Origin of the sequence: Aeromonas jandaei (assembly GCF_037890695.1) — a bacterium.
GTDB lineage: Bacteria > Pseudomonadota > Gammaproteobacteria > Enterobacterales > Aeromonadaceae > Aeromonas > Aeromonas jandaei.
Genome location: NZ_CP149571.1, coordinates 1,142,501 through 1,187,500, shown reverse-complemented (window position 1 = coordinate 1,187,500; position 45,000 = coordinate 1,142,501). Strand labels below are relative to the sequence as shown.

Genomic DNA, 45,000 nt, shown 5'->3' with positions numbered 1-45,000 from the left:
GCTCTGCAGAGAGCTTGCCCCACAGCGCCTGATGCAGACGCAGGGTGATGTCGGCATCTTCCGCCGCGTAAGGAGCCGCCTGCTCCAGTTCAATCTGGTTGAAGGTGAGCTGCTTGACCCCCTTGCCGGCGATCTCTTCGAACGAGATGGTCTCGGCGTTCAGATACCTGCGAGCCAGTGAATCCATGTCGTGACGGCTGGCAGTGGAGTTGAGCACATAGGACTCGAGCATGGTGTCGTAGGCGATACCCTGCAGCTCGATGCCGTGATTGAGCAGCACGTTGCGGTCGTACTTGAGGTTCTGCCCCACCTTGAGGCGGGTCGGATCTTCCAGCAGCGGCTTGAGCTTGCCGAGTACCACGGCCTCGGTCAGCTGCACCGGCGCCCCCAGATAGTCGTGGTCGAAGGGGACGTAGGCCGCCTTGCCCGGCTCGATGGCAAAGGAGACGCCAACGACCCGCGCTTCCATATAGTCGAGACTGGTGGTCTCGGTGTCGAAGGCAAACAGCGGCGCCGCCTGCAGACGGGCCAGCCAGTCGTCGAATTCGGCCTCGTCCAGAATGCAGCGATAGTCGGTCTCGATGGCGGCTACCGGGGCGGCACCCTCATCATCACCTTCGGCTTCGCTCTCATCAGCGCCTCCGGATTCCAGCTCTTTGATCAGGTTGCGCAGCTCGTACTCGCGATAGACCGCCAGCAGAGCCTCCTTGTCGATGGGGCCGAGCTGCAGCTCTTCCAGACTCTGCTCCAGCGCCACGTCGGTCTTGATGGTGGCCAGCACATAGGAGAGGCGCACCTGCTCTTCCTGCTCGCGGAACTTGTCGGCGAACGCCTTGGAGCCACGGAAACCGAGCGCAGCCACCTTGTCGAGGTTGGCGGCGATCTCGTCGATACTGCCGATCCCCTGCAGCAAGGCCAGTGCGGTCTTCTCGCCAACGCCGGTCATGCCGGGGATGTTGTCCACCTTGTCCCCCATCAGGGCCAGATAGTCGATGATGAGCTCTGGGGGTACGCCGAACTTCTCGATCACCCCTTCTCGATCGGTCTTCACGTCCTTCATGGTGTCGATCAGAGTGACATGGTCGGAGACCAGCTGCGCCATGTCCTTGTCGCCGGTGCTGATCAGCACCGGCAGCTGCTTCTCGGTCGCCTGACGGGCCAGAGTGCCGATCACATCGTCCGCTTCTACCCCTTCCACCATCAGGAAGGGGAAACCCATCGCCTTGATCATCTGGTGGATGGGGGCAACCTGGCTGCGCAGATCATCCGGCATGCTGGCCCGGTTGGCCTTGTATTCGGGATAGATGTCGTCGCGGAAGGTCTTACCCTTGGCATCGAACACCACGGCCACATGGCAGTCGGGGTACTGCTTGCGCAGGCTGCGCATCATGTTGGCCATGACACGGACGGCGCCGCTCGGCAAACCGGTCGAGGTGCGCAGATCGGCCTGCTGGGAGGCAAAGAAGGCGCGGTAAAGATAAGAGGAGCCGTCGACCAGAATAAGGGGATTGCTAGGGGCCATGAAATCGTCCTGCCAGAGATAAACAGCCGCTAGGATGCCACAGGGGCCCCCTCACACCAAGGGGGGCAGAGACCCGACAGAAAGAGCCACACAAGCCTCAGTTCTGTGGATAACTCTGTGCTCAAAAATGGAGTCGCGGAAAAACCACAGTGATAGACCTGTGGATAAAAAACAAAAAATACATATATAACAATATATTGAGATCACAAAAACCGATCGCTAGACCATGAGGATGATCTCGATCAATGTGGAAAAAAATTTAAGGGAGTAGGTACGGCAGGATCCGAAACGAGACAATCCTAGCACAGCAAGATGACTTGACCAGCGGATGGCGAGCGATAACCATACAAAAGTACAACAATCCATCTTGGCTCACATTTTCAACAACAAGGAGTTTGCCATGAAAAAAGTGGCCGTGATTTTGAGTGGCTGCGGTGTCTTTGACGGCGCAGAAATTCATGAAGCCGTCATCAGCTTGCTGGCACTGGCACGCCAGGGTGCTACCGTGCAGTGCTTCGCTCCGAATGTCACGCAGCTCCATGTGATCAACCACCTGACCGGTGAAGTGAGCGAGGGAGAGAGCCGTAATGTGCTGGTCGAAGCGGCGCGTATCTGCCGCGGCCAGATAAAGGATGTGGCCGAGCTGGATGCGGCCGATTATGACGCCCTGCTGGTACCCGGCGGTTTTGGCGCAGCCAAGAACCTGTGCGACTTCGCCATCAAGGGGGCGGAGTGCCAAATCCAGCCTGATGTGATGAAGGCGTGCCAGAGCTTTGCCAATGCCAACAAACCGGCCGCCTACATCTGCATCGCTCCGGCCATGATCCCGCTCATCTACGGCGCCGGCACCCTGGCCACCATAGGCCATGACGAAGGCACCGCCAACGCCATCGAAGCGATGGGCGGCAGCCACCTCAACTGTCCGGTCAACGAGTTTGTGGTGGATCAGGAGCGCAAGGTGATCTCTACTCCTGCCTACATGCTGGCCAGCAATATCGTAGAAGCGGCAGACGGCATCGAGAAAACCGTCAAACAGCTGCTGGCACTCTGATTTCCCGGCCGACCAAAACAAACGGGCCGCTCATGGAGCGGCCCGTTTTCAATTCTCGCGGATAGCGACCGATCAGATGCTTTCGCCCATCTGATCCATCTTGCCCAGCAGAGCACGCAGACGCTCCTGCCATGCAGCGTGCTCGTTGCGCAGCTGATGGTTCTCGTCTTGCAGCTTGGTGTTCTGCTCTTTCAGATCGTCCAGTTCCATCTTCAGCAGGGAGATGTTGTCGACGGCGGATTGTACTTTGGATTCGAGTTGCTCAAGGACTTCTAGTGACATATGCATACCTGTTTGTTCAATTGCGATGCCCCACAGAGGGCGATTCAAGCGCGTGGAGCCAGCATACCCCGAGCCTATCGGCACAAACAAGCCAGTGCGCTGCAAAATGCCTCTTCCACAGAGGTATTGTCTAAATATGCGTCTATTTTTCTCGCATCCTGCGCAGCTCACCGGTGAAGAGCGATATAGCACCCCATCAGCAGGCAACCAACCCCGTACATCAGCAGGCCATAGAGCAGGTTGCCACGCAAGATGGCGGCAGCACTCAGGTTGTAACGGGAGGCCAGCGCCAGATTGGATCCGGAGAGCGGGCTGGTGCCCGTGGCAATCCCCCACCCCAGCAGAAAACACATGCCGAGCAGGCTGGGATCCGGTGACAGAGGCCAGAGCAGCGGCGCCAGTCCGGAGATACTGATGAGCGGGTGTACTCCGACGATGGCGACCAGCAGGATCAGCAAGAGTGCGAGAGATGCCTCCAACCAGCCGAAGTGGTTGAACAGCGGCAAACCGTGCCCGCCACCGAGATCGATGACCGACACGGCGCTGTTGATGCCGGCAGCCAGCAGGCCTGCCCCCAGAAACAGCACCAGTTGACCACCGATGGCAGGAAAGCGCTCCACCACCTGCCTTTTGAGCGCGGCCTTGCGGCCGATATGCGGCATAAACAGCAGCGCCAGCAAGGGTGCCACCAGCGCGATAACGGCCATGATGCCGAGATCTGGCCAGATCTGCTTGATGAGCAGCACCAGCCCGGCCAGGGTGATCGGCAGCCCCAAGGTCTGCAGCCGCAGTGGATAGCCGGCAAAATCCGCCACTCCGATCCGCTCCACCTGCCAGGCCGTTATCGTCATTGCCAGCAGGGTCGCCACCACGCCAAACGGCAAGATGTTCGACAGCTTGAGGCCTGGTGCGTAAGTGAGTGCCACCGCCATGGCGACAAAGAAGGGGGACCAGAAAGCGGCGACGCAGAAGATGCGGCTCAGCACCAGCACCTGACGTCGCTCAAGGGTACCGTTACGTTCCAGCCGATCGCCGATGATAAAAAGCACCGAGAGGTTGATGACAGCCCCCAGCAGATTGAGGCTGGCCATGGTGCTCCACAGCCCCTTGCGCCCTTGCCACGAAGTGGTACCGGTCAAGAGACCCGAGGTAGCGAGATTGAGGGTGCTCACCGCAGCAAACATGGTGAGCATATTGATGTTGGACAGCAGCCAGGCATCTGCACTGAAGCTGGCACCCCGCCACCAGGAGAAAAGCAACAGCACAAACGCAGCACCGTAAAGTGCCAGCGCCTGCCGTCTGGCTGCGCCGGCCAGCCAGGGCCAGGTGAGCAGGGAAGCGGCCCAGGCCGCGATGGCCGCCGGCCAGGGAGAGAACCCCAGATAGAGATGCAGCAGGTTAAGCAGCCACATCCCCAGGATCAGATAACCCGACCAGCGTTTGGCCATCGACTACTCCGGCCGGGAGATCAGAGGCACTGATCCATATCCAGCGAAGGCTTGTCGCACTCCGGACGGCCGACGATTTTGGCGGGTACGCCAGCGACTGTGGTATGGGGTGGCACCGGGTTGATCACCACGCTGCCGGCGCCAATTTTGGCGCCCATGCCCACTTCGATATTGCCGAGCACCTTGGCGCCCGCCCCTATCATCACCCCTTCGCGGATCTTGGGATGGCGATCGCCGCTCTCCTTGCCGGTACCACCGAGGGTCACGCTCTGCAGGATGGAGACGTCATCTTCAATGACCGCCGTCTCGCCTACCACTATGCCGGTGGCGTGGTCAAACATGATCCCCTTGCCGATGCGGGCTGCCGGATGCACATCGACCCCGAATACCACCGAGATCTGGTTCTGCAGGTAGAGTGCCAGCGAGCGGCGCCCCTGACGCCACAGCCAGTTGGCGACCCGATAGCCCTGCAGGGCATGGAACCCCTTGAGGTAGAGCAGCGGAGTGGAGAAGAGGTCAACCGCCGGATCGCGATCCTGTACGGCACAGATGTCGGCGGCAACCACAGCCAGCAGCTCCGGCTCGCTGCGCAGCGCCAGCTCGATCACCTCGCGCAGGGCGATGGCGGGCATGGTGGCGCTGTCGAGCTTGTTGGCCAGCTGGAAGCTGAGGGCCGAGCGCAAATTCTTGTGATTGAGAATGGTGGAGTGGAAGAAGCTGGCCAGCATCGGCTCCTGGGCCGCCATGCACTCTGCTTCTTGCTGAATTTTCTGCCAGGTTTTGGCAACCAGATCATCCATGTTGCAGCCTACTGTTGTTCAGGGTGAGGGCTCTGTTGTTCTTTTGTCAGCACCGAGATGGGGTCCATGTGGATAATTACGTCCATTCGCTCGAAAGCCTGGCGCACGGCCAGCTCGGCTTCATCGGCGATTTGATGGGCCTTGACCAGAGGGATCTGGTCATCCAGCTCCAGGTGCAGCTGCACAAAGCGGGTCGGCCCCGACTGGCGGGTGCGCAGATCGTGGACGCCGTGAACCCCTTCGACGGCGCAGCAGAGGGCCATTATTCTCGCTTGTTCTTCGGCTGGCAACTGACGATCGAGCAGCGCCTGCACCGATTCGTAACCAATATGCAACGCCCCCCACAGCAGGAACAGACCGATCAGGATGGCAAACAGGCCGTCGGCCCAGTACCACCCCTGTCCTGCCAACACCAGCGCCAGCAGCACCCCGGCGTTGAGCAGCAGATCAGAGCGGTAGTGCAGCATGTCGGCCTTGATGGCGACGCTGTTGGTCTTGCGAATGACAAAGCTCTGGAAGCTGACCAGCAGCAGGGTCAGCACGATGGAGCCACCACTGACCCAGAGGCCCGCCTCCAGCCGCTCGATAGGTGCCTGCTTGAGCAGCGACGAGATGCCGTGCATCACCAGCAGCAAAGCGGAACCCGAGATAAAGGCCGACTGGATGAGTCCGGCCAGCGACTCGGCCTTGCCGTGACCGAAGCGGTGCTCGTCATCGGCAGGGGCCAGCGCATAACGGATGGCCAGCAGGTTGATGATGGAGGCGCTCACATCCATAAAGGAGTCAGTCAGGGATGCCAGCAAGGTTGATGAATCTGTCATCAGCCAGGCGATCAGTTTGCCGATGATGAGCAGGGTGGCGGTCGTGACGGCCGCCATGCTGGCAAAGGTAACCCAACGGGAATATTGTTGATGGCTCAAAACCGGCTTTCCTCTGGCGATGAAAAACTTATTATACCCTGACCCCGGCGTCAGTTTGGCGCGAAAATCTGCGGAATAACACCCGATGAACAGAATACTCCTGGTCGACGACGATCTTGAATTGACCCAGTTGCTCACCGAAATTCTGACCCTGGAGGGATTTCAGGTCACGGTCGCCGAGGATGGTGAAGAGGGGCTGCAACGACTGGCAGAGCAGAGCTTCAATCTGGTACTGCTCGATGTGATGATGCCCAAACTCAACGGCTTCGCCATGCTGGCCAAGCTGCGCAAGACCCATGAAACACCGGTACTGATGCTGACCGCCCGTGGCGACAGCCAGGATCGGGTCAACGGTCTTGAGGCGGGGGCCGACGACTATCTGGCCAAGCCGTTCGATGATCGGGAGCTGCTGGCCCGGGTGCGTGCCATCCTGCGCCGTACCCAGAGCGCCCCGCCCCAGCGCGGCAACTCCTCCGACGAAGTCAGCTTTATGGACATAGTGCTGCAACCCGGCCTGCAGCAGGCACGCTGCGGCGAGCAGCTGCTGGAGCTGACCGCTACCGAGTTCGGCCTGCTTGAGTGCCTGCTGCGCAATCCCGGCCAGATCGTCAGCAAGAGTCACCTCTCCGAGCAGGTGCTCGGCAAGAAGCTGGAGCCCTTCGATCGCGCCATCGACATGCACCTGAGCAACCTGCGCAAGAAGCTGCCGGAGCGCGTCGATGGCCAGCCCCGCTTCAAAACCGTACGGGGGCGCGGCTATCTGTGGCTAGAGCAAGAATAAAGGGGGGCACCTCCCTCAACGGGATCTCGACCCACATCTTCCTCTGGTTCTGGTTTATGTTGCTGGTGATCCTCGCGGCAGTCATCAGCCTGCCGACGCTCGATCCCCGCAACCAGATCCCGCTGCCCACTCACGAGGTGGCACGGATGCAGAACAATGTGCAGGCGCTGCTCAATGCCGCCGACCCGGATCAGGATTTCGATCTGGCCAAGGCGATGGACAAGATCGCCATGCTGCCGGTGGACAACGTCTATATCCGCGACGAGAAGGGGCAGATCCAGTCCACCACCCATCCACGCAAGTTCGTGGTGCGCTTCATGGTGGATGCCGATGACCCAGGCAAGCCCATGCTGCGCAACGAGCACCGCAAAGCGATCGCCGGCCCCTTTCTGATGCAGCATCACGGCCACAGCTACCACGTCTATTTCGGGCTCAATGCCGAAAACCCCTACCTGTTCCTGTTCATTCAGGTGCTGGATCACCCGATCCGCATTCTCGGGGTAGCCATGCTGATTAGCACGCCGCTCTGTCTGCTGCTCGCCTGGCGGTTGACCCGCCCGATCCTGCAGTTGCAGAAATCGGTCTCCCAGCTGGCGGCCGGCAACCTTGAGGTGCAGATCCCCAACCTTGGCCGCCGCGACGAGATCGGCCAGCTGGCCGACCATGTCAGCCGCATGGTGGAAACGCTTAAGAGCATGATCCAGAAGCAGAAACAGCTGCTCTCAGACATCTCTCACGAGCTGCGCAGCCCCTTAACCCGGATGCAGCTGGCGCAGGCGCTGATCCGCCGCAAGCAGGGCGACAGCGCCGAGCTGGCCCGGATCGAATCGGAGATAGGCCGCCTGGACAAGCTGATCGGGGACCTGCTCGACCTGTCGCGGGTACAGCAGCATGTGGAGGCCCCCGTCGTGCAGCCGCTGGCCGATCTGCTGGAACCCATGCTCGAAGATGCCATGTTTGAGGCGAACCAGAGCGGCAAACAGCTCAGGCTGCCGCAACTGCCGACCGAGTCGATCCAGATGTGGCCGGAGCTGCTCTCGCGAGCCATCGAGAACCCGCTGCGCAACGCCCTCAAATATGCCCGCGAGTTTATCAAGGTGGAGTGGTATCGGGATGGCAAGGAGTGGGTGATGACTATTCGGGATGACGGGCCCGGCGTACCTGACGAGCAGCAGCCGCTGCTGTTCCAGCCCTTCTTCCGGGTCGATGATGCCCGCAATGCCAAGACCGGCGGAACCGGGCTGGGGCTGGCTATCGCGGCGGAGGCGATCCAGCGCCATGGCGGCACCATTGCCGCCAGCAACAACCACCCGACCGGCCTCACCGTCACCATCAAACTACCGGTCGCCTGACCCTTTTCATCGGCACGGGCGCTGGGTATGCTGGCGCCCCTTCTTGCCTTTACATCTCTTTGCAGGAGCTCGTCATGCTCGATATCGTCCTCTACCAGCCCGAAATTCCGCCCAATACCGGCAATATCATCCGGCTTTGTGCCAATACCGGATACCGGCTCCATCTGATCGAGCCGCTGGGATTTGAGTGGGATGACAAGCGGGTGAAGCGGGCGGGACTCGACTATCACGAGTTTGCCGAGGTGAAGCGCTGGCCGAGCTATGAGGCCTTTCTGGCAGAAGTGGCGCCCAAGCGGGTATTTGCCTGCACCACCAAGGGACGCACCGCGCACTCGGCCGTGCAGTTTGCTCTCGGCGACGCCCTGCTGTTCGGCCCGGAGAGCCGCGGCCTGCCCATCGAGATCATCGAGAGTCTGCCATTCGAGCAGCGGGTACGCATCCCCATGCTGCCCCAGAGCCGCAGCATGAATCTCTCCAACGCGGTCTCGGTCTTTGTCTACGAGAGCTGGCGCCAGCTCGGTTATCCCGGCGCCATGTAAGCGCCACCGATGATCAGTGGCGGGCGTCCAGCAGGCGCCCGCTTCGCTCCAGTCGCCAACAGGTGACCCCCAGTGACAAGCCACGCCCCACCATCAGCGTCGCCATCGCAGCCCACAGTGCCGCAACACCCCACGACTGACAGAGCCACCAGATCGGGAAGAAACCGCCAAATGCCGCCAGCAGCATGCTGTTGCGCATCTCTTTCGCCCGGGTCGCCCCGATGAATACACCATCCAGCAGGAAACACCAGACCGCCAGCAAGGGCATCACCACCAGCCAGGGCAGGTGGCGGGTTGCCTCCGCCACGACCGCCGGAATATCGGTGATATAGCCGATAAGGTGGCTACCGAAGAGGGCAAATATCAGGGTAAAACCGCTGGCGATGAGGGCCGCCCAGCCCAGATTGAGCAGGATGGCCTCCCGCAGCCGGTGCCGATCCCGCAAGCCGATGGCCCGCCCGACCATGGCCTCGACGGCATAGGCGAAGCCATCGAGCCCGTAGGAGATGAGCATCAGGAAGTTGAGCAGCACCGCATTCGCAGCCACCGCCACATCGCCCAGCCGGGCACCTTGCAGAGTCATAAAGGCAAAGCAGAGCTGCAGGGATAAGGAGCGCAGGAAGATATCGCGGTTGAGGCCAAGCAGCCGCACCATGGGAGCAAGCTGGCGCCAGCGCTGCCAGCCATCCTGCCACACCGTCGGCGCCAATTGCCGCAGCTGACGAGATACCAGCCAGATGCCGACCCCCAGCGCGCAGTAATCGGCCAGCACCGAGGCCGCCGCCACGCCGCGCACCTGCCAGCCGAGCCCCAGCACAAACAGGGCATCGAGCGCCATGTTGACCAGATTGGTGAGGATCAGCATCGCCATGGGACTGCGGGCATCCTGCATCCCCAGCAGCCAACCCATGATCACCAGATTGCAGAGCGCCGCCGGAGCGCTCCAGATCCGCACCGCCACGTACTGGCCAGCATAGAGCTGAACCTCGGGCGAGCCGCCGCTCAGGGCAATCAGCCGTGGCAGCAGGGGAAACAGCAGCAGAAGCAGAGCCAGCCCGAGGGCAACGGCCAGCCCCAACCCGCGCAGCAGGGTATCGAGCTGGGCCCGCCCGTCAGCAGCACCGTGCGCCTGCGCCGTCAGTCCGGTGGTCGACATCCTCAGGAAGCCGAGCAGCCAGAAGATGAGATTGATGAGGGTCGCCCCGACCGAGACGCCCCCGAGAAACCAGGCCTGCCCGAGATGACCGATCACCCAGGTATCCACCAGCCCCAGCAGGGGGGTGGTGATATTGGAGAAGACCATCGGCAGGGCGAGGGCAAAGACGGCGCGGTGGCGAGAGGGATCTCGCCACCAGTGGGCAACAGAGTGCGTCACTCTCAGTGACCTGTCAGCTTCAGGATGCGGGAGAAGTCGGAGAGCATGCTATCCATCTGCACCAGCGGTACCTGGCCGCGCTCCACCTTGGGCCGGAATACCCCCTGCAACTTGCCCTTGGGGTTGATGAGGACGATGGAGGCGGAGTGATCGATCAGGTAATCCTTCTCCCCCTCCTTGGCGATGGAGTAGACCAGCCCCAGATTGCGCACAAACGGGAACAGCTTGTCGTGTGGCGCCGTCGCCGCCTTGAACTCGGGGTTGAAGAAGGCGGTATAGGTTTTGAGACGGGCAGGATCATCGCGCTGGGGATCCGCCGAAACAAAGACCACCTGAGTGGTCGGTGCCAGCTTCTTCAACTGATCGTAGACGGAGCGGATATCCGCCAGCGTGGTGGGGCAGATATCGGGACAATAGGTGTAACCGACGAAGAGAAAGGTCCAGTGTCCCAGCAAGTTGGCCGGGGTGAATGGCTTGTTGTCGGCATCGATCAGCTGGAAGTTGTTGATGTCCCGCCCGACCGGATAGTAGTCAGCATGCTCCGGTCGTTTTGGCTGGGTGAGATAGAAGGCAAGGATCAGGCAGCCTGTCAGCAGCAGAAACAACAGAGGATAGCGAAGCTTCATCATAACAAGAGACCCTTTCGGTTCAGTACACACAGCATCGATAGCCAGACAGGTGGGGGATTGTACCCCAGCAGGGCATGAACTGGAGACTCCTTGTACACGGCTCTGTCAGGAACAGACCGTTTGGTTCAATTAAGCAGCAACCACAAAAACAAAAACCGGCTCTTTAAGCGAGCCGGTTTTGTGGGTCTCTGCCGCCATCCATCCCCTTCACGGGCGGTTAATGCGCCTCTGCTGCAGCATTTTGCCGAGCGCTCTGGCACTGATGGGGATCACGGGCGCCAACCAGTTTTCCTGCGACTTGGCAACACCATGGCTCCGCTTGAATAGCAGCACCAACTGTACCACCTTCTCTTTCGGGCAACCCAGCCAGAGCGTCCAGTGCGAGCCCTTGTGGTGCAGCCAGAGCCCGTAAAACCAGGTCAACCGGCTGCCTCTGAAAAAACGGGTGATGGAGGATACCGGTGCCAGTTCCCTCACCCCTGTATCCCATGGAGATCTCGATGCCATAACCAGTCCTCCCTGACCGACAAGTTATGCTGTTTCGCCTGCCCGACTCTGCCGGCAGCACGGCGACTTGCCATACCACGAGTGACGCCCCATGGCAGGGGTGCCCCCTCTCCCTTCATATCCCGTGAAGGTGCATTGCCCACGCTTGTTCTGAATTTGCCCCTATTACCCGCCACAGGCCGGCAACGCATGGCAAGAAGTCTCTTTATTGGCGAGACCCTGATTTGAGCATATATCCGAAATGAATGATTGGCAGCCACTCCCTTCGTCGAACGCCTATCGAGTCTCGCAGCAATGGGCTAGCGGCCAGGCCAACAGGAAAGGCGCAAAACAAAACGGCCTCCCGCAGGAGGCCGTCTCATAGCAAAGGGGAAATTACATCCAGTCGGCGTTGCGGATCACGCCGACGGCCAGACCTTCGATAGTGAGGTGCTGGCTGGAGAGATCCACCTCGATGGGGGAGAGCTCTTCGTTTTCCGGCAGCAGCCACACCTGGCTACCCTTGCGCTGGAAGCGCTTGACGGTGACATCCTCATCGAGACGAGCCACCACCACCTGACCATTGCGCACCTCCTGAGTCTTGTGCACAGCCAGCAGGTCGCCATCCAGAATGCCGATGTTCTTCATGCTCATCCCCTGCACCCGCAGCAGAAAATCTGCCCGCGGATGGAACAGGGCAGGATCCACCTGATAGTGGCTCTCGATATGCTCCTGCGCCAGGATAGGTTCGCCGGCAGCCACCTTGCCAATCAGGGGCAGGCCGCTCTCTTCCAGCACCTCTTCCTCCTCTTCAAGCAGCAGGCGGATGCCGCGGGACGTGCCCGGCATGATCTCGATGACCCCTTTTTTGGCCAGGGCCTTCAGATGTTCTTCGGCCGCATTGGCCGACTTGAAACCAAGCTTCTGGGCAATCTCGGCGCGAGTCGGCGGCATGCCGGTTTCGCTCATATTCGCCTTGATCAACTCCAGCACTTCGGCCTGGCGGGGAGTAAGGGGTTTCATAGAATGGGCACCTGTCTTTTTATACAGCACACTGGCAGTATATACAGTGCAGTGACCAAGGCAAGGCAGAGCTGACATTTGTCGCGACAAACCGCTCATTTATCGCTGTTTTGATCCTGCGCAGCTGACTCATCGTACCTCTCGGCGACAAGGGGCCGCCGATTTGCTATGCTCACGCCGCATTTTTTTGGAGAGCAGACACACATGTCCCTAGGACAGAAGATTTCCAGAGCCATCTTGCAATGGCCGGTCAGCGGCTTGGTCAATCACAAGAGCCTGCCGGAAAATCCCATCACAGAACTCAATCTGGATCCGGCCAGACCCATCGTCTACGCCCTGAAGACCAGTTCGATCACTGACCTGATGACCCTGCAGCAATGCTGTGAGGATCTCGGTCTGCCCGGCCCCTTCACGCCGCTGGAGCTTAACAGCCAGCTGCTGCCGCGCTATGTCTGTCTGGATCGTCCGCCTCCCCTGTTTGGCAAACGCAGCAAACCTCTCCCCTTCCTGCAGGAGTTCCACCAGCTGCTGGATCTGCACAAGCAGGATCCCGAGCTGGATATCCAGGTGGTGCCCGTCACCCTGTTCTGGGGCCGCGCCCCGGGTCGGGAAGGCGAAGAGGCATCCGGCTGGAACATCATCAGCAGTCTGGCGCCGAACCGGCTGAAGAAGGCGCTCATCGTGATCCTCAAGGGTCGCGAGAATCTGGTGCGCTTCTCGCCGCCGCTCTCCCTGCGCTATATGGCCGACAAGCACGGCACTGACGAAGGGATCGCCCACAAACTGGCGCGGGTGGCTCGCACCCACTTCAGCCGCCAGCAACTCGCAGCCACCGGCCCGAAACTGCCGAACCGCCACCTGCTGTTCAAACAGCTGCTCGACTCCGAAGTGATCCAGCAGGCGATTGAAGAGGAGGCCCAGCGCGAAGGGATCAGCCTCGAGAAAGCCAAGAAGCGGGCTCACGGCTATATGGACGAGATCGCCTCCGACTTCTCCTACCGGCTGATCCGCCTTGGCGAGAGTTTCCTCGGCTGGCTGTGGAACAAGCTCTACCGCGGGCTCTCCGTCAACGGCGCCGAGAAGGTACGCCAGCTGGCACAGGAGGGGCACGAGATCGTCTACGTCCCCTGCCACCGCAGCCACATGGACTACCTGCTGCTCTCCTACGTTATCTATCACCAGGGGATGGTGCCGCCCCATATCGCGGCGGGTATCAACCTCAACTTCTGGCCGGCGGGCCCGATTTTCCGCCACGGCGGCGCCTTCTTCATCCGCCGTACCTTCAAGGGCAATCCGCTCTACAGCACGGTATTTCGTGAATACCTCAACCTGCTGTTCGCCAAGGGTTACTCGGTGGAGTTCTTCACCGAGGGTGGCCGCTCCCGTACCGGTCGCCTGCTGCCGCCCAAAACCGGCATGCTGGCGATGACCCTGCAGGCGATGATGCGCGGGCTGGACAGACCGGTCACTCTGGTGCCCGTCTATCTCGGTTACGAGCACGTGATGGAGGTGAACACCTACCACAACGAGCTCAAGGGCAGCCGCAAGGAGAAAGAGAGCTTCCTGCAGGTGCTCGGCATCCTGCGCAAGCTGCGCAACTATGGCCGTGGCTTCGTCAACTTCGGCGAACCGCTGACCCTCAACAGCTACCTGAGCGAGCATATTCCCGACTGGAAACAGCACATTGGAGAAGAGGAGCGTCCGGAGTGGATGGCGGGCACCGTCAACGAACTGGCCGAGCTGCTGATGACTCGCATCAACGGGGCTGCCGCGGTCAATGGCCTGACCCTGAGCGCACTGGCACTGCTGGCCGCCGAGCGTCACGCCCTGACCCGCGACGAACTGCAGGCCCAGCTCAACACCTATCTGGATCTGCTCAAGCAGGTGCCCTACAGCCCGCACAGCACCATGCCGGCCGAAGATGCCGCCACCCTGCTGGATCAGGCGATGGAGCTCAACAAGTTCGAGGTGAGTGAGGACAAGCTGGGCCAGATCATCAGTCTGGACCGCTATCAGGCGATCCTGCTGACCTACTACCGCAACAACATCCTCCACCTGTTCGCCATGCCTTCGCTGGTTGCGGCCCTGATCGAGCGTTGTGAAGGGATCTCCCACAGCGAGCTGCTGGCCCGCTGCATCGACATCTATCCGCTGCTCAAGACCGAGCTGTTCCTGCGCTATGAAGAGGATGAGCTGCCGGAGCTGGTCTATGCCCTGCTGGCCGAACTGCAGCGCCAGCAACTGATCGAAGCGCGCGATGGCGGCTACTGGGTCAACCCGGCCAACCAGATGCGCCTGCTGCTGCTGGCGGAGAGCATTCAGGAGACCCTGCAGCGTTACGCCATCGTGCTGACCCGGGTGCTGGCCCAGCCCCATATCGAGGCGGAGCAGCTGGAAGCGGACGGCCTGATGATGGCTGAGCGCCTCGGCACTTTGCACGGTATCAACGCCCCCGAGTTCTTCGACCAGAAGCTGTTCAGCACCCTGATCCACACCCTGCGCAAGGAGGGTTACTTCTCCTCCGACTGCAAGCCGGATCTCGGCCGCTTCCAGGCGCTGGCCGATAACATAGTGCCGCTGCTGAGCAACAAGATCCGCCGTACCATTCAGGCGGGCAACCAGCTCTGATCTGCAACGCAAACAAAGAAGGCCGCATCATGCGGCCTTCTTTTTTATCGGAGTTTGCGCGGGAACAGGTCACGCCAGCAGGTAATCGAGCACCACGCCGATGAAGATCAGCGCCCCCACATAGTTGTTGTTGAGAAACGCCTTGAAGCAGGCTTCACGCTCGCGCTCGCGGATCAACCGCTGCTGGTAGACGAAGAGCACCCCAGCCCCCAGCAATCCCCAGTAATACCAGCCCCCCAGCGCCATCAGCTGACCAACCACCAACATGATCAGCAGGGTGCCCAGTTGCAGCGCCCCGATGATCCGCTTGTCGTTGCGGCCAAACAGGATGGCGCTCGATTTGAGGCCGAGCTTGAGGTCATCGTCCCGATCCACCATGGCGTACTGGGTGTCATAGGCGATGGTCCAGAGCAGGTTGGCCAGGAAGAGCAGCCAGGCAACGAGGGGCAGAGCATTGGCCTGCGCCGCATAAGCCATGGGGATCGACCAGGAGAAGGCCAGCCCGAGCACAAACTGCGGGTTGGAGATGAGCCGCTTCATGAAGGGGTAGCAGACCGCCAGCAACAGAGCGATAAACGACAGGCTGATGGTGAGCGGGTTCATGGTCAGCACCAAGGCAAAAGAAATGAGCGCCAACACGAAGAAGAGCGCCAGCGCCTCGCGCGGATCGACCCTGCCGGTCGGCAGCGGGCGCCCGGAGGTGCGTTTGACATGGCCATCGAAGTCGCGATCCGCATAGTCGTTGATGACGCAACCAGCCGAGCGCATCAGAAAAACGCCCACGGCAAAGACGATGAGATTCCAGAGGTTGGGGACACCACCTGCCGCCAGCCACAGTGCCCAGAGGGTGGGCCACAGCAGCAGCAGGGTACCGATGGGTTTGTCGATGCGAGCCAACTGCATATAGGCCAGCCCTCGCTCCTTGGTCAACAGATTCACTCCAGCTCCTTGTTACAAACGAGAGAAGGCAGAAACAGCTCGTGAACCAGCAGTGGCCACGGCCCCAGAAACAGACGGGAGCGACGCCCCCAGACCACGGCAGCCGGACAGCGGGGGTTGGTGGCGATCTCGAAGCGCGCCACTTGCAGATGATCGCGCCGCGCCGGCTCGTGGCCGAATATCCGCTCCCCGAGCGGCTGCTCGCCAAGATCGGCCAGCCCGCTTCCCTCCAGCGCCACATCGGCAAACAGGGTCCAGCCCAGAACCGCCGGCCCCCGATCGCCGTGCAGGATCACCTCGCGGCAGATCCCGGCCGGGGTGGGCGCATCCACCAGCCACTGCTCATCGGCAGTGAGAGAGACCTGATGATTGCCAAGCCACTCGACCGAGAAGTGGCTGTTGTGCTGGCGCAACCGCCGGGTCATGGAGCCCGGCTCCAGCAACCAGGGGCGCAGCGAGGCTGGCAATTCACAACTTTCCGGAGCCAGCCAGCTACCCGAGAGCGTGAGGGGAACAGTCAACTCGGACTTCACAGCTTCACCATCCAGAGATTTCCGTGTTCAGGTTAAAATCCGGTTTATTATCCGTAAATCAATCGCGAAATGTAAGAACATCCGTGCTTGACGGCCCCGATGGCAGCATCAAAAATGGGGTATCTCTTGCTGATGAGCCATCCATATGAAGCTATTCAAATTTCTGCTGGTGTTGTTGCTGAGCTGCGGTGCACTTCAGGTCTATGCCTCTGAAGGAGAGGAGCCGCCCGCAGAGGGAGAAGCGGCCGCCGCTCCCAAACCCGGCTTCTACTACCACCTGCTCGATCCGGACATCATCACCAACTACCTGAGCGATGGCAAAACCCTCGGCTACGTTCGGGTGACGGTAGAGTTGATGGCGGCCAACGAGGGCGACCTCAAGCTGCTGGAGCAGCATGATCCGCTGATCCGCGACGCCATTATCCGCCTGATGGGCAGCAAGAGCACCGAGCAGATCAAGTCACTGGTGAGCCGCGAAGAGCTGCGCAAGGAGTGCGAAGCCAAGGCAAACGAGCTGCTGGTGAAAGAGACCGGCAAGAAAGCGGTGCGCGAGCTCATCTTCACCAAATTCCTCTACCAGTAACGTTTCATTCGCAAACCCGCCAGCAGGGATTATCCCCGGCTGGCGGGTTTGTCGTTTATTCGAAATGAAAATTGATTACAATACGCCCGTCGAGTCGTAGAGGTAATCGTTATGGGCAGCAAGACCCTGTGTGAGTGGCGCCGCCACGAAATCCCCACTGATCTCAAAGCGCTGCGCAAGATAATCCGCAAACCCAAATTCGTCTGCGGCAAATGTGCCCGCAGCGCCAACGAGAAAGGCTACCTCTGCCAGCCGCTGCGGCTGAAAGAGGAGTAACGCCTCCCCGTCAGGACGTTATTGATCCGTCCACCCCTGCCGTCCCTGTTCAAACAGCCGGCGGGCCTGCATGTCGTTCGGGCAGACGCCGCGATACTCGCCACCGGAGCGACCGGCCAGATAGAGGTGCTCAGGGCGACAATACCAGGCCAGCCCTTTCTGGCGTCCCTGCTCCCACAGTTCGCTATCCACCTTCTTGCCGCACTGGGCCTGATGGAACTCGACCCGCTCGGCGGTGAACCCCAGCTTGCCATCAGCCTCCCCGACATCACTCCACACCTTCTCGCAGGGATCGTTGTTGGAGGCGCAGCCACCCAGCAGGGCTGCCAGCAGTATGATGGTGAGTCGCATAGTCATCCTTGAGTGTCGTTTGAGCAGTTCATTCTTATCCAGCCACCCGGTGACCACAAGAGGCACAAGCAAGCCCTGTGAGCGCCGCAAAAAAATCAGGCGGGCACAATGCCCGCCTGTTCATTCAATGCTGCGGTTCACTGGTCATCGAAAGGGTCATCATCCTGCCAGCTTTCGTCTTCCCACTGATCCAGCTCCTCTTCCCAGGATTCCGGCTCCCAATCATCGTCTGACGAGTCGTAATCCGGCTTGTGTCCACCCATCTTCACTCTCCTTGGATAGTTCACCCGCAATCCAATTCTATCCGGAAATGTCGGGCTCGCCAGTCGTCAGAGTTCAAAGTTTGACCAGGGTGCGCCCCGCGATTTGACCCAGCGTGATGGCCTCGGCAGCCTCGACCACCTGCTCCAGCCCGATCTCGGTGACCGCCTGAGCAAAGAAGCTGGCTGGCAGATCCCGTGCCAGTCGCTGCCACGCCAGTTGACGACGTGCCAGCGGGCACATCACCGAATCGACCCCCTGCAGCCGCACATTGCGCAGGATAAAGGGCATCACACTGGTCGGCAGATCGAAGCCCCCCGCCAGCCCGCAGGCTGCCACGGCGCCGCCGTAGTTCATCTGTGCCAGCAGTTTGGCCAGTACCTGACTGCCGACAGTATCGATGGCACCGGCCCACAACTGTTTCTCCAGCGGTTTGGCAGGCTCCAGCAGCTCGCTGCGCGGCACGATGCGGCTGGCACCGAGCGCAGTCAACATGGCACCCTGCTCTTCGGGACGACCGGTCAGCGCCGCCACCCGATAGCCAAGAGCCGCCAGCAGGGCGACCGAGGCGGAGCCCACGCCACCTGCCGCACCGGTGACCAGCACCTCACCGCTTGCCGGGGTAATGCCCGCCTCTTCCAGCGCCAGCACGCAGAGCATGGCGGTAAGGCCGGCGGTGCCGATGCACATGGCCTGCCGCTCATCGAGCCCGGCGGGCAGCGGCACCAGCCAGTCGCCCTTGACCCGCGCCTGTTCGGCCATGCCGCCCCAGTGCCCTTCGCCCACGCCCCAACCGGTCAGCACCACCTTGTCTCCCGGCTGATAGCGGCTGTCGGCGGATTCGAGCACGGTACCGGCGAAGTCGATGCCGGGCACCAGCGGCCACTGACGCACAATCTTGCCCTTGCCGGTGATGGCCAGCCCGTCCTTGTAGTTGATGGAGCTGTAGCTTACCGCTACCCGCACCTCTCCCTCCGGCAACTGGCTCTCGGTCAGTCGGGTCAGGGTCGGAATGGTCTTGCCGTCTTGGTTTTCCAGTAACAGAGCCTTGAACATGGTTGCCTCTTTGATGGGGATTGAAACGGAACGGTTAGCTGCTTTGGCGCTTTTGCAGCTGAAAATCGAGAGCCAGTGCCGTACCGGTTACCAGCTCTCCGGCCAGTTGGCGCAGGATCAGCCCGGCGGCCTCCTGCCCCATTTTGCGATAGGGGATCCGAACCGAGGTCAGGGTCGGATAACAGGCGCGCGCCACATCCAGATCATCAAATCCGGCGATGGCGAGTTTGCCCGGCACATTCAAATGACGACGCTGGCACTCGAACAGCACGCCGGCAGCCAGCTCGTCGTTGACACAGATAAGTGCGTCCAGCTCGGGCCAGCGCAGCAGGAATTCACCCAGCATGGTCGCCCCCGTGCTGAAGTTGGGGCGCTCCGAGGTATTGATGATGGCATCAGGAGAGAGGTAGTTGTCGAGCAGCGCCTTGTGCCAGCCCTGCATCCGCTGTTGCAGCATCCACTGCTCCTGACGGGCACAGAGAAAACCGATATTGCGATAGCCACGTTCGATCAGGTGGCGGGTCAACTCATAACCAGCATCGAAGTTGGAGACTCCCACATTCATGTCGATGGGGCTGCGGGCCATGGCACCCACCTCCACCACCGGCAAACGGGCAGCTTTCAGGCGGGCACGGATCGTCTCGCCGGGATCGCCACCAAACAGCACCACCGCCGCCGGATTGTGCTGCAAGAAGCTGGTCAGCAAGCTCTCTTCCTGCTGTTTCAGATGCTGGGCATCCCCCAGCATGATCTGATAACCCTCGTCGAGCAGGGCCTGTTGCAGGCCCGCAATCATCTCGCCACAACCGGCATCCGCCAGACTGGGCACTATGACCACTATGGTCTGGGAGATACCCGACGCCAGCGCACCGGCGGCACGATTGGGGATATAGCCGAGCTCTTCCACCGCGGCTTCGATACGCTCGCGCATCTTGTCGGAGACCAGTTCGGGGGTGCGCAGGGCACGGGAGACCGTCATGGCCCCCACTCCGGCCAGCTGGGCCACATCGTTGAGGGTCACCCGACCCGTGCTACGGCGCTTTTTCGCTTCTGACATCCATCCCTTCCTCGGCTTGCGGCTGCTCACTTTAAGGCAAAAGAGCGCCACTGACTATTTGCTCAGGGCCGATTCTACTCTCTTTCCCCTACCACAGGGGCAGGATGGCTCCCGTTAATGGGTGAAGTGATAGCGCTATCACAGTTTCATGTTAGCGCTATCTGATAGCGCTAACTTTCGCGATCACCCTCACAGTTTCACCACCGCAAGATCGATAGATTGGCGCCATCTTAACTAGCCGGATCACCACCATGCTGACTCAACTGCTGACCGAGGATGTCATCCGCATCGAACCCGCAGCCCGCGACTGGCGCCACGCCATCGAGCTGGCCACGGCGCCCCTGCTGGCCAATGGCACCATCGAACCCTCTTACGTGGCGGCGCTGTTTCGCTCTCATGAGGAGCTCGGCCCCTACTACGTACTGGGCCCCGGTCTGGCGATGCCCCACGCTCGTCCCGAGGACGGCGTCAACCGGCTGGGTCTGGGGCTGACCGTCATCAAGCAGGGGGTCAACTTCGACTCCGAGGGCAACGACCCGATCCAGCTGCTGATCACCCTGGCCGCCAGCGACAGCAACTCCCACGTGGAGACCATCGCCCAGCTGGCCGAGCTGTTTATGAATGAAGAGGACGTGGCGGCCATCATTGCGGCCGACACCAAAGACGACATCCTGCGCATTCTGGCGCGCTACTGATCTGCGCCACGGCGCTCCTGACAGAGGAAGAGACAATGAAAATTCTGGTTGTATGCGGTCACGGTCTGGGCACCAGCCTGATGATGGAGATGAGCATCAAGAGCATCCTGAAAGAGCTGGCAGTCACCGCCGAGGTGGATCACCGCGATCTGGCCTCTGCCGGCAGCGAAACCGCCGAGATCTTTGTCGCCACCCGCGACATCGCCGAGCAGCTGCAAGCCATGGGCGTCAACGGCCGTCTGGTAGCCCTCGACAACATGGTCGACAAGGCCGCGATGAAAGAGAAGCTCGCCACCGCCCTGCGCGAACTGGGTGCCCTCTAAGGATCCTCCATGCGGCCTGCGGGCCGCATCTTCCATTGCCAGGAGCTGACCATGGAATTTTTCAACTTTCTGATGTTTGACGTGCTGTCCGAGCCCGCCGTGCTGGTCGGCCTGATCGCACTTATCGGCCTGATTGCCCAGAAGAAACCGGTGACCGAGTGCATCAAGGGCACGGTCAAGACCATAATGGGTTTCGTCATTCTGGGGGCCGGTGCCACTCTGGTGATCAACTCGCTGGGTGACTTTGCCGTCATCTTCCAGCACGCCTTCGGTATCAAGGGGGTCGTCCCCAACAACGAGGCCATCGTCTCCATCGCCCAGACCTCGTTTGGCAAGGAGATGGCGATGATCATGTTCTTCGCCATGCTGGTGAACATCCTGATCGCCCGCCTCACCCCGTGGAAATTCATCTTCCTGACCGGTCACCACACCCTGTTCATGTCGATGATGGTGGCGGTGATCCTCTCTGCCGGCGGCATGAGCGGCGTGCCGCTGATCGCGGTGGGCAGTCTGGTGGTCGGCGTCGCCATGGTCTTCTTCCCGGCCATCGCCCACCCCTTCATGAAGCAGATCACCGGCTCAGATGACGTGGCACTGGGCCACTTTTCCACCTGCTCCTACGTGCTCTCCGCCCTGATCGGCGCCAAGTTCGGCAACAAGGCCCACAGCTGCGAAGATGTGCAGGTACCGAAGAGCCTGCTGTTCCTGCGCGATACCCCGGTGGCCATCTCCTTCACCATGGGCATCATCTTCCTGGTGACCTCCGCCTTCGCCGGCCCCGAGTTTGTCTCCAGCGTCGCCAAGGGCAAGCACTGGTTCATGTTCTCCCTGATGCAGTCCATCACCTTCGCCGCCGGTGTCTACGTCATCCTGCAGGGTGTGCGGATGGTCATCGCCGAGATCGTACCGGCCTTCAAGGGGATCTCCGACAAGCTGGTACCGAACGCCAAGCCGGCACTCGACTGCCCGATCGTCTTCCCCTACGCCCCCAACGCCGTGCTGATCGGCTTCCTGTCGAGCTTTGCCGCCGGCCTGGTGGGAATGGCGCTGCTCTACGCCATGGGCCTGACCGTCATCATCCCGGGCGTAGTACCACACTTCTTCGTCGGCGCTGCTGCCGGGGTGTTCGGCAACGCCACCGGTGGTCGTCGCGGCGCCATTCTGGGTGCCTTCGCCAACGGCCTGCTGCTGCTCACCATTCTGCCGGTGTTCTTGCTGCCGGTGCTGGGCGACCTCGGCTTTGCCAACACCACCTTCAGCGACTCCGACTTCGGTGTGGTCGGCATCCTGCTGGGGCTGATCGTTCGCTAATTCCGGTCACCGCCAAAAACAAAACGGAGCGCATCGCGCTCCGTTTTTTTATGGCTGAGATGTATGAAAGGCTGAAACTCAGTCGTTCTCCAGCGCGGTGAGGCAGTGCGAGAGAGTACGCGCCAGCGCACCCTGATTGCGCAGCACCACGGCGCGGGCCTGCTCCCCCATCTCGCGGCGGGCGTTGCCGTCGGCAAACAGCTGGCTCACCCGCTCGCCCAGCTCGGCGGCATCGGCCACGATGGCGGCGCCACCCTGAGCCACCAGCTGGCGGGTGATATCGCTGAAGTTGAAATAGGCGGGGCCGGTCAGGCAGGGCTTGCCGAGCGCTGCCGGCTCCAGCAGGTTGTGACCGCCGATCTTCACCAGACTGCCGCCGACGAAGGCCACATCGGCCGCCGCCAGCATCAGCGGCAGCTCGCCCATGGTATCGCCGAGATAGACCTTATCCTCCGCACTCACCGCAGCACCATCAGTGCGCCGCACGCAGCCATAAGGGGCGCACAGCTCGGCCACCCGATCGAACCGCTCGGGGTGGCGCGGCACCAGAATGAGCAGCGCGTCGGGATGGCGTTTGAGCAGCAGATCGAAGGCGGCCAGCACCTGCTCGTCCTCACCCAGATGGGTGCTGGCGGCGATCCAGACAGGCCGCTCGGCGCCCAGCTGCTGGCGCAGAGCGCGCCCCTTGGTCTGCACCTCGTCACCAAACTGGATGTCGAACTTGATGGAGCCGGTCACCGCCAGCCGCGAACGATCGATGCCGAGGCGGGCGAAGCGGTCGGCGTCATCCTGATGCTGGCAGAGCAGATGGGTCAGCGGCCGGCTCAGGGCATCGAAGGCGCCGTGGAAGCGGGCATAACGCTGGCAGGAACGCTCGGAGAGGCGGGCATTGATGATGGTCACCGGCAGGTGGCGCGCCTCGCAGGCGGCCAGCCAGTTCGGCCACAGCTCGGTCTCCATCACCCAGAGCGCGCGCGGCTTGAAGGTGTCAAGAAAGGCGGCAATGGCCCAGGGGTAGTCGAGCGGCGCGTAGCGATGGATCACCAGATCCCCCAGCCTGGCAGCCTGATCGGCGCCGGTGCGGGTGGTGGTGGTGAGCAGGATCGGCAGATCGGGCCGCTCCGCCTTGAGGGCGCGAATGAGCGGCGTGATGGCCAGCGTCTCCCCCACGCTCACCGCATGGATCCAGAGCGGCGCCTCCTGTCCGGTGGCGGGCAGCCGCCCGAGATGCTCGGCCCAGCGCTTGCCAAAGCCGGGCTTGCCTTTCTTCGGCTTGTAGAGGGCCAGCAACGCCAGCGGCAATCCGAGATGGATCAGCAGGTTGTAGAGCAGACGGTAGGGCATCTTACTGACTCTGCTCCAGCTTCTTGCAGGCATCGACCACCTGCTCCGGCGCCAGGTCGATCAGGCACTTGAGATGGCCGAACTTGCAGGTGCGCTTGAAGCAGGGGCGGCACTCGATGTCGGTGTGGACGATCTCGACCCGATCCGCCAGCGGCGGGGTGTAGAGCGGCGAAGTGGAGCCATAGACGCCCACCAGCGGCCGGTTGAGGGCGGCGGCGATGTGCATCAGGCCGGAGTCGTTGGAGATGACCCGGCTGGCCAGCGCCATCAGATCGATCGCCTCGTGCAGGCTGGTCTTGCCCGCCAGCACGTGGCAGTTGGGGCGGGTCAGCAGGTTGACCCGATCCCGGATGGTGTTGGCCACCGGCACATCCTTGTTGGAGCCGAAGATCCACACCTGCCACCCTTCGTCCAGATGCTGCTGGGCCACCACGGCGTAGTGCCCCTCCGGCCAGCGCTTGGCCGGGCCAAACTCGGCACCGGGGCAGAGCACCAGCACTGGGCGGGCGCGATCCAGCCCCAGTCGCTCCAGCGCCTTGCTCTGGTTGACCAGATCGACGTGCAGAGAGGGGTGGGGAATGGTCGGAATATCGGCCCGGCTCTTCATCTGCTCCTTGGGATAAGCGAGCGCCAGATAGCCCTCCACCATCAGCGGAAAGGCGGACTTGTTGCTGCGCATATCGTTGAGCAGGCCGAAGCGGTGCTCCCCCTTCCAGCCGGTACGCACCGGAATACGGGCAAACCAGGGGATCAGCGCCGACTTCATGGAGTTGGGCTGGACGATGGCCTGATCGTACTTCTCGGCCGCCAGCTGCTTGCCGAGGCGGCGGCGCGCCACCAGCTTGAAGTCACCGTGGCCGAGGGGCATGGTGATCGCCTTGTCCACCTCCGGCATCCGCTCCAGCAGGGCGCAGCACCAGGCGGGGGCCATCACGTGCAGCTCGCACTCGGGATGGTTGGCCTTGATCGCCTTGTAGAGACTCTGGGACATCACCATGTCGCCGACCCAGGAGGGGCCGATCACCAATATTTTCATTACGCGTCTTCTCTCGGGTCTGGCCCGGCGGTTAATCATCACTGGGCGAGATTATGCCCCAAGAATGGTCGGATAAATAACAGAAGATCCTTACCTACCCGCCCTGACAGGGGAGACCAGCCGCCACCCGGGTCATGCCCCGGCCACGCTTTTAGGCTAGAATGGGCGCCAATTCGAGCATGTCCCGCCAGACGGGCAACAACCGAGAGCCCCATTTCGTGAAAAAACCGACTCTGGCTGCCGTTCTGATCGTCAAGAATGAAGCCGACAACCTGCGCAAGTGCCTCGCCTCCCTCGACGGACTGGTGGACGAGATCGTCATTCTGGACTCAGGCAGTCAGGACGAGACCCCGGCCATCGCCGCCGAATTTGGGGCCCGTTTCTTCGTCAACGCCAAGTGGCCGGGCTTTGGCAAACAGCGCCGGCTGGCCCAGTCCCACGTGCAATCCGACTGGGTGTTGTGGCTGGATGCCGACGAGCGGCTCACCCCCGAGCTGAAAACCGCCATCGCCAACGTGATGGCCAATCCGGCCAGCGACACCATCTACTCGCTGCCGCGCCTCTCCTGGGTCTTTGGCCGCTTTATCCGCCACAGCGGCTGGTATCCGGATCGGGTGCTGCGCCTCTATCCCAAGGCGCTCACCAGCTACAACGAGGCGCTGGTGCACGAGAAGGTGGAGGTGCGCGCCAACATGAAGATCGTCAACCTCTACGGCGACCTGCACCACTTTACCTATCGGGATCTGGAGCACTATCTGGTCAAATCGGCCGGTTATGCCCGCGCCTGGGCCGATCAGCGCACCGCTCGCGGCAAGAAGGGCTCCCTCAGTCAGGGGCTGATGCACGCCGTCGGCTGTTTCATCAAGATGTACCTGCTCAAGGCGGGCTTCCTCGATGGCAAGCAGGGGTTGCTGCTGGCGATCCTCTCCGCCCACTCCACCTTCGTCAAATACGCCGACCTCTGGGTGCGCCAGCAACCGCAGCAGCCGGAATAACGCCTACCCCACCGCAAGTTCGTCAATTCGCCCCTTGTTCCAGCGGAACAAGGGGCGAATGGCATGGCTTCAGATCGGGCGGAGCCCTTGCAGGGCGTGCAATGGCCATGATGGGAGGCGACAGGGGTTAGCTCGATCGCTATAAGCTGAATTTATGGGTTTTGCTTAAATGACCCAACTTCAGCTTATACCGGCAGGAACCACGCCAGCGGGGTGCTGACAGGGCCGCAAAAGGGCTGTCGGGGGCAATGTCCGATCTGCGGGTCTGTCAGCTGCGATCATCACCATACAGAACAGGGCCCCGCGGGGCCCTGTCTGCATTGCTGCATAGGTTACTTGCGCCAGAAGGGCGCCGCCCAGCGGGCCATCTCCGGCACCATGGCCTTGGGATCGAGCTGGCTCATATCCTCCGGGTGATCGCTGTCCTCGGGCGGGCTGAAGGCGAGGTGACGCCCCTCGCTGTTGAGGGGCTTCCAGCGCAGCGGGGTGGCGGAGCGGCGCATCGGGAAGAAGCCGATGGTCGGCACGTCGAGCGCCCCGGCGATATGGAGCGGGCCGGTACTGCCGGCGATAAACAGGGCGGCGTTGGCCAGCACCTGACAGAACATCGGCAGACCTTCGCTGGAGCGGTAGATCCAGCCGTTGCCGCCGTGGGCCAGCAACTCGGCCGCCAACTGTTCGGCCATCTTCTCCTCGCCCGGACCGGCGGTCAGCACGCACTGCAGCTCGGGGCAGGCCTGGTTCAGCTTGATGATGATGCGGGCATACTGCTCGATGGAGAGGTTGTTGGCCGAGCCACCGCTGCCGGCGTGTACCATCAGCCAGGGGCGGCTGGCATCGAGCTTGAGCTTGGCCGCCAGCTGCTCGCGCACCTGCTGCAGGCTCGCCTCATCGAAACTGAGGAAGGGAGTCTTGGGCTCCACCACGGCGACCTGATGATCGGTCAGGAAGCGACGGATCAGCTCCAGATTGTACTCGGACTCCGGCTTCTGGGAGCGGGAGCGGCGCTGCACCAGACGCTGGTTGTAGAGCACCTGCGCCAGCTTGGTCGCCGGTGCCAGCCGGTAAGGGATGTGTGCCTTCCACACCAGCATGGCGTTGCGGGAGTTGGAGAAGAGGCAGATGGACGCGTCGAACGCCGCCGCCTTGATCCGGGCCAGCAGTGCCCGCTGTTGCTCCTTGTCGGCACGCACGCCCGGATCGATGATCACCTCGTCAATCCAGGGGCAGAGCCGGGCCAGCGGGGCCGTGTAGGCCGGAACCAGGGCAGTCACATGACACTCCATGGAGCCTTTGAGCATGGCGAAGCTCGGCCACGCCAGCATGAAGTCACCAATCTTGTCATTGCGAACGACCAGAATACGTTTCATAAAAAATCCCTTTGCTCCCTGTCACCAATGCAGGGAGGCTTGATGCGCGATGGCGTATTCTTGCCTGATGCACTGCTATTCTCAAGCGACGACCTTATAATGCGACCAAATTTCCAGGTTGCAGGACCACAAAGATGACTACCAGGGTGATCTATCCCGGGACATTTGATCCCGTTACCAATGGCCATGCCGACCTGATCGGCCGCGCCGCCAAGCTGTTTGACGAGGTGATCGTCGGTGTCGCCAACAGCCCGAGCAAGCGCCCGCTGTTCGATCTGGCGGAACGTGTCCAGCTTGTCCAGCAAGTGACCAGCTCGCTTCCCAACGTCAAGGTGGTGGGCTTCTCCGGGCTGCTGGTCGATTTTGCCAAAGAGCATCAGGCCAACGTGTTGATCCGCGGCCTGCGCGCCGTCTCCGACTTCGAGTACGAGTTCCAGCTGGCCAACATGAATCGCCGCCTGATGCCGGAGCTGGAGAGCGTCTTCCTCACCCCGGCCGAGGAGAACTCCTTTATCTCCTCCACTCTGGTGAAAGAGGTGGCGCTGCACGGTGGCGACATCCGCCAGTTTGTCGACCCCGTGGTGGCGCAGGCCATCGCCGCCAAACAGCAGCAGCGCTAATCCCCTCCTGATTGGCAGAAACGAACAAGGGCTACCCGCGGGTAGCCCTTGTTGCATCAACGCACTGCACGCCTAGCGGCGGACAAACTGCTCGCGGATCGCCAGCTCCAGCTGATCGAGCCACTCGTAACGGCGCCGGTACATGGCCCGCTTCTTGGAGGCGATCTCCTCCAGCGGCTTGCGCGGCTGCAGCTGCAGGGCGACAAAGTTGGCATCCACATCCCGGGCGCCAAACTCCTGCCACAACTCGTCGTAATCGGCCTGCAGGTTGGCCTTCTGCTTGCTGCTGTAACGCTTGGCCTGAAACACGTGAGCCCGTTTGCGCACCGCCAGCACCTCGCCGCTACCCATCGCCAGCGCCAGCTGCTGCACCAGTTGCACCAGCAGGGATTTGGGCCGTAGCCCCTGCCCCTCCTTGGTCAGCTCGCGCACCTTATCCTGCGCGTTGGCCACTCCGGGTTCCGGCCCCTGCATGGAGCCGATCACCAGATGCAGCTGCTCGGCGCTGCCAGCCAGCGAGAAGGCGCAGCTGTAGAGACGCAGCCCCTCGCTATCGATGATGGAGAGCGCCAGCTCGGCCTCGCGGCGGAAGGTGCCGTCATGGCGCAGCACGATGCGGCAATCGCTCTGGGGATAACGTCCCAGCTCGATGCCGCCCGCCAGATAGAGCGGCTCGACCAGCTCCGGATAGCAACTCAGCTGCAACTGATAGTGGTTTTCCAGCATCTCGGCCCGCTCACGGGCACTGGCACTGGCGAAGCGATAGGGACGCATCGGCTTGTCAAGCAGCTCGGGATAACGGGCCGGCAACGCCTTGAGCGGCTCGGCCTGAAACAGGGTAAAGACACGGGTCAGCTGCTCGCGGTAAAGCAGGCTGCGCAGCACGAACTTGCCGCGATTGAAGGTCTGGCGCTCGCTTCCCTCCGGATAGAGGTAGCTGGCCATGGATTTTGCGCAATAGCGCTCCAGCCGGGATAAATGTTCCCAGTCTATTGATTTAACAGTCATTTTTATTTCTCAAACCGCCTGAACGGACGAGATACTAGAGACAACTGTGCAAATCTTCAACAACCGGGAAATACGCTGTTACAACTTTCCGCAAATTCGGTGAAAAAGTGCTCTTAACGCTGGCAATGGGAGCAAAATACCGTGGTTCTCTGGCCTATTTTCACTTCGCTCAGCAGGGTGTGACAGTGGAAACAGGGCTGGCCGCCACGGCCGTAAACCTGCAGCTGCTGCACGAAATAGCCAGGCTTGCCATCGGCACTGGTGAAATCCTTGAGGGTGGTACCGCCCTGTCTGATGGCTTCGGCCAGTACCCGCTTGATCTCGGCCACCAGCTTCTCCAGCCGCTCGCCACTGATATTGCCCGCCGCCCGTTTGGGGTGGATCCCCGCCGCAAAGAGCGCCTCGTTGGCGTAGATGTTGCCCACCCCGACCACCACCTGATTGTCCATCAGGAACTGCTTGATGGCTGTGCTGCGCCCCTTGGCGCGCTCACGCAGGTAATCGCCATTGAAGGCATCGGTGAGCGGCTCCGGCCCCAGCTTGGCCAGCAAGGCATGCGCCTCGGCCGGATCGCGGGTCCAGAGCAGGGCGCCGAAACGGCGCGGATCGTTGAGCCGCAGCAGCTTGCCATTCTCCAGCTCGATATCCACGTGGTCGTGCTTCTCGGCCGGGGTGCCGATATCCAGCACCCGCAGGCTGCCGGACATCCCCAGATGGAGGATGGCGGTACCGAAATCGGTCTCCAGCAGCAGATACTTGGCGCGGCGGCGTACCTGATGGATGGTGAGGTTCACCAGCTCCTGAATTTCGCCGGGCACCGGCCAGCGCAGGCGGCCATCGCGCACCACCACTCGGGTGACCTTGATGCCGGTAAGCCAGGGAGAGATCCCCTGCCGGCTGACTTCTACTTCTGGCAATTCAGGCATTGGTACCTCGCAAACAGAGTCGACTGGTGAACAATCAGGGGGCAGGACGCATCAGGTCGCGATACTGCTCGGCAGTGAGGGAGAGCCAGAGGCCAGAGGGGAGCTGAGCACCATACTGGCCACTGTTCTGATAGAGGGCGATCGTCTGCGGGTCATTTTGCCCGGCAATCCACACCCTGAGGGTAACGGGGGCACCGCGTACCGCTTCGCCGGGTGGCAGCAGCCAGCCCTGCCAGCGCTCGATATGGGCCGCCAGCTGCTTGCTGTCGAGTCCCAGATCCGGCCCGCTGCGCCAGCCATGGCCGATCCGCTCAATCTGCCAGCTTGGTCCCTGCCAGGTGAGCACTACCGCATCCTCCGGCAACAGCGGACGCGCGCGTTTGGCGCTGTTCTCCTGCTGGGCCAGCTCCAGCCGGTGCAGCAGGGTGATCACGATCAGTACCACCACGATGATCACGTTGTTCCAGCCTTTGCGGCTCAGTTTGAACATGGCAAGCCTCCCTTTGAACCGGCAGTGTACTGAATTCGGGGCATAAAAAAACCCGGCACAAGGCCGGGTTTTTGGGAATGCAGCATCAAGTAATTACTTGATTTTGCCTTCCTTGTAGATCACATGCTGACGAACAACGGGATCAAACTTTTTGATTTCCATTTTTTCGGGCATGGTGCGCTTGTTTTTGGTAGTGGTATAGAAGTGACCAGTACCGGCGCTGGAGTTCAGGCGAATTTTCTCGCGAATACCTTTAGCCATGATCTAATTCCTTATACCTTAACACCGCTGGCGCGCAGTTCAGCCAGAACCACTTCAACGCCACGCTTGTCGATGATACGCATGCCTTTTGCGGATACGCGCAGGCTTACGAAGCGTTTTTCACTCTCAACCCAGAAACGGTGAGTGTGCAGGTTCGGCAGGAAACGACGCTTGGTAGCGTTGTTAGCGTGCGAACGGTTGTTACCAACTGCCGGGCGCTTGCCGGTTACTTGGCATACTCTAGACATGTCAGTCTCTCCAAATCTTACTTCATTGCTCGAGCAAATATCTGCCCCGCTGGCCTTCGATTGCGGGGCAAACAGAAGGCGGCATTTTATACAGCATCCGTGATCAAAGATCAACTAATACGGTGCCAGAGCACAGTTATAGCCAACCGCGCTCGGCAAAAGAAACCGTGATGCCATCACCGATCACCAAGTGATCCAGCACTCTGATATCGATCAGGGCCAAAGCGGCCGTGATCCGATCCGTGATCTGGCGGTCGGCCCTACTGGGCTCGGCGACGCCGGACGGGTGATTATGCGCCAGAATCACCGCGGCTGCATTATGTTTGAGCGCGATCTGCACGATTTCTCTTGGCCAGACGCTCGCCGAATCGATTGTGCCGTAAAAAAGCTCAACAAATTGAATGACTCTGTGCTGATTGTCGAGCAACAGCAAGGCAAACACTTCGCGCGGCCGATCCCGCAGCTGGGCCTGCAGATAGTCGCGGGTCAGCTGGGGCGAGGTGAGCGCGTCACCCCGCTGCAACTGCTGCGCCAGATGGCGTTTGGCCATCTCCAGCACCGCCTGCAACTGGGCATATTTGGCCGGGCCGAGGCCGTGTGCCTCGCAGAAAGCGCGTTGATCCGCGCCCAGCAGATTGCGCAGCGATCCGAACTGATTCAACAGGTTACGGGAGAGATCGACCGCACTCAGGCCATTGACGCCGGTGCGCAGGAAGATGGCTAGCAGCTCGGCATCACTGAGCACCGTCGGCCCCTGTCGCAGCAACTTCTCTCTGGGGCGTTCATCTTCCGGCCACTCCTTGATGCTCATTTGTCTCTCCTCTCTCCCTGTTGAGGAAAAACATAGCAAATATTTGCGTGTTCCCCGCCACAACCCCTTGATGCCAACCCCTGTCGTCATCCCCTGCCTGTGGTATCTTAGCCGACCAGTCAAAGTGAGCCGGATAGAGAAACAGCAGATGAGATTGGCCGATAAACGCATCCTGTTGGGTGTCAGCGGCGGGATCGCCGCCTACAAGAGTGCCGAGCTGGTACGCCGTCTGAAAGATCAGGGTGCCGAGGTGCGGGTGGTGATGACCCGCTCCGCCAAGGAGTTCATCACGCCGCTGACCCTGCAGGCGGTCTCCGGCCATCCGGTGGCGGACAGCCTGCTGGATCCGGCTGCCGAAGCGGGCATGGGCCATATCGAGCTGGCCAAGTGGGCCGATCTGGTATTGATCGCCCCCGCCAGCGCCAACCTGATGGCCCGTATGGCGGCCGGCATGGCCGACGAACTGCTCACCACCCTCTGTCTGGCCACTCCGGCACCGGTCGCCCTGGCGCCCGCCATGAACCAGCAGATGTACCTCAACGCAGCCACCCAGGCCAACCTCAAGACCCTGGCCAGCCGCGGTGTCCTGCTGTGGGGGCCGGACTCCGGCAGCCAGGCCTGTGGCGATGTGGGCCCGGGCCGGATGCTGGATCCCCTCGAACTGGTGGAGCGCTGCTGCCAGCAGCTGGCCGCCGAGCCCTTGCTGGCGGGCGTCAAGCTACTGCTGACCGCCGGCCCAACCCGCGAGGCGCTCGATCCGGTGCGCTACATCAGCAACCACAGCTCCGGCAAGATGGGCTATGCCATCGCCCGCGCCGCTCGTGAAGCGGGCGCCGAGGTGACGCTGGTGAGCGGCCCGGTTGCTCTGGCCACGCCGGCAGGGGTCACCCGCGTCGATGTCGAGAGCGCCGAACAGATGCATCAGGCGGTGATGAGCCGGGTGGGTGAATGCGACCTCTTCATCGGCTGCGCCGCGGTGGCCGACTACCGCCCCGAGCAGGTCGCCAGCCAGAAGATCAAGAAGAGCGGTGACAACGACCAGATGGTGGTGAAGCTGGTGAAAAACCCCGACATCATCGCGGCCGTCGGCGCCCTTTCAGACAAACCCTTCACTGTCGGATTTGCCGCCGAAACCGTGGATGTGGAACAATACGCCCTCGATAAATTGCAGCGAAAGCGGTTGGACATGATCGCCGCCAACGATGTATCCCGCGAGGGGCAAGGCTTCAACGCCGATGACAACGCCCTGACCGTGTTCTGGCAAGGGGGCCAGGCGCCGCTGCCGCTGGCCGACAAGCTGACGCTGGCCCGTCATCTGGTTGCCCTGATTGCGTGTCACTATCGGCGCTAAGCGTCCCGAAAGAACAAGACTCACGGCGCCCCGCCTTGCCAAGAGGGGCGCCAATACAAGATCCAACTGAAAAAGCGATTCATGACAACACAAATTGCACTGAAGATTCTGGATGCCCGTATCGGTACCGAGTACCCGCTGCCCGCCTATGCCACTCCCGGCTCTGCCGGCATGGACCTGCGCGCTCTGCTGGATGCACCGCTGACTCTGGCTCCGGGCGATACCACTCTGGTACCGACCGGTCTGGCTATCCACATCCAGGATCCGGGTCTGTGTGCCACCATTCTGCCCCGCTCCGGTCTCGGCCATAAGCACGGCATCGTGCTGGGCAACCTGGTCGGTCTCATCGATTCCGACTATCAGGGTCAGCTGATGGTCTCGGTCTGGAACCGCGGCAAGGATGAGTTCACCATGCAACCTGGCGAGCGCATCGCCCAGCTGGTGATCATGCCGGTAGTTCAGGCCAGCTTCCAATTGGTCGATGAGTTCAACCAGAGCGAACGGGGTGAAGGCGGTTTTGGTTCTTCTGGTCGCCAATAACAGACCACATCAGCCTGATGGGCGGTGCCTAATAACAGAATCAAGCCATTGTTTTTTTAGGGGAATCCATGGCAAGCAGTAATCAGAAACAGAGTCGGCGCGATCAGATCCTGCAGGCGCTCGCCCATATGCTGGAAACCAGTCCCGGCCAGCGCATCACCACGGCCCGTCTGGCGGCCGAGGTCGGCGTCTCTGAAGCAGCCCTCTATCGACACTTTCCAAGCAAGGCGCGGATGTTCGAGGGGCTGATCGACTTTATCGAGGATTCCCTGCTGTCACGGGTCAATCTGATCATGGCGGAAGAGAAAGACACCATGGCGCGCTGCCACCACATCCTGCAGCTGCTGCTGGTGTTCGCCGAGCGCAATCCCGGCATCACCCGCATCCTCAATGGCGATGCCCTGTTGGGCGAGCACGACCGGTTGCGGGATCGCATCAGCATCCTGTTTGACAAGCTGGAGACCCAGATCAAGCAGGTACTGCGCGAGAAGCGGCTGCGCGAGGGGCAGGGCTTCCAGCTCGACGAAACCATGCTGGCCAATCTGCTGCTGGCCTATACCGAGGGCCGCATCAGCCAGTTTGTCCGTTCCGAGTTCAAGCTCAAGCCCACCGCCGGCTTCGAGGATCAGTGGCAGTTTATCCGCAGCCAGCTCCTGCAGAGCTGAGCGACAGCGCTTTTCACCGAGCATGAAGAAGGGAGGCCTTGGCCTCCCTTCTTTTTTGTGGCAGCTTTTTATGGCAGTAAAATAAGCACCAGATGCGACCCGGACTGTCGCGCTGCGATGTTAGATTCATGCGCCATAAACCTTTAGCACCCGAAAGGACATTCTATGGAACCCGAAATCATTACCGAAGCGCAGACCTGGCTGGTCAATAACCAGGGCCTGCTGATCGAGTATGCCGTCAACATCGCGGCCGCCCTGCTCACCCTGCTGGTCGGCTATATCGCCGCCAATCTGCTCAGCGGTGGCGTGGTCAAGATGATGAAGGGCCGCAAGCTCGATACCACCATAACCGAGTTTGTCGGCAGCATCCTCAAATACGCCATTCTGGTGTTCGTGGTGATCGCCGCGCTGGGCCGGGTCGGGGTGCAGACCGCATCCTTCGTCGCCATTATCGGTGCCGCCGGTCTGGCCATCGGCTTTGCGCTGCAAGGCTCGCTCTCCAACTTCGCCGCCGGCTTCCTGCTGATCATCTTCCGCCCCATCAAGGCGGGCGAGTTTATCGAAGTGGCAGGCACGTCTGGCGTGGTGCAATCCGTTCAGCTGTTCACCACCACCCTCACCTCCGGTGACAACAAGATGGTGGTGGTACCGAACTCTGCCATTCTCAACGGCACCATCGTCAACTACTCGCGCATGGATACTCGTCGCGTCGACATGACCTTCGGTATCGGCTACGGCTCCGACCTGCGCAAGGCCAAGCAGATCCTCGAGCGTCTGGTGAACGAAGAGCCGCGCATCCTGAAAGATCCGGCCGCTACCATCGCCGTTGCCGCGCTGGCCGACTCCTCGGTCAATATCGTAGTGCGCCCGTGGGTCAAGACCGGCGACTACTGGGGTGTCTGGTTCGACTTCCACGAGAAGGTGAAACTCACCTTTGATGCCGAAGGGATCGAAATTCCCTTCCCGCAGATGGTGATGCACATGCAAAAACCGCAGGCGTGATCGCGCTACTGCAACAACCCACAATGCCAGCCTTCGGGCTGGCATTGTCATTTCTGGCGCGCCATCCGCTGCATAATCAGGCCGGCGGAATGAAAACAATTTCAGAACTGCGGGCCAGCCCCAATCATGAGCGAGCGCAAGATCCCCCTTGCTTTCGTGACTCATAATCCCGATGTTCTGGTTGTATACTCCCGACGGTTGCCCCATTGCGGTAAAAGACAATCGGTAAAACTCTGTTACACGGGCCGCCCGGCCGGCTCGCTATAATGCTCGGATAATAAGGTTTGGCGGGACCTTGCCTGCAAGGTTCAAACACAACTTGGCATTTCAGGAATCCTATGAAAAATATCAATCCAACCCAAACCCAGGCCTGGCAGGCACTGGAAGCCCACTTTGCAGCAAACAAAGAGACCCGACTCAAGGATCTGTTCGCGCAGGACCCGAAGCGCTTTGACAAGTTTTCCCTTACCTTCGGCGGCGACATCCTGGTTGATTACTCGAAGAACCTGATCACCGAAGAAACCCTCAAGTTGCTGGTTGATCTGGCCAAAGAGACCGATCTTCGCAGCGCGATCGATGCCATGTTCAATGGCGACAAGATCAACATGACCGAAGGGCGCTCCGTACTGCACGTGGCACTGCGCAACCGCTCCGACCGCCCCATCGAGTGCGACGGTAAGGACGTGATGCCGGAAGTGAACGCCGTACTGGCCAAGATGAAGGGCTTCTGCGAGAAGATCATCTCCGGCGAGTGGAAAGGCTACACCGGCAAGGCGATCCAGCACGTGGTCAACATCGGTATCGGTGGCTCCGATCTCGGCCCGGTAATGATCACCGAGGCACTGCGTCCCTACAAAAACCACCTGCAGATGCACTTCGTCTCCAACGTCGATGGCACCCACATCGCCGAGACCCTGAAGAAGATCGATCCGGAAACCACCCTGTTCCTGGTGGCCTCCAAGACCTTCACCACCCAGGAGACCATGACCAACGCCCTGACCGCCCGCGACTGGTTCATCAACATCGCCGGTGACAAGGCCCACGTTGCCAAGCACTTCGCCGCCCTCTCCACCAACGGCAAGGCCGTGGCCGAGTTCGGTATCGATACCAACAACATGTTCGAGTTCTGGGACTGGGTTGGCGGTCGCTACTCCTCCTGGTCTGCCATCGGCATGCCCATCGCCCTGTCTGTCGGTTTCGAGAACTTCGAAGCCCTGCTGCAAGGCGCTTTCGAGATGGACATGCACTTCGCCACTGCCTCCTATGAGCAGAACGTGCCGGTGCTGCTGGCCCTGATTGGCCTGTGGTACAACAACTTCTACGGTGCCGAGTCCGAAGCCATTCTGCCGTACGACCAGTACATGCACCGCTTCCCTGCCTACTTCCAGCAGGGCAACATGGAGTCCAACGGCAAGTACGTGGATCGCAACGGCAAGCCGGTTGACTACCAGACTGGCCCCATCATCTGGGGTGAGCCGGGCACCAACGGCCAGCACGCTTTCTACCAGCTGATCCATCAGGGCACCAAGCTGATCCCCTGTGACTTCCTGGCGCCGGCCATCAGCCACAACCCGATCGGTGACCACCACCCGAAACTGCTGGCCAACTTCTTCGCCCAGACCGAGGCGCTGGCCTTCGGCAAGAGCAAGGAAGAGGTCGAAGCCGAGTTCCTGGCTGCTGGCAAAACCCTGGAGCAGGTCAAGGATCTGGTGCCGTTCAAGGTGTTCGAAGGCAACCGCCCGACCAACTCCATCCTGTTCAAGAGCCTGACCCCGAAAACCCTGGGTGCCCTGATCGCCATGTACGAGCACAAGATCTTCGTACAGGGCGCAATCTGGAACATCTTCTCCTTCGACCAGTGGGGCGTGGAGCTGGGCAAACAGCTGGCCAACAAGATCCTGCCGGAGCTGGGCAACAACGAGGCTGTCACCAGCCACGACTGCTCCACCAACGGTCTGATCAACACCTGGAAAGCGTGGAAAGCCTGATTTATCCGGCCTTTCTGAATGCAAAAGCCCCGCTCGATGAGCGGGGCTTTTTTATGACTATCTTTTATGACTGTCAGGCTGGTTTTTCTGGCTGGCCGGTCGGGTGTCCAGTCCGACCGGCGACGGGGATCGTCATCCCCGCCCCTTCATCATCCAGTCCGGTGCCGGCTTAACCGCCAACGGCGATACGTTTCATGTCTTTCATGTAGCCACGCAGTACCTGGCCGATCTTCTCGATCGGGTGGTTGCGGGTCGCCTCGTTGGCCGCCAGCAGCGCCAGGTTGTCGACGCTCTGCCCTTCCGCCTTGCTGGCACCCAGATCACCCGCTTTCAGAGTCGGCATGAAGTGCTCGCGCAGCAACGGCACGGCGGCGTTGGCGAACAGGTAGTTACCGTACTCGGCGGTATCGGAGATGACCACGTTCATCTCGTACAGACGCTTGCGAGCAACTGTGTTGGCGATCAGCGGCAACTCGTGCAGGGATTCGTAGTAGGCGGACTCCTCGTAGATACCGGAAGCCACCATGGTCTCGAACGCAAGCTCGACACCCGCCTTGACCATGGCCACCATCACCACGCCATTGTCGAAGTACTCCTGCTCGGCAATCTTGCCTGCGAACGCCGGGGCGTTTTCGAAGGCAGACTTGCCGGTCTCTTCGCGCCAGGTAAACAGTTTGACGTCATCTTCGGCCCAGTCGGCCATCATGCCGCGGGAGAATTCACCGGCGATGATGTCGTCCATGTGCTTCTCGAACAGCGGGCGCATCAGGGTCTTGAGCTGCTCGGAGAGCTCGAAGGCGCGCAGTTTGGCCGGGTTGGAGAGGCGGTCCATCATCAGGCTGATGCCACCCTGTTTCAGGGCTTCGGTGATGGTCTCCCAGCCGAACTGGATCAGCTTGCCGGCGTAGGCCGGGTCTGTCCCTTCGGCAACCAGCTTGTCGTAGCAGAGCAGAGAACCGGCCTGCAGCATGCCGCAGAGGATGGTCTGCTCGCCCATCAGGTCAGATTTCACTTCCGCTACGAAGGAGGATTCCAGCACCCCGGCACGGTCGCCACCGGTGGCAGAGGCCCATGCCTTGGCGATGGCCATGCCTTCGCCTTTCGGGTCATTTTCCGGGTGAACGGCGATCAGGGTCGGTACACCAAAGCCACGCTTGTACTCTTCACGCACTTCGGTACCCGGGCACTTGGGCGCCACCATCACGACCGTGATGTCGGAGCGGATCTGCTGACCCTCTTCCACCACGTTGAAGCCGTGGGAGTAGCCCAATGCGGCGCCCTGCTTCATCAGCGGCATCACGGTTTTCACGACGTCGGAGTGCTGTTTGTCCGGGGTCAGGTTCAGCACCAGATCGGCGGTCGGGATCAGCTCTTCATAGGTACCGACCGCGAAGCCGTTGTCGGTAGCCTTCTGCCAAGAGGCGCGCTTCTCGGCGATGGCGGCCTTGCGCAGGGCGTAGGAGATATCCAGCCCGGAGTCGCGCATGTTCAGACCCTGGTTCAGACCCTGGGCACCACAGCCCACAATCACCACCTTCTTGCCCTTCAGCACGTTGCAGCCGTCCGCGAACTCTTCGCGCTGCATGAAACGACACTTGCCCAGTTGGGCCAACTGCTGACGCAGGTTCAAGGTGTTGAAATAGTTAGCCATGGTGATTGCTCCGTTCGATTGATTCCATGCCGGATGGCGGCGTTGTCTGAACCACTATAGCGCGGGACACTTATTGCCTGAACTGATATATTCGAAACAGTACGTTGCAATAATTGAAACGTTAACCCTTCATAATCGCCTGCTGAATGTACCGCGAGATGGCAGAAACAAGCCGCCAACCGCTGGATATTGGGCACACATGCCGCGCCAGGAGCTGAAAGATCGGACCTTCGCAATCTCGAGCTGTTTCTCCACCTCGCCGACTCCCTCCACTTCGGCAAGAGCGCCGATGCCATGGCGGTCAGCCCCTCCACCCTGAGTCGCGCGATCCAGCGACTGGAGCAGGAGACCGGCTGCGCCCTGTTCGAGCGGGACAACCGCTCGGTGCGGCTCACGCCAGCGGGCGAGAAGCTGCGGGAGTTTGGTGGCGGCCTGTTGCAGGAGTGGCGTCAGCTCAAACAGGAGCTCAAACGCAGCGATGAACCGCTACAGGGGCGGCTGCGGGTCTTCTGTTCGGTCACCGCCAGTTACTTTCTGCTGCCCGAGGTACTGGAGCGCTTTCGCCGCCGCTACCCTCAGCTGGAGATCAAGCTGGAGACCGGCGACCCGGCGCTGGCGGTGGACAAGATCCTGGCCGAGGAGGCCGATCTCGCCATCGCTGCCCGTCCCGATGCCCTGCCCGCCAAGCTGGAGTTCGCCAGCCTGCAGCTGGTTCCGCTGGTCTTTATCGCGCCGCGCAACGCCCCGCAGCTGAACCAGTGGTTCCGTCAGGGAGAACCTGATTGGGAGCAGCTGCCGGTCATCCTCTCCGAGCAGGGGCTGGCCCGCAAACGCAGCGATCAGTGGTTTCGCAACAAGGGGATAGCGCCCAACATCTACGCCGAAGTGGCGGGTAACGAGGGGATCGTCGCCATGGTGGCGCTCGGTTGTGGTGTGGGGCTGGTGCCGGCGGCGGTGATCGACCACAGCCCGCTCGGCGACAAGGTGCGGATCATCGACCTCAAGCCCGCCTTCAAGCCATTTGATGTGGGGATCGGGGTGCTCAAGAAGCGACTGGAAGAGCCGCTGATCCGCGCCTTCTGGGATACGGCACAGAACCAGAACTCACTGCGTTGAGACAGGCTGGTAGATGAGCGTCGGGTCGGCCATCATCTTGCGACTCGACAACGGCAGATCAGGGTTGTTCAGCTCGAGGCGCTGCCGCTGGTCGAGCTGCAAACGGCGGATGGTGCTGCCAAACCCCTCCTCGAAGATCCGATCAAAATCCCCGGTTTGCCGCGCCCGCTGCAGGCCAAGCTCGATGCGCTGCGCCAGCTCCGGATATTTGGGCGACACAAAGAAGAGCAGCGCCAGCGGATAGCGAAACACCAGATGGGGCTCGATGGCCAGATCCGGGTGCTGTTTCAGCTCATCCTCGACCTCGATGACGGAGCGCAAAAAGCAGTCGAAACGCTTCTTGCGCAGCATGTTGAACAGCGCTTCGTAGAGATTGCCAGCCATTACATTGAGGCCGTTGGCCCTCAGCAGCTGGGTGTCGGGCCAGGATCTGTGCTGGCCGATGATGAGCCCGGAGCGGCGCCAGTCGGCTAGCGAGTGGATCGCGGCAAAGCGCCCCTCATCCCCCTGCCGGATCAGGCAAACCCGCCAGCCGAGCAGCCCCTTGGCCAATGGAATGTGTACCGCCAGCAGATCCCTTTCCCGCTCCTCATCGGGGGCAAACACCCCGACCTGAACCAGCTCGCCGCTGTGCAGCTCTTTCACCGTCCGCCCCTGTTCCATCGGCGGGCTGGAGACCAGCTGGTAGGGGCCATATTCAGGCACCGTCAGATCAAGGGAGAGCCGCAACAACTGCACCACTGCCGGGTTGGGATGCTCCAGCAGCAGATTCCAGGCGCGGATCGACTGCACGGCAGCCGACGCATCCGCCGCCCACAGCCACAACACCATGCACCACAATCCGACTTGCTTCATTACCTGTACCATCCAAGCACCATGCTTCTGGTCATACTATAACGCCAGCCAAGGGCCTGATGCGGTGTTCGCTGCCAGATGTGTGAACCTTCTCCTGTCCCGTCTCATGTCAGAAGTGACAATAGGCAAACCGGGCAAGGGATCGCAGACTGAATATTCGCCATCATCGAACTACATCAGGGAGGAGCGCCATGAAACAGCATCTGGTCGAGATCAAGGGATCAACCCTGTTTGAGGAGTATTTGCAGAGCATGGGTCTGCCCAGCACCTTGCTGGACAGGGAGCAGGAGATCTATCTGCAGGAGCGTCACCTCGGCGCCATCCGCCGGGTACAGGGGGAGCTGCGCTTTTACCTGCGCGCCAACGCCCTCAACAAACGGTGATCGGGAGCCGGTCACAGAACCTGCAACAAAGAGGTATTAGACTGGTATCTTCCCCCTTTCGACGGGAGTGCCCATGAACGCAAGCGGTCTGGATCGGCTGTTCAAACCCCAATCAATCGCCATCATCGGCGCCTCGACCGATCCGCACAAAGCGGGCCATGTCATCGTCCGCCACCTGCTGGCGGGCCACTTCAAAGGGCCCATCCTGCCGGTCACCCCGCGCAGCAAAGCAGTGGCCGGCGTGCTGGCCTATCCCGACATTGCCAGCCTGCCACTGGCTCCGGATCTCGCCATCATCTGCACTCGCCGGGAGCGGGTCATCCCCCTGCTGGAGGCTCTCGGCCAGAAGGGAACAGGCGCCGCTATCATCCTCGCCGCCGATTTTTCACAAGATGAGCGGCAGGAGTTGAAACGGCTCTGCAAGCAATACGGCATCCGCCTACTCGGCCCCAACAGCATGGGGATGCTGCTGCCCGGTCAGGGGCTCAATGCCAGCTTTTCACCGATTGCCGCCAAGCCCGGGCAGGTCGCCTTTCTCTCCCAGTCTGCCGCGGTCAGCACCACCATTCTCGACTGGGCCAAGCAGCATGAGCTGGGCTTTTCCGCCTTCATCTCCCTTGGCGATCACTGCGACATCGACTTTGGCCAGCTGCTGGATCAACTCTCCCGCGACAGCGTCACCCGCGCCATCCTGCTCTACATGGACAAGCTGCACGATGCCCGCCATTTTCTCTCGGCGGCGCGAGCCGCTTCGCGCAACAAACCGATCTTGGTACTCAAGAGCGGACGCCACGATCCGGCCCACGGCCTCGACAACGTCTATGACGCCGCCATCCGCCGCGCCGGCATGTTGCGAGTACGGGACACCCACGAGCTGTTTGCCGCAGTGGAAACCCTCAGCCACTCCATGACCCTCAAGGGGGAGCGGCTCGCCATCATCTCCAATGGCCGTGGGCTGGCCAATATGGCGGTGGATGTGCTGCTGGAGCGGGGCGGCAAGCTGGCACGCCCACCGCTCGATATCGGCAGCGATGCCACCATCGCCATCTATCAGGAAGCGCTGGACAACCTGCTCGGGGAAGAGGGGATCGATGCCATCCTGATCATTCATGCCCCCTCCCTTACAGCCCCCAGCGCACCACTGGCCAGCCACCTTATCGCCCACCTGAAACAGCACCCAAGAGCACGCCGTTTCAATATCCTCACCAACTGGGCAGGCGAATACTCGGCGCAGGAGGGTCGCAAACTCTTTACCGAAGCGGGCATCCCGACCTACCGTACCCCGGAAAGCGCCATGGCCGCCTTCATGCATATGGTGGAGTACCGCCGTAACCAGAAACAGCTGATGGAGACCCCCGCCTCCCTGCACGGCAACCAGCTCAATATCGAGCTCTGCCAGCAGCTGATCCGCCAGGCGCAGGAGCGCAAACAGCTGAGGCTGGATACCCATCTCGCCCACCCCATCTTGCAAGCAGCCGGGCTCGCAACATTGCCCACCTGGATCGTCACCGACGCCATCGAGGCCACCCTGACAGCCGAGCAGATCGGCTACCCGGTGGCAGTCAAACTCCGTTCGCCCGATATCCTGCACAAATCTGCTGTGCACGGTGTGGTACTCAATCTGCGTACCTCGGCCGAAGTAGCACAGGCTGCCGATGCCATTCTGGACAGGGTGAAACAGCACGATCCCGGCGCCCGTATTGAAGGGTTGCTGGTACAGCGCATGGCGCGGCGCAGTGGCGGTCTGGAACTGCGGGTTTGTATCCAGCAAGATGCCATCTTTGGCCCCGTCATCCTGCTCGGTGAATCGGGCGCGGAGCCACAGGAGATGGTTGCAGCGCTGCCGCCGCTCAATCAGGCGCTGGCCCGTTACCAGATCATCGGTGCGCTCAAGAGTCGCAAGATCCGTGAACATGCCACTCCGGATCGGCTGGATATCGATGCCCTCGGTCAGGTGCTCTGCCAGCTATCAGAACTGCTGCTCGCCTTCCCGCAAATTCAGGAGCTGGATCTTCATCCGCTGCAAGCCTGTGGCGCCGAGATGGTGGTGCTGGATGCCAGCGTCACGCTGGCCGACCCAACACTTTCCCCCGCCAATCGGTTGGCGATCCGCCCCTACCCGACCGAGCTGGAGGAGGGAGCCTGGCTCAAGGATCAGAGCCATGTTCTGCTGCGCCCCATTCGCCCGGAAGATGAGCCGGCCCACAAACAATTCGTGCTGCGGGTCTCCGATGAAGACAGATACAAACGCTTCTTCGCCGACGTGGGTGAGCTGGGTCACGAAGAGTTGGCCCGCATGACCCAGATCGATTACGACCGCGAAATGGCCTTTGTCGCCGTAGGGCAGGATGGGGAACGTAAAGATCAGATTCTCGGGGTGGTGCGCGCCATCTCGACGCCGGATCTCAGCGATGCCGAATTTGCCATTCTGGTTCGTTCCGACCTGAAAGGGCTGGGGCTCGGCAAGCTGATGATGGAGAAGATCATCCGCTACGCCTGCGAGCAGGGGATCGGCCAACTCTCCGGCATGACCATGCCAAGCAATCGCGGCATGGTGACCCTCGCCAAACGACTCGGCTTTACCATTGATGTCCAGATGGAGGAGGGGGTGGTCAATATGGCTCTTCCCTGTGGGGCTGTAGCCCAGTGATGGGATGGGTGGCTGCGAGTAATCCAGTACAAATGGTTGCGAATCATCCGAAAAATGACCGCAATTACATACCAAAAGGAGGGAATAGCGGGCCTGCCAGCGCCCACCCTCAGGCAAGAGCCACTGTTCAGTGGCCTCTCGATGCTGAAAACACAAAAGCCCGGTCTGATAACCGGGCTTTGGTGTCTATTCTGGCGTGCACCGCTGTGACCAACAGGCAAATCGCCCATAGCAAAAGGCCTTCCCAATCGGGAAGGCCTTCTATTTAGTGGCGGAGCGGACGGGACTCGAACCCGCGACCCCCGGCGTGACAGGCCGGTATTCTAACCGACTGAACTACCGCTCCGCATTCGGCTAGCTTATTGCTAATTAGGTGCCTGGCAGTGTCCTACTCTCGCATGGCGAATGCCACACTACCATCGGCGCTACCGCGTTTCACTTCTGAGTTCGGCATGGGATCAGGTGGTTCCACGGCGCTATTGCCGCCAGGCAAATTCTTCAATCTGAGAAAGCTGACGTAAGTAATTCGTTCGTATTTGCTACAAGCCTTAGAACACTTCTTGGGTGTTGTATGGTTAAGCCTCACGGGTAATTAGTACGGGTTAGCTCAATGCATCGCTGCACTTACACACCCCGCCTATCAACGTTGTGGTCTCCAACGGCCCTTTAGGACCCTCAAGGGGTCAGGGATGACTCATCTCAGGGCTCGCTTCCCGCTTAGATGCTTTCAGCGGTTATCGATTCCGAACTTAGCTACCGGGCAGTGCCACTGGCGTGACAACCCGAACACCAGAGGTTCGTTCACTCCGGTCCTCTCGTACTAGGAGCAACTCCCTTCAATCATCCAACGCCCACGGCAGATAGGGACCGAACTGTCTCACGACGTTCTGAACCCAGCTCGCGTACCACTTTAAATGGCGAACAGCCATACCCTTGGGACCGACTTCAGCCCCAGGATGTGATGAGCCGACATCGAGGTGCCAAACACCGCCGTCGATATGAACTCTTGGGCGGTATCAGCCTGTTATCCCCGGAGTACCTTTTATCCGTTGAGCGATGGCCCTTCCATTCAGAACCACCGGATCACTATGACCTACTTTCGTACCTGCTCGACCTGTCCGTCTCGCAGTTAAGCTGGCTTATGCCATTGCACTAACCTCCTGATGTCCGACCAGGATTAGCCAACCTTCGTGCTCCTCCGTTACTCTTTGGGAGGAGACCGCCCCAGTCAAACTACCCACCAGGCACTGTCCGCGAGCCCGATTCAGGGCCCTGCGTTAGAACATCAAACATACAAGGGTGGTATTTCAAGGACGGCTCCAGCGCAACTGGCGTCACGCCTTCAAAGCCTCCCACCTATCCTACACATGTAGGTTCAATGTTCAGTGCCAAGCTGTAGTAAAGGTTCACGGGGTCTTTCCGTCTAGCCGCGGGTACACCGCATCTTCACGGCGAATTCGATTTCACTG

General features: G+C 60.9%; 46 protein-coding genes, 1 tRNA gene and 2 rRNA genes (2 of these 49 only partly in view). 20 read left to right on the top strand and 29 right to left on the bottom strand.

From position 1 onward, the window contains the following. On the bottom strand, nucleotides 1–1,522 hold the 5' portion of the coding sequence (gene polA, locus WE862_RS05780; RefSeq protein ID WP_042030404.1) for a DNA polymerase I. Its footprint begins 1,232 nt before the window's first position; only the first 1,522 of its 2,754 coding nucleotides appear in the window; its start codon is at nucleotides 1,520–1,522; its stop codon lies off the left edge, out of view. Between the two features lie 400 nt (nucleotides 1,523–1,922). Between polA and elbB the strand changes: the two genes are divergently transcribed. Further along, nucleotides 1,923–2,573 carry an isoprenoid biosynthesis glyoxalase ElbB gene (elbB, locus tag WE862_RS05775; protein WP_042030409.1) on the top strand — a complete coding sequence of 217 codons (651 nt, stop codon included), beginning with the start codon at nucleotides 1,923–1,925 and terminating at the stop codon, nucleotides 2,571–2,573. Between the two features lie 72 nt (nucleotides 2,574–2,645). On the opposite strand, the gene WE862_RS05770 is transcribed toward elbB, so the two are convergent. The 4 genes from WE862_RS05770 to WE862_RS05755 form a co-directional block, all read right to left on the bottom strand. Continuing rightward, complete coding sequence (locus tag WE862_RS05770; protein WP_033113622.1) at nucleotides 2,646–2,855, bottom strand: cell division protein ZapB; 210 nt, start codon at nucleotides 2,853–2,855, stop codon at nucleotides 2,646–2,648. 167 nt (nucleotides 2,856–3,022) lie between these two features. After that, nucleotides 3,023–4,303 (bottom strand): hypothetical protein, encoded by a 1,281-nt coding sequence (locus WE862_RS05765; protein WP_042030402.1) that lies wholly within the window; start codon nucleotides 4,301–4,303, stop codon nucleotides 3,023–3,025. A gap of 20 nt (nucleotides 4,304–4,323) precedes the next feature. Beyond that, complete coding sequence (gene cysE, locus WE862_RS05760) at nucleotides 4,324–5,103, bottom strand: serine O-acetyltransferase (RefSeq protein ID WP_042030401.1); 780 nt, start codon at nucleotides 5,101–5,103, stop codon at nucleotides 4,324–4,326. An 8-nt stretch (nucleotides 5,104–5,111) separates the two neighbouring features. Then, entirely contained in the window at nucleotides 5,112–6,023 is a 912-nt protein-coding gene (locus WE862_RS05755; protein ID WP_041210793.1) for a cation diffusion facilitator family transporter, read from the bottom strand. Nucleotides 6,024–6,108: 85 nt separating this feature from the next. Between WE862_RS05755 and WE862_RS05750 the strand changes: the two genes are divergently transcribed. The 3 genes from WE862_RS05750 to trmL all read left to right on the top strand — a co-directional run bounded on the left by WE862_RS05750 (nucleotide 6,109) and on the right by trmL (nucleotide 8,695). Then, nucleotides 6,109–6,804, top strand: a complete 696-nt coding sequence (locus tag WE862_RS05750) for a response regulator (protein ID WP_042030400.1) — start codon at nucleotides 6,109–6,111, stop codon at nucleotides 6,802–6,804. Further along, nucleotides 6,786–8,156, top strand: a complete 1,371-nt coding sequence (locus WE862_RS05745; RefSeq protein WP_198493550.1) for an ATP-binding protein — start codon at nucleotides 6,786–6,788, stop codon at nucleotides 8,154–8,156. The genes WE862_RS05750 and WE862_RS05745 overlap by 19 nt, the downstream gene beginning before the upstream one ends. 74 nt (nucleotides 8,157–8,230) lie before the next feature. Next, nucleotides 8,231–8,695, top strand: coding sequence for a tRNA (uridine(34)/cytosine(34)/5-carboxymethylaminomethyluridine(34)-2'-O)-methyltransferase TrmL (trmL, locus tag WE862_RS05740; RefSeq protein ID WP_042030399.1), 465 nt, complete (start codon nucleotides 8,231–8,233; stop codon nucleotides 8,693–8,695). A gap of 13 nt (nucleotides 8,696–8,708) precedes the next feature. Here trmL and dinF read toward each other — a convergent pair whose 3' ends face one another. The 4 genes from dinF to lexA form a co-directional block, all read right to left on the bottom strand. After that, complete coding sequence (gene dinF / locus WE862_RS05735) at nucleotides 8,709–10,070, bottom strand: MATE family efflux transporter DinF (protein ID WP_042030397.1); 1,362 nt, start codon at nucleotides 10,068–10,070, stop codon at nucleotides 8,709–8,711. A 2-nt stretch (nucleotides 10,071–10,072) separates the two neighbouring features. Then, a complete protein-coding gene (locus WE862_RS05730) occupies nucleotides 10,073–10,699 on the bottom strand; it encodes an SCO family protein (RefSeq protein WP_042030396.1) in 627 nt (208 codons plus the stop codon). A gap of 207 nt (nucleotides 10,700–10,906) precedes the next feature. Further along, nucleotides 10,907–11,122, bottom strand: a complete 216-nt coding sequence (locus tag WE862_RS05725; protein ID WP_081849401.1) for a hypothetical protein — start codon at nucleotides 11,120–11,122, stop codon at nucleotides 10,907–10,909. Between the two features lie 459 nt (nucleotides 11,123–11,581). Further along, nucleotides 11,582–12,208, bottom strand: coding sequence for a transcriptional repressor LexA (gene lexA, locus WE862_RS05720; RefSeq protein ID WP_033113613.1), 627 nt, complete (start codon nucleotides 12,206–12,208; stop codon nucleotides 11,582–11,584). Between the two features lie 204 nt (nucleotides 12,209–12,412). Here lexA and plsB point away from each other — a divergent pair, with 204 nt between their 5' ends. Then, the gene (gene plsB, locus WE862_RS05715) at nucleotides 12,413–14,836 is read left to right on the top strand and encodes a glycerol-3-phosphate 1-O-acyltransferase PlsB (RefSeq protein WP_042030395.1); all 2,424 of its coding nucleotides are present in this window, start codon (nucleotides 12,413–12,415) and stop codon (nucleotides 14,834–14,836) included. Nucleotides 14,837–14,905: 69 nt separating this feature from the next. On the opposite strand, the gene ubiA is transcribed toward plsB, so the two are convergent. Beyond that, entirely contained in the window at nucleotides 14,906–15,775 is an 870-nt protein-coding gene (gene ubiA, locus WE862_RS05710) for a 4-hydroxybenzoate octaprenyltransferase (RefSeq protein WP_071914913.1), read from the bottom strand. After that, nucleotides 15,772–16,308, bottom strand: a complete 537-nt coding sequence (locus WE862_RS05705; protein WP_042030394.1) for a chorismate--pyruvate lyase family protein — start codon at nucleotides 16,306–16,308, stop codon at nucleotides 15,772–15,774. The genes ubiA and WE862_RS05705 overlap by 4 nt, the downstream gene beginning before the upstream one ends. Nucleotides 16,309–16,453: 145 nt before the next feature. Here WE862_RS05705 and WE862_RS05700 point away from each other — a divergent pair, with 145 nt between their 5' ends. Together WE862_RS05700 and WE862_RS05695 are read left to right on the top strand one after the other, a co-directional pair. Further along, nucleotides 16,454–16,891: a flagellar basal body-associated FliL family protein gene (locus WE862_RS05700; RefSeq protein ID WP_042030393.1), complete on the top strand. Its 438-nt coding sequence runs from the start codon at nucleotides 16,454–16,456 to the stop codon at nucleotides 16,889–16,891. 111 nt (nucleotides 16,892–17,002) lie between these two features. Continuing rightward, nucleotides 17,003–17,167 carry a hypothetical protein gene (locus WE862_RS05695; protein WP_104016832.1) on the top strand — a complete coding sequence of 55 codons (165 nt, stop codon included), beginning with the start codon at nucleotides 17,003–17,005 and terminating at the stop codon, nucleotides 17,165–17,167. Nucleotides 17,168–17,185: 18 nt separating this feature from the next. Here the strand turns inward: WE862_RS05695 and WE862_RS05690 are convergent, their stop codons facing one another. The 4 genes from WE862_RS05690 to WE862_RS05675 form a co-directional block, all read right to left on the bottom strand. After that, nucleotides 17,186–17,518: a DUF2799 domain-containing protein gene (locus tag WE862_RS05690; RefSeq protein WP_042030392.1), complete on the bottom strand. Its 333-nt coding sequence runs from the start codon at nucleotides 17,516–17,518 to the stop codon at nucleotides 17,186–17,188. A gap of 137 nt (nucleotides 17,519–17,655) precedes the next feature. After that, the gene (locus tag WE862_RS05685) at nucleotides 17,656–17,781 is read right to left on the bottom strand and encodes a hypothetical protein (RefSeq protein ID WP_255940094.1); all 126 of its coding nucleotides are present in this window, start codon (nucleotides 17,779–17,781) and stop codon (nucleotides 17,656–17,658) included. Between the two features lie 73 nt (nucleotides 17,782–17,854). Then, a complete protein-coding gene (locus WE862_RS05680) occupies nucleotides 17,855–18,835 on the bottom strand; it encodes an MDR family oxidoreductase (RefSeq protein ID WP_042030391.1) in 981 nt (326 codons plus the stop codon). 34 nt (nucleotides 18,836–18,869) lie between these two features. Beyond that, nucleotides 18,870–19,892 (bottom strand): LacI family DNA-binding transcriptional regulator, encoded by a 1,023-nt coding sequence (locus WE862_RS05675; RefSeq protein ID WP_041210783.1) that lies wholly within the window; start codon nucleotides 19,890–19,892, stop codon nucleotides 18,870–18,872. A 251-nt stretch (nucleotides 19,893–20,143) separates the two neighbouring features. On the opposite strand from WE862_RS05675, the gene WE862_RS05670 reads away from it, so the two are divergent. The 3 genes from WE862_RS05670 to WE862_RS05660 are packed head-to-tail and all read left to right on the top strand — an operon-like array spanning nucleotide 20,144 to nucleotide 22,221. Continuing rightward, nucleotides 20,144–20,587 (top strand): PTS sugar transporter subunit IIA, encoded by a 444-nt coding sequence (locus WE862_RS05670; protein WP_033136381.1) that lies wholly within the window; start codon nucleotides 20,144–20,146, stop codon nucleotides 20,585–20,587. A 35-nt stretch (nucleotides 20,588–20,622) separates the two neighbouring features. Beyond that, nucleotides 20,623–20,910 (top strand): PTS sugar transporter subunit IIB, encoded by a 288-nt coding sequence (locus WE862_RS05665; protein WP_042030390.1) that lies wholly within the window; start codon nucleotides 20,623–20,625, stop codon nucleotides 20,908–20,910. Nucleotides 20,911–20,961: 51 nt separating this feature from the next. Next, the gene (locus WE862_RS05660) at nucleotides 20,962–22,221 is read left to right on the top strand and encodes a PTS ascorbate transporter subunit IIC (RefSeq protein ID WP_042030406.1); all 1,260 of its coding nucleotides are present in this window, start codon (nucleotides 20,962–20,964) and stop codon (nucleotides 22,219–22,221) included. A 78-nt stretch (nucleotides 22,222–22,299) separates the two neighbouring features. Here the strand turns inward: WE862_RS05660 and waaA are convergent, their stop codons facing one another. After that, nucleotides 22,300–23,565, bottom strand: coding sequence for a lipid IV(A) 3-deoxy-D-manno-octulosonic acid transferase (waaA, locus tag WE862_RS05655; RefSeq protein WP_042030389.1), 1,266 nt, complete (start codon nucleotides 23,563–23,565; stop codon nucleotides 22,300–22,302). 1 nt (nucleotide 23,566) lies between these two features. Continuing rightward, the gene (gene waaF, locus WE862_RS05650; protein WP_042030388.1) at nucleotides 23,567–24,601 is read right to left on the bottom strand and encodes a lipopolysaccharide heptosyltransferase II; all 1,035 of its coding nucleotides are present in this window, start codon (nucleotides 24,599–24,601) and stop codon (nucleotides 23,567–23,569) included. 218 nt (nucleotides 24,602–24,819) lie between these two features. Here waaF and WE862_RS05645 point away from each other — a divergent pair, with 218 nt between their 5' ends. Continuing rightward, the gene (locus tag WE862_RS05645; protein WP_031227896.1) at nucleotides 24,820–25,596 is read left to right on the top strand and encodes a glycosyltransferase family 2 protein; all 777 of its coding nucleotides are present in this window, start codon (nucleotides 24,820–24,822) and stop codon (nucleotides 25,594–25,596) included. A 332-nt stretch (nucleotides 25,597–25,928) separates the two neighbouring features. Here WE862_RS05645 and WE862_RS05640 read toward each other — a convergent pair whose 3' ends face one another. Next, nucleotides 25,929–26,966 carry a glycosyltransferase family 9 protein gene (locus WE862_RS05640; protein WP_042030386.1) on the bottom strand — a complete coding sequence of 346 codons (1,038 nt, stop codon included), beginning with the start codon at nucleotides 26,964–26,966 and terminating at the stop codon, nucleotides 25,929–25,931. A 134-nt stretch (nucleotides 26,967–27,100) separates the two neighbouring features. Between WE862_RS05640 and coaD the strand changes: the two genes are divergently transcribed. After that, a complete protein-coding gene (coaD, locus tag WE862_RS05635) occupies nucleotides 27,101–27,586 on the top strand; it encodes a pantetheine-phosphate adenylyltransferase (protein ID WP_042030385.1) in 486 nt (161 codons plus the stop codon). A 72-nt stretch (nucleotides 27,587–27,658) separates the two neighbouring features. Here coaD and WE862_RS05630 read toward each other — a convergent pair whose 3' ends face one another. From WE862_RS05630 to radC, 6 genes are all read right to left on the bottom strand, one after another. After that, complete coding sequence (locus WE862_RS05630; RefSeq protein WP_042030383.1) at nucleotides 27,659–28,531, bottom strand: VirK/YbjX family protein; 873 nt, start codon at nucleotides 28,529–28,531, stop codon at nucleotides 27,659–27,661. Nucleotides 28,532–28,707: 176 nt separating this feature from the next. Then, nucleotides 28,708–29,520, bottom strand: a complete 813-nt coding sequence (mutM, locus tag WE862_RS05625) for a bifunctional DNA-formamidopyrimidine glycosylase/DNA-(apurinic or apyrimidinic site) lyase (RefSeq protein WP_042030381.1) — start codon at nucleotides 29,518–29,520, stop codon at nucleotides 28,708–28,710. A 34-nt stretch (nucleotides 29,521–29,554) separates the two neighbouring features. After that, the gene (locus tag WE862_RS05620) at nucleotides 29,555–30,010 is read right to left on the bottom strand and encodes a hypothetical protein (protein ID WP_042030380.1); all 456 of its coding nucleotides are present in this window, start codon (nucleotides 30,008–30,010) and stop codon (nucleotides 29,555–29,557) included. A gap of 93 nt (nucleotides 30,011–30,103) precedes the next feature. Then, nucleotides 30,104–30,271 carry a 50S ribosomal protein L33 gene (rpmG, locus tag WE862_RS05615; protein ID WP_005307500.1) on the bottom strand — a complete coding sequence of 56 codons (168 nt, stop codon included), beginning with the start codon at nucleotides 30,269–30,271 and terminating at the stop codon, nucleotides 30,104–30,106. Nucleotides 30,272–30,282: 11 nt separating this feature from the next. Next, a complete protein-coding gene (rpmB, locus tag WE862_RS05610) occupies nucleotides 30,283–30,519 on the bottom strand; it encodes a 50S ribosomal protein L28 (protein ID WP_005307492.1) in 237 nt (78 codons plus the stop codon). 136 nt (nucleotides 30,520–30,655) lie between these two features. After that, nucleotides 30,656–31,330 (bottom strand): RadC family protein, encoded by a 675-nt coding sequence (radC, locus tag WE862_RS05605; protein WP_033113596.1) that lies wholly within the window; start codon nucleotides 31,328–31,330, stop codon nucleotides 30,656–30,658. A gap of 148 nt (nucleotides 31,331–31,478) precedes the next feature. On the opposite strand from radC, the gene coaBC reads away from it, so the two are divergent. The 5 genes from coaBC (at nucleotide 31,479) to pgi (ending at nucleotide 36,876) form a co-directional block, all read left to right on the top strand. Further along, nucleotides 31,479–32,681: a bifunctional phosphopantothenoylcysteine decarboxylase/phosphopantothenate--cysteine ligase CoaBC gene (coaBC, locus tag WE862_RS05600; RefSeq protein ID WP_042030379.1), complete on the top strand. Its 1,203-nt coding sequence runs from the start codon at nucleotides 31,479–31,481 to the stop codon at nucleotides 32,679–32,681. A gap of 81 nt (nucleotides 32,682–32,762) precedes the next feature. After that, on the top strand, nucleotides 32,763–33,221 hold the full coding sequence (dut, locus tag WE862_RS05595; RefSeq protein WP_042030378.1) for a dUTP diphosphatase: 459 nt from the start codon (nucleotides 32,763–32,765) through the stop codon (nucleotides 33,219–33,221). A 68-nt stretch (nucleotides 33,222–33,289) separates the two neighbouring features. Next, entirely contained in the window at nucleotides 33,290–33,886 is a 597-nt protein-coding gene (gene slmA, locus WE862_RS05590; RefSeq protein WP_005339495.1) for a nucleoid occlusion factor SlmA, read from the top strand. A gap of 165 nt (nucleotides 33,887–34,051) precedes the next feature. Further along, nucleotides 34,052–34,888, top strand: coding sequence for a mechanosensitive ion channel domain-containing protein (locus WE862_RS05585; protein ID WP_042030376.1), 837 nt, complete (start codon nucleotides 34,052–34,054; stop codon nucleotides 34,886–34,888). Between the two features lie 338 nt (nucleotides 34,889–35,226). After that, nucleotides 35,227–36,876, top strand: a complete 1,650-nt coding sequence (gene pgi / locus WE862_RS05580; RefSeq protein WP_005339491.1) for a glucose-6-phosphate isomerase — start codon at nucleotides 35,227–35,229, stop codon at nucleotides 36,874–36,876. 169 nt (nucleotides 36,877–37,045) lie between these two features. Here the strand turns inward: pgi and ilvC are convergent, their stop codons facing one another. Then, entirely contained in the window at nucleotides 37,046–38,527 is a 1,482-nt protein-coding gene (gene ilvC, locus WE862_RS05575) for a ketol-acid reductoisomerase (RefSeq protein WP_042030375.1), read from the bottom strand. A gap of 189 nt (nucleotides 38,528–38,716) precedes the next feature. Here ilvC and ilvY point away from each other — a divergent pair, with 189 nt between their 5' ends. Further along, on the top strand, nucleotides 38,717–39,643 hold the full coding sequence (gene ilvY, locus WE862_RS05570; RefSeq protein WP_339058710.1) for an HTH-type transcriptional activator IlvY: 927 nt from the start codon (nucleotides 38,717–38,719) through the stop codon (nucleotides 39,641–39,643). Here ilvY and WE862_RS05565 read toward each other — a convergent pair. After that, nucleotides 39,632–40,498, bottom strand: coding sequence for a hypothetical protein (locus WE862_RS05565; protein ID WP_042030372.1), 867 nt, complete (start codon nucleotides 40,496–40,498; stop codon nucleotides 39,632–39,634). The genes ilvY and WE862_RS05565 overlap by 12 nt on opposite strands. A gap of 191 nt (nucleotides 40,499–40,689) precedes the next feature. Here WE862_RS05565 and WE862_RS05560 point away from each other — a divergent pair, with 191 nt between their 5' ends. Both WE862_RS05560 and WE862_RS05555 read left to right on the top strand, forming a co-directional pair. Continuing rightward, nucleotides 40,690–40,881, top strand: coding sequence for a hypothetical protein (locus WE862_RS05560; protein ID WP_019446537.1), 192 nt, complete (start codon nucleotides 40,690–40,692; stop codon nucleotides 40,879–40,881). 73 nt (nucleotides 40,882–40,954) lie between these two features. Beyond that, nucleotides 40,955–43,531, top strand: coding sequence for a bifunctional acetate--CoA ligase family protein/GNAT family N-acetyltransferase (locus WE862_RS05555; protein WP_042030371.1), 2,577 nt, complete (start codon nucleotides 40,955–40,957; stop codon nucleotides 43,529–43,531). A 269-nt stretch (nucleotides 43,532–43,800) separates the two neighbouring features. Here the strand turns inward: WE862_RS05555 and WE862_RS05550 are convergent. The 3 genes from WE862_RS05550 to WE862_RS05540 form a co-directional block, all read right to left on the bottom strand. Beyond that, a tRNA-Asp gene (locus tag WE862_RS05550) sits at nucleotides 43,801–43,877 on the bottom strand. A gap of 29 nt (nucleotides 43,878–43,906) precedes the next feature. Continuing rightward, nucleotides 43,907–44,021 (bottom strand): 5S ribosomal RNA (rrf, locus tag WE862_RS05545). 81 nt (nucleotides 44,022–44,102) lie between these two features. After that, nucleotides 44,103–45,000, bottom strand: a 23S ribosomal RNA gene (locus tag WE862_RS05540); it runs 1,990 nt beyond the window's last position.

What these genes read in the sequence shown, in the direction of transcription:
- WE862_RS05670 (WP_033136381.1), top strand. Translation starts at nt 20,144, where the DNA reads ATGCTGACTCAACTGCTGACCGAGGATGTCATCCGCATCGAACCCGCA.
- WE862_RS05695 (WP_104016832.1), top strand. Translation starts at nt 17,003, where the DNA reads ATGGGCAGCAAGACCCTGTGTGAGTGGCGCCGCCACGAAATCCCCACT.
- waaA (WP_042030389.1), bottom strand. Translation starts at nt 23,565, where the DNA reads ATGCCCTACCGTCTGCTCTACAACCTGCTGATCCATCTCGGATTGCCG.
- WE862_RS05630 (WP_042030383.1), bottom strand. Translation starts at nt 28,531, where the DNA reads ATGGCCAGCTACCTCTATCCGGAGGGAAGCGAGCGCCAGACCTTCAAT.
- rpmG (WP_005307500.1), bottom strand. Translation starts at nt 30,271, where the DNA reads ATGGCTAAAGGTATTCGCGAGAAAATTCGCCTGAACTCCAGCGCCGGT.
- WE862_RS05620 (WP_042030380.1), bottom strand. Translation starts at nt 30,010, where the DNA reads ATGTTCAAACTGAGCCGCAAAGGCTGGAACAACGTGATCATCGTGGTG.
- ilvC (WP_042030375.1), bottom strand. Translation starts at nt 38,527, where the DNA reads ATGGCTAACTATTTCAACACCTTGAACCTGCGTCAGCAGTTGGCCCAA.
- WE862_RS05565 (WP_042030372.1), bottom strand. Translation starts at nt 40,498, where the DNA reads ATGAAGCAAGTCGGATTGTGGTGCATGGTGTTGTGGCTGTGGGCGGCG.
- WE862_RS05585 (WP_042030376.1), top strand. Translation starts at nt 34,052, where the DNA reads ATGGAACCCGAAATCATTACCGAAGCGCAGACCTGGCTGGTCAATAAC.
- coaBC (WP_042030379.1), top strand. Translation starts at nt 31,479, where the DNA reads ATGAGATTGGCCGATAAACGCATCCTGTTGGGTGTCAGCGGCGGGATC.
- rpmB (WP_005307492.1), bottom strand. Translation starts at nt 30,519, where the DNA reads ATGTCTAGAGTATGCCAAGTAACCGGCAAGCGCCCGGCAGTTGGTAAC.
- WE862_RS05640 (WP_042030386.1), bottom strand. Translation starts at nt 26,966, where the DNA reads ATGAAACGTATTCTGGTCGTTCGCAATGACAAGATTGGTGACTTCATG.
- WE862_RS05690 (WP_042030392.1), bottom strand. Translation starts at nt 17,518, where the DNA reads ATGCGACTCACCATCATACTGCTGGCAGCCCTGCTGGGTGGCTGCGCC.
- pgi (WP_005339491.1), top strand. Translation starts at nt 35,227, where the DNA reads ATGAAAAATATCAATCCAACCCAAACCCAGGCCTGGCAGGCACTGGAA.
- lexA (WP_033113613.1), bottom strand. Translation starts at nt 12,208, where the DNA reads ATGAAACCCCTTACTCCCCGCCAGGCCGAAGTGCTGGAGTTGATCAAG.
- WE862_RS05680 (WP_042030391.1), bottom strand. Translation starts at nt 18,835, where the DNA reads ATGTTCAAGGCTCTGTTACTGGAAAACCAAGACGGCAAGACCATTCCG.
- mutM (WP_042030381.1), bottom strand. Translation starts at nt 29,520, where the DNA reads ATGCCTGAATTGCCAGAAGTAGAAGTCAGCCGGCAGGGGATCTCTCCC.
- WE862_RS05770 (WP_033113622.1), bottom strand. Translation starts at nt 2,855, where the DNA reads ATGTCACTAGAAGTCCTTGAGCAACTCGAATCCAAAGTACAATCCGCC.
- WE862_RS05730 (WP_042030396.1), bottom strand. Translation starts at nt 10,699, where the DNA reads ATGATGAAGCTTCGCTATCCTCTGTTGTTTCTGCTGCTGACAGGCTGC.
- WE862_RS05665 (WP_042030390.1), top strand. Translation starts at nt 20,623, where the DNA reads ATGAAAATTCTGGTTGTATGCGGTCACGGTCTGGGCACCAGCCTGATG.
- waaF (WP_042030388.1), bottom strand. Translation starts at nt 24,601, where the DNA reads ATGAAAATATTGGTGATCGGCCCCTCCTGGGTCGGCGACATGGTGATG.
- dut (WP_042030378.1), top strand. Translation starts at nt 32,763, where the DNA reads ATGACAACACAAATTGCACTGAAGATTCTGGATGCCCGTATCGGTACC.
- plsB (WP_042030395.1), top strand. Translation starts at nt 12,413, where the DNA reads ATGTCCCTAGGACAGAAGATTTCCAGAGCCATCTTGCAATGGCCGGTC.
- WE862_RS05700 (WP_042030393.1), top strand. Translation starts at nt 16,454, where the DNA reads ATGAAGCTATTCAAATTTCTGCTGGTGTTGTTGCTGAGCTGCGGTGCA.
- cysE (WP_042030401.1), bottom strand. Translation starts at nt 5,103, where the DNA reads ATGGATGATCTGGTTGCCAAAACCTGGCAGAAAATTCAGCAAGAAGCA.
- WE862_RS05555 (WP_042030371.1), top strand. Translation starts at nt 40,955, where the DNA reads ATGAACGCAAGCGGTCTGGATCGGCTGTTCAAACCCCAATCAATCGCC.
- WE862_RS05660 (WP_042030406.1), top strand. Translation starts at nt 20,962, where the DNA reads ATGGAATTTTTCAACTTTCTGATGTTTGACGTGCTGTCCGAGCCCGCC.
- WE862_RS05765 (WP_042030402.1), bottom strand. Translation starts at nt 4,303, where the DNA reads ATGGCCAAACGCTGGTCGGGTTATCTGATCCTGGGGATGTGGCTGCTT.
- WE862_RS05685 (WP_255940094.1), bottom strand. Translation starts at nt 17,781, where the DNA reads ATGGGTGGACACAAGCCGGATTACGACTCGTCAGACGATGATTGGGAG.
- WE862_RS05560 (WP_019446537.1), top strand. Translation starts at nt 40,690, where the DNA reads ATGAAACAGCATCTGGTCGAGATCAAGGGATCAACCCTGTTTGAGGAG.
- radC (WP_033113596.1), bottom strand. Translation starts at nt 31,330, where the DNA reads ATGAGCATCAAGGAGTGGCCGGAAGATGAACGCCCCAGAGAGAAGTTG.
- coaD (WP_042030385.1), top strand. Translation starts at nt 27,101, where the DNA reads ATGACTACCAGGGTGATCTATCCCGGGACATTTGATCCCGTTACCAAT.
- elbB (WP_042030409.1), top strand. Translation starts at nt 1,923, where the DNA reads ATGAAAAAAGTGGCCGTGATTTTGAGTGGCTGCGGTGTCTTTGACGGC.
- WE862_RS05675 (WP_041210783.1), bottom strand. Translation starts at nt 19,892, where the DNA reads ATGTCAGAAGCGAAAAAGCGCCGTAGCACGGGTCGGGTGACCCTCAAC.
- slmA (WP_005339495.1), top strand. Translation starts at nt 33,290, where the DNA reads ATGGCAAGCAGTAATCAGAAACAGAGTCGGCGCGATCAGATCCTGCAG.
- WE862_RS05750 (WP_042030400.1), top strand. Translation starts at nt 6,109, where the DNA reads ATGAACAGAATACTCCTGGTCGACGACGATCTTGAATTGACCCAGTTG.
- trmL (WP_042030399.1), top strand. Translation starts at nt 8,231, where the DNA reads ATGCTCGATATCGTCCTCTACCAGCCCGAAATTCCGCCCAATACCGGC.